The sequence below is a fragment of the Phyllobacterium sp. TAF24 genome (assembly GCF_052113785.1).
Lineage (GTDB): Bacteria > Pseudomonadota > Alphaproteobacteria > Rhizobiales > Rhizobiaceae > Phyllobacterium.
Map to the genome: position 1 here is coordinate 152,250 of NZ_JBFRDN010000006.1, position 44,582 is coordinate 196,831.

A 44,582-nucleotide genomic window follows, 5' to 3' on the forward strand; every position below is an offset into this window, starting at 1 on the left:
TCGCTTACAATTATCGCAAAGCGCCGCCCTCCTGCCCTTCGGAATTAGGCTAATGCTATTTGGCAATATGGGTTGAGGTGATTTACGATGGACCATATAGACCACATCCTGATCGTGGATGATGACCGCGAAATCCGGGAACTGGTTTCAGGTTATCTGAAGAAGAATGGCTTGCGCGTTACTGTAGCGGCAGACGGGCGGCACATGCGGTCGTTTCTTGAAACAGATTCTGTTGATCTCATTGTGCTCGATGTCATGATGCCTGGTGATGACGGTCTCGTTCTCTGCCGCGAATTGCGGGCTGGCAAGCATAAGGTGATTCCGGTCCTCATGCTGACCGCACGAACCGATGAAACAGATCGAATTGTCGGCCTTGAGATGGGAGCCGATGACTATCTGGCGAAACCATTTTCCGCCCGCGAGTTATTGGCACGGATCAAGGCTGTTCTGCGCCGCACACGCATGCTTCCTCCCAATCTTCAGGTGACGGAGGTCGGGCAGCTATTGAGTTTCGGCGAATGGCAACTGGACACTACGGGTCGCCATCTGCTTGACCGCAATGGTACGGCGGTAGCACTCAGCGGGGCTGAATATCGTCTGCTTCGCGTGTTCATGGATCACCCGCAGCGCGTCCTCAACCGCGATCAATTGCTCAATCTCACACAAGGGCGAGAGGCCGAACTTTTCGACCGGTCTATTGACTTGCTGGTGAGCCGACTTCGCCAGCGCCTCTGCGATGATCCTCGCGACTCTTCCTATATCAAGACGGTTCGTAGCGAGGGCTATGTCTTTTCCATGCCGGTTGAAATTTCCGAGATCCGCCAATGAAAAGCTTGACCGCTGTTCAATCTTTCCGGCCCTGGCCCCGCACATTGGGATCGCGGCTCTTCCTGCTTTTCCTGGCCGGTTTGACGATTGCCTATGGTCTGGCGTTCGCTGTCCTGTTTATGGAACGGTACATGACGGCCAAGATGGTCATGTTCAACAACTTCGAACAGGACATTGCAACATCCGTCGCCATACTGGATCGTTTGCCAGCAGATGAGAGAGCCGGATGGCTGGATCAACTCGACCGCGGGACATCGCGATACATGCTGGGCACTGGCTTGGCAGGTGTGCCCATTTCCACGGATGCTGGACGGGAGATTGCAGGGAAAATCAACGAGGCCGTTGGGAAACGTTTTCCTCTCACCATCGAATCCATTCCCGGAGATCGCAAGCGCCTTCAAGGTCATGTAACCCTTAGTGATGGTATGCCTCTCACGATCGATGTAAACCCGGCGGTCATGCCGCTGGCCGAATGGCTGCCTTACGTCCTTGTCACCCAGCTTGTTCTGCTTATTCTTTGCAGTTGGCTTGCGGTCCGACAGGCGATCCGACCTCTCGTAAATCTTGCCAATGCCGCCGATGCCCTCGATCCGAACAAGAATGCTCCGCGCTTGAGTGAAACAGGACCAAGCGAAGTCGCCTATGCAGCGGCAGCCTTTAACGCGATGCGTGATCGCATCGCACATTATCTGCAAGAGCGGGTCCAAATCCTTGCAGCAATCTCACACGACCTGCAAACACCGATCACGCGCATGAAACTGCGCGCCGAATTTGCTGAAGAGTCCGTTGAAAAGGAAAAACTCGTGCAGGATTTGGCCGAGATCGAACGTCTCGTACACGAGGGGATAGCCTATGCGCGCAGCGCGCATGGCAATACCGAAAAGCCATCGCGCATTGACGTCGGATCGTTCATGGAAAGTCTGGTCTATGATTATCAGGACACGGGCAAAGCTGCGACACTCAGTGGAAGCATTGAAGCGGCAATCGTGACACGGCCTCACGCCCTGCGCCGCATCCTTACAAACCTTGTCGACAACGCTCTGAAATTCGGCGGAAGCGCTGAAGTTAATCTGGAAAGAGACATCCATGGAGCCGTTATCATAAAGGTGCTGGATCGCGGCCCCGGCATTCCTGAAGATGAGCTTGAAGCAGTCTTCCAGCCATTCTATCGCCTCGAACAATCCCGCAATCGCGGCACAGGCGGCACCGGACTCGGATTGTCAATCGCCCAGCAATTGACGCTCGCAATTGATGGAATCCTTAACCTGAAAAACCGACCCGGTGGCGGCTTGGCGGCAGAGATATACCTGCCCCAACCCATCCACACAAAGGAATAACAGGATCATCGGCGCGTCCGCTTCAAGGGTGGTCGCAGGTGGTTGGGCCGTTCTTTGTATCTCAATGTAAGAGCCAACCGCTCCCATACGATCCGTTACAAATTCCGCCCATTCAGAACACATCCCGGATACGCGCCTGCCGCCCTATGCGATCGATGGCAGATGTCCTGCCATTGCGTTCAAACGCTTGTTTTCCTCTACGGCAGAGCCGTCTTCATTGCCATAACGACCCGGCATCAGACGCTTTCGCCCTCCAATCACGGAGAATAAATATGCCTCCCTTATTACCACCCACAACAAGGCGCAGCTTTCTTTCCACATCAGCAACAGCGCTGATTGTCAGTGCGACAGCCTCCGGTGCCTTCGGCCTGCTGCCCGGACAACTCGCTTCTGCCGCTGAAAACACGGCAATCCGCCCTTTCCAGGTAAACGTTCCGGAAGCGGATCTGGTTGACCTTCGCAAACGTGTTCTCGCCACGCGTTGGCCCGCCAAGGAAACTGTCAATGATCAGTCGCAAGGCGTTCAACTGGCCAAGCTCAAGGAACTCATCCGCTACTGGGGAACAGATTACGACTGGCGCAAAGTGGAGAAGAAACTCAATGCTTTGCCGATGTTCGTGACAGAAATCGACGGGCTTAACATCCAGTTCATCCATGTCCGCTCGAAACATCCCAATGCGCTGCCTGTCATCATTACCCACGGCTGGCCCGGTTCAATTCTGGAACTGTTGAAGGTGATTGATCCTCTTACCAATCCGACGGCTCATGGCGGAAGTGCTGATGACGCCTTTGACGTTGTGATACCTTCAATGCCCGGCTACGGCTTCTCGGACCAACCCACCGAAACAGGCTGGAATGCTGACCGCATCGGGCTTGCATGGGACGTACTGATGAAGCGTCTCGGATACAAACGCTATGTCTCTCAGGGCGGAGACTGGGGCTCTGTTGTCTCAGACAAGATGGCGCGTCAGGCGCCGGAAGGACTGCTCGGTATTCACGTCAATATGCCAGCAACGGTTCCGGCAGATGTCGCCAAAGCCATGAGTGATGGCGACCCGGCACCAACTGGACTTACAGACGTCGAGAAGGCAGCTTATGAATCGCTGAGCACATTCTTCTCCAAGAACGGTGCTTATGGTGTCATGATGACCACGCGCCCGCAGACGGTTGGCTATGGACTATCGGATTCACCGGTTGGCCTTGCTGCCTGGATGTACGATAAATTTGCCCAGTGGACCTATAGCGGCGGTGATCCGGAGAAATCATTGACCAAGGACGAGATGCTTGATGACATCACGCTCTATTGGCTCACGAACAGCGCGATCTCATCAGCCCAGCTTTATTGGGAGAACAACGCGAACAATTTCAACGCGGTGGATATCTCGATACCGGCTGCCGTGACTGTCTTCCCTGGCGAAATTTATCGTGCACCCCGCAGTTGGGCGGAGAAAAGTTATCACAAGCTCATTTACTTTAACGAAGTAGACAAGGGTGGTCACTTCGCGGCGTGGGAAGAGCCCGAACTCTTCAGCGCCGAACTTCGTGCAGCGTTCCGCTCACTGCGATAAAACTGATCCATTATACGGTCAGTCAATCGAGCAGAATGGCCCGGCACCAAGTACCGGGCCATTCTTGCCGCTTACAGTGAAATCATCAGCGCGGTGCCCCGTCGCTTCTGCCCTATGCTAAATTGTCATCGTCCGTATCGGTGTCAAATGAGTCATCGGCAGCATCGTCCAAACGGTCTTGTTCGGCATCGCTGAGTTGCGTGCCATTGTTATTGTCATCGTTGTAATAGTTATTGATGACAGTCTCGCCAGAACCGGCTGGCGGTGTGGTTCCGGCACCATTATTCGAGCCACCGAACATTGATTGACCACCTATCATGTTCTTGACGCCTTCGAAGAGGAGTGCGCCACCAGCTACGCCTGCCGCAGTGCTCAGCGCACCTTGTAGAAAACCACCCCCTTGGGATTGTGGTTGCTGGGGCACAGACCACCGGCCGGCCTGCTGAGTTTGGCCTTGTGACACATATCCGTCCTGAGTGGGCGCCCCACCCCACGGTCCGTTTGAACGGCTTGGGGCCGGTTGAGGAGGTTGTCCTGCCGATGTGCTGCCAAAGATCGATCCGAACAAACCACCGGATTGTTGTTGCGCAGGCTGTGCATTCTGCAAGTCACTGACCTGCGCTTCCAATAGCTGAATGCGCTCATGGCACGCATTCAGCGCCTGTTCCTGCACAATCACGGCCTGAGCCAAAAGATAGGGAGCCGAAGGCTGGCTTTTGACCTGCTCCAAAATAAAGCGTTCAGCGTCGGGGTCCCTTGGAGTGCCTGCTGCTTGCTTTGTACGATCGAAGAGGCCACTGAGAAGTTTCTGTTCATCGGCATTCATTTTTGTTCACCTTGTTTTAGGAAAACCTGATCTCGATCCAGATTCGTGGCATTTAGATGACTTTACGAAAATGTAATCTCAGCTCCAGCCCTCGCCAATTTCAGCTCACAACTTGAGGTAAACAGCTCCAAGGTCGTGAGCGGCCAGCTCAACTTTCGGTTTATTTTTTTCTACGATTGGGCATCGAATTGCCACTTCGCGGTCGGCTTTGCGCTGGCGTATTCTCGTGGTTTTCCGCCTGCAATTTTCGCCAGCGGGTCAGCCGATCAGGATCCAGCGAACCTGCAGCCACTGCCGCCAACACGGCGCAGCCCGGTTCGTGGGCGTGGGTGCAATCGCGAAACCTGCAAAGGGGCGCAAGCTCCGTGATTTCAGCAAATAGCGTCTCGATACCATGTCCGACATCACTGACATGCAAGGTACGGATTCCCGGCGTATCGATTATCCAGCCGCCGCCCAAAATGGCATGCAGTGAACGCGAGGTGGTGGTATGACGACCTTTGGCATCATGTTCGCGGATACCACCTGTCAGTTGAGGCAATTCCTGCTCGGAACCTGCAAGCGTATTGACCAGCGTCGATTTGCCGACACCGGATGAACCGACCAGCGCCACTGTTTGCCCCGCCCCACACCAAGGCGATAATGCCGTTGCGGCTTCGGCGGAACGGGCATTGAGTACAACCACAATTAATCCACGCTGCAACGCAGCGGCCTGACGTTCATACTCCTTGGCATCCGGGGCGGTATCAGCCTTGGTCAAGACAATGACCGGATTGGTTCCGGTTTCGTTTGCAAGAGCCAGATAGCGCTCCAACCGTGCAGAGTTAAAATCGGCATTGCAGGACGTGACAATGAACAGCGTATCGACATTGGCCGCAGCAAGCTGGGTCGCTCCATGCCCTGCTCTGCGACGCATCAGCAAGGTTTTTCGAGCGAGAAGGCGGTGCAACTCGTGTGTTTGTGGATCGACCAGCACCCAGTCGCCCACTGCAAAATCGCCGGTGTTGACCTGCGCCGAAAGTATCAATTTGACATGTCCGGTTGGGGAAATTGCGGCCAAGCGGGCGCGATGAACCGTAGAGATGCGCATTGGGACCAGATCGACATCTGCGGATTCAAGCTGATCGCTGAAAAATTCAGACCATCCCAGACGAGCAAGAGCGGCAGAGTGATCAGTCACGTTTCTGCCCGATGGTGCGGCATCGCATACATGGAGTATCCTTCAAACAAGATGACTTTGATGACAATCAGCCAAGGCAGGTAACCCCTCCTGATCAGTGTTGGCAAGACCGCACACGCATCATACTGCAGGGCATTCCACAAAAAGCTGGAAGAGAATTTCGACCGGAAGGCCAAGGCCGATGGCAACATTGCTGCGGCAGTCGTCAGGGATGACCACTGCCGATCCTGCTGAACGGCGCTGTAGGGCCGAGTGCGCTGCGGTTCTCTCCAACGCGCTCACCACCAGTTCTGGCGGTAATCTTATAGACAACGCTCGGACTGGTTCCCCCCAACCGAGCGTTGTCATTATGCGTTGCAACCAATGAGGTCTTTATGCAGCCTTGGCTAGTTCGCCATGCGGATCGAGCACAAATTTCTGCGCTGCCCCCTTATCGAAGCTCTCATAGCCTTGGGCCGCATCTTCAAGCGATATGATTCTGGCATTGACGATATCGGCAATTGGCAAGCGGTCATAAAGGATCGCCTGCATGAGCTGACGATTATATTTCAGCACTGGCGTTTGACCCGTATGGAAAGATTGTGCCTTTGCCCAACCGAGGCCAAAACGCAAAGACAAGTTGCCTTGCTTGGCTGCGTTGTCGACCGCACCCGGATCTTCAGTGACATAAAGACCGGGAATACCAATGGACCCGGCGGCGCGCGTGATCTCCATCATCTGGTTCAACACAACAGCTGGCTGTTCGCCGCCGCTGTGACCGCGTGCCTCGAAACCCACAGCGTCAATGGCACTGTCAACTTCGTTGCTACCCGTCACCTGTGCGATCATATCACCAAGACGGTCGCTGGCGGACAGATCGATCGGTTCAAACCCAACTTTCGCGGCATGTGCAAGGCGCTCTTTGTTGAAGTCACCAATCATCACCACAGCAGCACCAAGAATGCGGGCTGAAGCAGCGGCAGCCAGCCCAACTGGTCCGGCTCCGGCAACATAGACAACCGAGCCAACACCGACACCCGCTTTCACCGCTCCATGAAATCCCGTAGGCAAAATATCGGAAAGCATCGTGAGATCCCGCATCTTAGCCATCGCGCGATCACGATCAGGAATTTTCAGAAGGTTGAAGTCCGCATAGGGGACTGTCACATAACGTGCCTGACCGCCGATCCAGCCACCCATGTCCACATAACCATAAGCACCCCCTGCTCGCGCAGGATTGACCGTCAGGCAAACACCTGTGTCTTGAGACTTGCATGTGCGGCACCGCCCGCATGCAACGTTGAATGGGACAGAGACAATATCTCCCACGCAGAGCATTTCGACGTCGCGGCCCTTTTCAATGATCTCGCCAGTGATTTCATGACCAAGGACAAGTCCAGGCTCTGCAGTGGTACGACCGCGCACCATATGCTGATCTGACCCGCAAATGTTCGTAGAGATGACCTTGAGAACAACCGCATGTTCAATTCGGCGACCATCTGGCGCTTCAAGTTTTGGATCAATGATGTCCTGTACTTCGACCTTACCCGGCCCCACATAGACGACGCCTCTGTTTTTGCTCATTGCGAACTCCTCCCATGGATTCTGGTGCAACCCAACGGCCTTCCGGACGGAAGACCGAATTCCTCGTCAGTACTCACGCCTCTTGGCATGGCGCTGTTCGCCGTGATGGTGACGAAAGCAACTCAACCATAGGCTGAATTCAAGCATTGGCCGTTCTGTTCGCGACATATCATTTCATGCGCCATTGCTTCGTCCCACATTGGCGATGAGGGTTGACATCACATCATTTTCTGGGATTATGTATACCACAGATACAAACAGGGCGAAGTGGTATCAGGGAGAGTCCCCCTCAGTGAGGTGCTGTGTGGGCGACGTACCGCGAAGAGGCATCGTTGTTATACGCATTTCCCTGACAATGCCGATTGTGTGATGCCCGCTTAGCCATGCAAATCAAGCATTTGGAATGTCCACAAAAATAGACAGGAGGGGAAACAAATGAAAATCTGTATTTATGGTGCCGGCGCGATCGGCGGTTATATGGCAGTCATGCTCAAGCGCGGGGGCGCGGATGTCTCCCTTGTCGCCAGAGGTGCTCATCTCGACGCAATCCAGAAAAATGGCATCAAGCTGCTGGTAGACGGGGACGAAATCGTCGAACGCATGCCGGCTACCAGCACTGCACATGAACTAGGGCCCCAGGATTATGTGATCGTCACGCTGAAAGCGCATCAGGCATGGCAATCGGTTGAGGACATGGTACCGCTTCTAGGCGAAAAGACTGCTGTAGTAACAGCCCAAAACGGGCTTCCCTGGTGGTATTTCCATGGCCTTGGGCCGAGCGTTGCCAACCTCCGGCTGCAGAGTGTCGACCCTGATAACCGCCAGTGGAATACTATTGGACCCCAGCGGGTTATCGGAGCCACGGTCTATCCCGCTACCGAGATCATTGAACCCGGCGTGATCAAGCACATCTATGGCAATCAGTTTGGTCTCGGTGAGCCTGATCGCAGCAACAGTGAACGCGTCCACCAACTGGCGGCGGCGATGGATGCGGGTGGCTTAAAGACCCGCTTTTATGAGGACATCCGCGACGATATCTGGATCAAGCTTTGGGGCAATCTTTGTTTCAATCCGATTTCAGCATTGACGGGCGCAACGCTCGACATTGTGGCGACAGATCCGGGCACACGCAATCTTGCGCGCAATATGATGGTTGAAGCACAAGCCATCGGCAAGAAGTTCGGTGCGACCTTCCGCGTCGACGTTGAGCGGCGCATCGATGGCGCGGCTGGTGTCGGCGCGCACCGCACGTCCATGTTGCAGGACGTCGATAAGGGCCGGGCCATCGAGCTCGATGCGCTTCTGACATCCGTGCAGGAAATGGGCCGACTTTCCAAAGTGGAAACACCTTTCATAGACAGCGTGTTGGCGCTTGCGCAGCAAATGGGACGTGTGAAGGGCCTTTACCCGACGTTCCCCGAAGCGGTGCCGGTCAAGCCAGCCATGGCATCTTGACCGGCTTTGCCAGCCAGTGACGGGCAAATGAAAAGATCCGCACTTTGAAACGGGAGGACATGGAAGATGGTTCAGTGGACGCGATTTGACGATGGCGGCGTGGAGCGGTTCGGCCTGCTACTAGGCAATGAGATCGCCGTATATCAAGGCAACATGTTCGAAAAACCGACGGCTACGGGGATGCGGCGTGCCGTTGCTTCGGTTCGCTTGCTGGCACCCTGCTCACCTTCCAAGATCATCGCGCTGTGGAACAATTTCCACCAGCTGGCGGCCAAACTTGATGTAGCAGTACCCGATGAGCCGCTTTATCTGTTCAAGGCAACCTCGTGCGTCGCTCATCCGGACGCTATTGTTACCCGCCCCTCTTCCTATACGGAAGCTGTGGCTTATGAGGGCGAACTCGGTATTGTGATCGGCAAACGCTGTACCGATGCTTCAGAGGAGGAAGCTGCTGCGGCAATCTTCGGCTATACATGTGTCAACGACCTGACAGCGAGCAACATCATTGCCCGCGACAAAACTTTTGCCCAATGGGCCCGCGCTAAAAGCTTCGATGGTTTCGGTCCCTTCGGACCCGTAATCACCACCGATCTCGATCCGGCTAAACTCCATGTCAAAACTGTTCTCAATGGCGTCGAGCGCCAGAATTATCCCCTGAGCGATATGATCTTTCCACCAGCCCGGCTCGTCAGTGCCCTTTCGAAAGATATGACACTTGAGCCGGGAGATCTGATCTGCTGCGGTACATCGCTTGGCGTCGGCTCAATCAAAGACCCGTCGAACATTGTCTCGGTTACAATTGACGGAATCGGCACGCTGTCGAACACGTTCGTTCAATAGAAAATCACAAAAGAATGCCCGGAACCATGCATTCCGGGCATTCTTCCAACGGACCGAGACTGGACATTTCAGCGCCCGTCCAAACTCGACCGAAACCTGAGCTTTTTGACGATTGTGGATATGGCGGAAACGATATTATCTATTTGAAATCATACTCTAAAAATTTTCTATATCAACATTAAATGGTAGTTATTCCCACAATATGGAAATTAATCCATCCAATAAAACTGGAAAAGCCCGGATGATCGGTCTATGGCTGGGCTAACGCAACAGCAGAGCAAGGAGCCATGGTGGCTGTTATCCAACCGGCAAAGGGCAAGCGAGGCCGCAAGGCCGCTGCGGATGCATCGCCATCATCGGTACAGGTCCTCGACAGGAGCCTGAATCTTTTAACGATCATTGCTGATCACGACGGCTCAGCCTTGACAGAGCTTGCCGACAAGACTGGCCTTGCGCCCTCCACTGTTCATCGCCTGCTGACCTCATTGCAAAAACACGACATGGTTTCGCATGACCCGGAAACCGGCGACTGGTCTATCGGCGTCGGCGCCTTTGCCATCGGCAATGGTTTCCTGCGATCGCGCAAACTTGGCCCAATCAGCCGCCGCTTCCTGAAACGGTTGATGGAGGAGTGCGGCGAGACCGCCAATATCGGCATCGAGGACGATGGCGATGTTGTGTTCATTTCCCAGGTCGAAAGCCACGCTCCGATGCGCGCTTTCTTTCGGCCAGGACGGCGCGGGCCGATCCATGCCTCAGGCATTGGCAAGGCAATTCTGTCCACCTGGTCGGATTCTGAAATCGGCCGGACAGTAAGCAGAAAGCAGCTCGCCCACTTTACCGACCATACGCTGGACACGCTTCCTGCACTTTTGAAAAACATCCAAGAAATCCGCTCGCGCGGCTGGTCAATCGATGACGAGGAACACACACTTGGCATGCGCTGTATTGCTGCGCCGATCTTCAACGAACATGGCGAGGCCGTCGGCGGCATATCGATTTCCGGCCCGACCGTGCGTTTGCCCCGGGACAAGGTTGATGTCTTGGGTCCAGTCGTGCGTGGCACAGCAAACGAGCTGACGCGTGCCATGGGCGGGCGGCGGCCGGAAGAACTGTAGATCAGGGTTCCCATTAAACAGAAACAGCCATAGCCTCGCGAATGGCCTGACCAACAAGGTGCGGGCTTTTGGCAATGATGACACCAGCCTCTTCAAGAGCATTGATCTTGCTCTGTGCATCATTCGCCGCACTTTGCGCAAAAGCACCGGCGTGACCCATGCGGCGCTCCGCTGGTGCATGGCGACCGACCACTAACCCGACAATCGGAATATCGGGCTTGATTTCCGTCAGCAATTCCGCGAGTTCCTGTTCCTCTGATCCACCAATCTCACCGATAACAATGACACCATGCGTATCGCGGTCAGCAAGAAACAATTGCATGCAGTCACGCATGCTCAGCCCATGGATAGCATCGCCGCCAATGCCAACGGTAGTGGACTGGCCCAATCCGACGGCGCTGACCTGCGCAATGACTTCGCTTGTCAGCGAGGCCGAACGCGACAGAATACCAATCTGGCCCTTTCGCTCGCTGCCGGTTGCCATGACGCCAATCTTGCAGACACCCGGTGAAAGAACCCCTTGAGAATTTGGTCCGACAAGAACCGTCGAACTTTGCTTGAGCGCCGCACGCACACGCAACATATCCTGCACCGGCACCCGCTCGGTCAAGGCAACGACAAGCGGCATACCGGCTTCAATCGCCTCGATCATCGCTGCAGCGGCGTTTTCCGGAGGGACGAAAACCATGCTGGCATTTGCACCTGTTTCTCGCATCGCATCGGCAACCTCGTTGAAAACAGGAAGATTCAGATGATAGGTCCCGCCTTTGCCGGGCGTGACACCACCAACAATCCGGGTTCCGTATTCGAGCATTGCCGCAGAGTAGTGCGTCCCTGCCCAGCCGGTCATACCCTGGCAGATTACACGCGTATTCTGGTCAACGAGAATGGTCATGATCTTTCTCCGTTCGACTGTGCAGCCGATGTCGCGCGGGTCACGGCCGTCCACATATCAGGACAGTCGATTACCTTGCAGCCGAAATTGGCGAAGCGAAACCGGGCATATTCGGCATTGTTACCAGCCAGGCGTACAATGACAGGACAAGTACGACCGGTTCGACGTATGGCAATGCCCAGACCATCGGCGATGGTATCGCACGGCTGCATGCCGCCACCGTGTACATTGACGAGGATCGAGCGCACTGCCGGATTGTTGAGAAGAAGGGTGAAGCCATGGGCGACATCAAGGCTTGTAGCGGTTGTGCGTATATCCATGAAATTTGCAGGCTTGCCGTTGGCGGCGTAAACCATGTCAAGCGTTGCCAGCCCGAGCCCGGCACCATTAACGGCCAGACCAATATTGCCGTCCATGCGCAGATAATTGAGCTGACGGTTCTGGGCGACAAGCTCCACCGCATCATCATCATGCTCGTCACGCAATGCCACCAGTTCAGGGTGCCGAAATAGAGCGTTGTCATCAATAATCATCTTGGCATCTACAGCAACAAACCCACCCTCCTCCGTTACAGCAAGCGGATTGATTTCGAGCAGCGTTGCATCCAGTTCCACGAAAATCCGGCGCAACTGGTCAAGAAGCTGGGCGAAGGCAGATTGCAGATCGGAAGAGACTAGACCTATACGTTTGGCCAGATTGATCGCAACATCTTCCGCCAAAGCATTGCCGGTTCCCATCGAAATTCGTTCGAGGCGAGTTTCGCCAGATTGAAGCCGCCTTTCAATATCCTCGCTGCCTTCAGCACCAGCGAGAACCATGATCTCGGCGCTCGCCACATCGATGGACAGCGACAGATAAAGGTTGCGGACGGGACGAACAGCGGTTTCAATCAACACCCGGTTGACGCGGCTGCCTGCCGGGCCCGTCTGTTCGGTGACAAGCGTTCGCCCCAGCATTGCTGCTGCCGCGACGCCTGCCTGCTCCGGCGTGGAGACAAGCTGGACGCCGCCTGCCAAGCCGCGCCCACCCGCAAGAATTTGAGATTTTACGGCAATTTTGGTCGCACCCAATGCCGCAGCAGCATCACGCGCCTCAGCGGCAGTCAGTGCCACCCGGCCTTCGGGCACACCGATGCCTCTGGCTGATAGCAGTGCTTTTGACTGGAACTCATGAAGCTTCATAGCCATGGCCTCCCCAAGACTGATTGAGCATTCGCGCAAGGCGGCACCTGATCGATGCCGCCGCTTTATTTCTTACAAACGGGCGATCATTCCGCCGCGATCTTTTGAGGATCGCCAAGCGCACCGCTCTTTTGCAGATCATCGATAAACCGGTTGTCGAATTTGAGCACATCACGCAGGATTTCTTCGGTGTGCTCGCCCAGAAGCGGTGAACGGGTCACATCCGTTGGACTGTCGGAGAGCTTGATCGGATTGCCGACCGAAAGGTAATTGCCACGCACCGGGTGTTCGACCTCGACAATTGTACCCGTCGCACGCAACGATTGATCTTCGGCAATTTCCTTCATGGAAAGGATCGGGCCGCAAGGGATGTCCCGATCGTTGAGGAGGGCCATTGCCTCGAATTTGTCCTTGGTCATGGTCCACTCCTCGATGCGGGCGAAAATTGCATTGAGGCGGGGCAGCCGGGCGCCGGGCTTGGCATAGTCAGGATGGGTTTTCCATTCCGGCTCGCCAATTACATCGCAGATCGCCTCCCAGACAGGCGCCTGAGTAATGAAATAGATGTAGGCATTGGGATCAACTTCCCAGCCCTTGCATTTCAGGATACGGCCCGGCTGGCCGCCACCGGAATCATTGCCGGCGCGCGGTACGCTTTCGCCAAATTCAATACCCTCGCCAAACTGGCTGTATTCATTCAGTGGACCGTGGGCAAGGCGCTGCTGGTCGCGCAATTTGACCCGGCATAGATTGAGTACGCCATCCTGCATGGCTGCAGAGACTTTCTGGCCGCGTCCGGTTTTCGTACGCTGGAAAAGCGCAGTCACGATACCGAGGCAAAGATGCAAGCCCGTACCGGAATCGCCGATCTGGGCGCCGGTCACGAGGGGCAATCCATCGCGAAAGCCTGTTGTTGAGGCAGCACCGCCGGTGCATTGCGCAACATTCTCATACACCTTGCAATCCTGATAAGGCCCCGGACCAAAGCCCTTGATCGAAGCGACGATCATTGCGGGATTGAGTTCCTGAACGCGCTCCCACGTGAAACCCATGCGATCAAGCGCACCGGGAGCAAAATTCTCCACCAGAACGTCGCAATTCCTGATCAGCTCTTCCAGAACCGTCTTTCCGCTCTCGTTCTTTGTATCGAGCGTGATCGAACGCTTGTTATGATTGAGCATGGTGAAATACAGGCTGTCAGCATCGGGAACATCGCGAAGCTGGCCGCGCGTAATGTCGCCGACACCGGGGCGCTCGACCTTGATGACATCGGCACCAAACCAGGCAAGAAGCTGTGTGCATGTTGGTCCAGACTGGACGTGGGTGAAGTCTAGGATGCGAACACCCTCCAAAGCTTTTGTCATAGTTCCTTCCCTTCTTCAGTACAGATTGTTCTGCTTATGTCGATTTGAACCGGCGGCCTTAGGCAGCCGCCGGTTGTTATCGTTATTTGTACATTGTCTGGTTCTTGGTCCCCGGCGCGTATTCGTTCGGATCGACCCAGATATTGACGACAGCTGACCGACCGGTCTTGGCAATCGCTTCACGAGCCCGCTGGAGAGCAGGCTGAATCTGCGAAGCTTCACGAACCTCCTCGCCATGATTGCCGAGCATATGCGCGAATTTGGAGAACTCGACGTCGCCAAGCTTGTTGCCGACATTGCCGCGTTCTTCGCCATATTTTGCCACCTGACCATAACGGATCTGGTTCATCGAAGAGTTGTTGCCGATAACCGCAAGATATGGAGCGTGGAAGCGGTCGCAGGTTTCCATGTCGAACGCCGTCATCGAGAAAGCGCCATCGCCATAGTAGCAAAGCACTTCCTTGTTTGGATGTGCGAGCTTTGCGCCAAGTGCGAAGCCTGTCCCTACACCCAGCGAACCAAGCGCACCCGGATCCATCCACTGGCCCGGATTGCGCGGACGCACTGCCTGAGCCGAGATCGTCACCACATCGCCACCGTCGCCGATGTAGATCGTGTCTTCGCCAAGAAACTCATTGAGCTCGTAGGCCACTCGGTAAGGATGGATCGGGCTCTGATCCGATTTCAAAAGCGGCAGGACCTTCTCATAGGCAATCGCTTCCTGTTCCTCCAGCGTCTTCATCCATTGTTGACGCGCCTGACGCTTGCCCTTGTCGATACGGCCAGAGGCAGCCTGTAGAACAGCCGAAAGGATAGCACCGGGATGGCCGACGAGGCCGAGATTGATATCGCGGTTCTTGCCGACGGTGCGGTAATCCTGGTCGATCTGCACCAGCGTGAGATCTTTGGATATCCGCTTGCCGTAGCCCATGCGAAAATCGAATGGCGTACCGATGACAACAATCACGTCAGCGTTGCTGAAGGCGAAGCCACGCGTGCGGTCGAAGTGGTGAGGGTCACCAATCGGCAATGTGCCACGGCTGGCACCGTTGAAATATCCGGGAATATCCAGACCGCGCAACAGTTCCACGGCAGCGTCGGTGCTACCCGATGTGAAAACCTGCTGACCGAACAGGATCGCCGGACGTTCGGCATTCACCAGAACGTCGGCCAGTCTCTCGATATCAGCCGGATCGCCGATTGAATAGGTTGAGGCTCTGTATCTGCCCGGCTGCGGAATGACAGCTTTCTCCAGGGGTATTTCACGATCCAGAACATCGCGGGGAATTTCGAGATAGGAAGGCCCGGATGCGCCTGAAAAGCATTCGCGCGCCGCCATGGAAATCATATCGGCAATGCGTTCTGTCGATGAGACGCCGGCAGCAAACTTGGTGATAGGGGTCATCATGTCGACATGGGGCAAATCCTGCAGCGAACCCATCTTGTGCTGAGTAAGGGCTCCCTGTCCGCCAATATGCAACACGGGGCTTTCCGAGCGGAACGCCGTTGCGATACCTGTGACTGCATTGGTGCAGCCGGGACCGGCAGTGGTAACGACGCAGCCAAGTTTGCCTGTCTGCCGGGCATAGCCATCCGCGGCATGTGCGGCGACCTGCTCATGGCGCACGTCGATGATACGAATGCCTTCATCAATGCAGCCGTCATAGATATCGATGATGTGACCGCCGCACAGTGTGAAGATGGTATCGACGCCCTCGTTCTTCAGCGCCTTCGCCACCAGATGTCCGCCAGACACCACGCTCCCGTCGCGCACCTTCCGCTTTAATGTATCTTCAGCCGTTGATGTGGCTTTCTCAACTTTCGTGACGATAGTCATTGACGTCTTTCCTCCTATTGAACCTTGTCGTCTTTTATCGTTGGCGGCTGCTCGCCTGACTGATGCCGAACACAAAGGCCGGATGCAAAACCGCACTCCCTGCAAGGTGCGGGTCAGGGCGGGAGCCAGCCGGCTCAGCTACATCGAGATTTTGCATGCGATAACGCTCGTTGGTGTCGAGAGCCTCGCCTTCCACCCCCGAGGGCGAAGCCGTCGGGCGCGGCCGGGAGGCCGAAGCCGAACCGGAATTCACAAGTTTTAAGACGCTTGTTCGCCTGCGTATGGCGCTCAAAGTGCCCGTAAAAAAGTTCTGGCATAATAAATACCAAAAGTCAAACAACCAAAATCTGTGAAAACCCGCAATTTATGGCGCACATTAAAAACACGATAATATCGAAACAATTCGGCGTTTACCGCGTTCTATATGGGTGCAATGCACAATTCTTCTTGTGTGCACTGCACAACCTATGCAAAAATGGGATGCTGATATGCGTCAGCGGAGATTGTGAACTGGGATATGGTATGCCAGATAAGCGCCAACATTAATCGAAAACAGGAGTGTCAACCATGCCGGCACGCGCAGAAATTGCTTCAGTAACCACCCGTACCGCCCCCCGCGGCCTCATCGAGACGATTCTGGCCTTCCTTGACCGGGTTGCAGAGACCAACGCACGCAATAAAAATTACGAACCTTTCGGCCTTTAACACCCGAGACTTTCGATTCGTTCCGTTCAAGCGGCCGCCGGATTCCCCTCCGGCGGCCGCTTAACGTTTTGAAGTCACGAGGTTTTTTCTAAACTTGCATATCAGATAAGCTTGGGTCTTGTCTTTTGGTATAACTGATACCAGTATGTCCCCTATCAGCGCATGGCATTTTAGCTAACAAAAAGCGTCAGAAAGGGAAGGAAATGACTCAAGCGGTGAAAGAGGGTTTCCAATCGCAACCTGTAAGCGATGGATTCAGATGGGGACAATTGGCTGTTGGTGTGGTCTGTATGGTCATGATTGCCAACCTCCAATATGGTTGGACATTCTTCGTTCCTGAAATCACGAAGCAGTTCGGTTGGGGACGGAGCGAAATTCAATGGGCATTTACGATCTTCGTTCTCTTCGAAACTTGGCTCGTTCCGATCGAGGGCTGGTTCGTTGACAAATACGGACCGAAAATCGTCATCCTTTTCGGCGGCGTATTGTGCGGTATCGGCTGGGTCATCAATTCCTATGCTGACACGATGCTTCTGTTCTGCATCGGGCAGGCCGTTGCCGGTATTGGTGCAGGTGCGGTTTACGGAACGTGCGTCGGCAATGCATTGAAATGGTTTCCGGACCGGCGCGGACTTGCCTCGGGCATCACGGCAGCCGGTTTTGGTGCGGGTTCAGCACTGACAGTTTGGCCAATCCAGGCCACAATCGCGAATTACGGCTTCCAAAATGCCTTCCTGACCTTCGGTTTAGGACAGGGCATTATTATTGTTTTGCTTTCCTTCTTCCTGTTGGCGCCAAAGCCCGGTCAGGTGGCTGAGGTAACCAACAAAGGGCCGATCATCCAGAGTCGGCGTCAGTATTCACCTTCTGAAGTGCTGAAGCACCCGATTTTCTGGCTCATGTATGTCATGTTCGTCGCTGTGGGCGCCGGTGGTCTCGTTGTAACGGCAAACCTTGCGCCGATGGCCAAGGATTACGGCGTTGCCGACATTCCCATGTGGTTGGGTATACCGGCTCTCACGCTGGCAGCGACACTGGACCGCCTGCTCAACGGCGTGACTCGGCCCTTCTGTGGTTGGGTTTCAGATAAAATCGGACGCGAGAACACCATGTTCATCGCCTTCGGTGTGGAAGCAATCGGCATATATCTGCTCTACCTCTACGCCGGTAATCCGGTGATGTTTGTTATTCTGAGCGGCCTGGTGTTCTTTGCCTGGGGCGAGATCTACTCTCTCTTTCCGTCAACGTGCACCGATACGTTCGGTTCGAAATTCGCTGCAACCAATGCCGGCCTACTTTACACGGCGAAAGGTACAGCGGCACTCCTTGTGCCCTTCGGTACGGCTCTGGCCGTCAACGGCAACTGGAACTCGGTGTTCATCATCGGCGTCGTCCTGAATGCCGGAGCGGCGCTCGCGGCGCTGTTCATACTCAAGCCGTGGCGTGCAGGTATTATTCGCAAGACGCAAGAGAGCGCTCTGCAGCCAGCACAGTAGTACACAACGAAGCTCCGGGCTGGAAATCACCCAGCCCGGACACTCATCTCAAACTACAAGACATTGTCGGCATCGGATTCAAAAGCCCGGCAAAACCTATCTGCCCCGGTATCGCGATTGAGAATCTCAACGCGCTGCGGGCAGGTCGATTACCGGCCAAAGGGTCGAACAACTGACACCAGAATAATCAGTCCTATCGAATGCGAACAGCCATGTGCAGCACGAGCAGGACTTGACAGCATTTTTACTGGAATACATTATACCAGTATGGCGGGCACGATAATCAACCGGCCGCGCCGCTGGTCATCCAAGCCACATCAACGCCGCCAGCACGGGGAGTGCAGGCAGCACCAGGGAGGAAATCATGCTCGACAAAACCGTTGTCCGAAACGTACTCGAAACGGCGCGGGCCGAGGGCCGTCAGGCGCTTACCGCACCAGAAGGCAAACTTATTTGCGATGCCTACGGCATTGCTGTTCCGCAGGAAGGCGTTGCCGGAAGCGCCGAGGAAGCTGTCTCGCTTGCAACGGGCATGGGCTATCCAGTGGTGATGAAAATCGTTTCCCCTGATATCCTGCACAAAACGGAAGCTGGCGGCGTTGTCGTCGGCGTCAAATCCGCCGAAGAAGCAAAGGCTGCCTTCGACAAGATCATTGCCAATGCCAAAGCCTATAAGGCCGATGCTGAAATCATCGGTGTACAGGTTCAGCAAATGCTGACTGGCGGTCTTGAGGTCATTATCGGCGCAGTCTCGGACGACAGTTTCGGCAAGCTTGTTGCCTTTGGTCTCGGCGGCGTTCTGGTGGAAGTTCTAAAGGACATTACCTTCCGTCTGGCACCAGTGACAAATGACGAAGCTCTGTCGATGCTCGACAGCATTCAGGCAGCAGAAATGCTGAAGGGCGTGCGCGGCGGTGAACCCGTCAACCGCGAAGCGCTCGCTGACTTGATCGTGCGCGTTTCCAAGCTTGTCGACGACTATCCCGAGATTTCCGAGCTTGACCTCAATCCGGTTTTTGCCACGAAGGAAGGGGCTATCGCCGCAGACGTGCGTATCGTCATCGACTACAACCAGACAAAGCCACGCCACCGGCCGAGCCAGGAAGAAATCCTGAAATCCATGAACCGCATCATGCGCCCGAAAGCCGTCGCTGTGATCGGTGCATCGGCGGAGGACGGCAAGATCGGCAATTCCGTGATGAAGAACCTCATCAACGGTGGCTATAAGGGGCACATCTATCCCATCCATCCGAAAGCCCAAGAAATACTTGGCTACAAGACGTATAAAAGCGTCAAGGATGTACCCGGCGATATCGATACGGCGGTCTTTGCCATTCCAGCCAAGTTTGTCGCAGGAGCATTAACGGAATGCGGCGAAAAGAAAATCCCCGGTGCTGTCCTCATCCCCTCGGGCTTTGCCGAAGCGGGCGAACCTGAGCTGCAGGACGAAATCGTCAAGATCGGCCGCAAATACAATATCCGCCTCATGGGCCCGAACATTTATGGCTTCTACTACACGCCCGAAAATCTATGCGCGACATTCTGCACGGCCTATGACGTCAAGGGCTCGGCGGCATTGTCGTCGCAGTCTGGTGGCATCGGCATGGCGATCATCGGTTTCTCACGCTCGGCCAAAATGGGCGTATCGGCAATTGTCGGCCTCGGCAACAAGTCTGATATCGACGAAGACGATCTGCTCACATTCTTCGAACAGGACGACAATACACGGATCATCGCCCAGCACCTCGAGGATCTGAAAGACGGCCGGGCCTTTGCCGAAGCGGCAAAACGCGTCTCGAAGAAAAAGCCGATCGTCGTGCTCAAGGCAGGACGCACATCCGCTGGTGCCAAGGCAGCATCATCCCATACGGGCGCTCTTGCCGGTAACGACAAGATTTATGAAGACGTTTTCAAACAGGTCGGCGTCATCCGCGCACGCTCACTACGCCAACTTCTCGAATTCGCCCGCGGCATTCCTGTCATGCCCACACCAAAGGGAGAAAATGTTGTCATCATCACCGGCGCCGGTGGTTCCGGCGTGCTGCTTTCTGATGCCTGCGTTGATAACGGCTTGAATCTGATGGCAATGCCAGATGATCTCGATGCGGCCTTCCGCAAATTTATTCCGCCCTTCGGTGCGGCGGGAAATCCTGTCGACATCACGGGCGGCGAACCGCCCCTCACCTACAAGAACACGGTCAAGCTCGGCCTTGAGGACGACCGCATCCATTCACTGATCCTCGGTTATTGGCACACCATCGTCACCCCGCCGATGGTCTTTGCCAAACTGATGGTTGAGGTGAAGGAAGAAATGGCGGCCAAGGGCATTGAAAAGCCAATGGTTGCATCACTTGCCGGCGACGTCGAAGTCGAAGAAGCCGCCGAGTATCTCTATCTGCATGGCATTCCTGCCTATGCCTATTCAACTGAACTTCCAGTCGAAGTGCTGGGAGCTAAGTACAAATGGGCGAGAGGCGCAGGTCTTCTCTAAGTCCTCCCCGCGCCAGGCTCCGGCATAAGCCGGGGTCTGGAATCCACTCAAAATTCAGGCATTTTTCAAGGGGAGGTTTCCTCAATGCATATTCATGAGTATCAGGCCAAGGACGTGCTCAAATCCTTCGGCGTACCCGTACCTGAGGGCTATCTGGTCACCGATATCGACGAGGCCGGTGAGATGGCCGCAAAACTTCCCGGACCTGTTTTCGTCGTCAAATCGCAAATTCACGCTGGCGGCCGTGGCAAAGGTTCATTCAAGGAACTCGGTGATGGTGCCAAGGGCGGCGTTCGTCTAGCGCGTTCCATCGCGGAGGTGCGCGAATACGCTGCCGAAATGCTTGGCAATACATTGGTGACAGTCCAGACAGGTCCGGCAGGCAAGCAGGTCAACCGTCTCTACGTCGAAGACGGGTCGCAGATCGAGAAGGAGTTTTACCTCTCGCTTCTTGTTGACCGCGCAACCAGCCGCGTTTCCTTTGTCGTCTCCACCGAAGGCGGAATGGACATTGAAACCATCGCTCACGATACACCCGAAAAGATCCTGACCTTTTCAGTAGACCCGGCGACAGGCATCATGCCCCATCATGGCCGTGCGGTCGCCAAGGCGCTGGAACTGGACGGCGATCTTGCCAAACAGGCGCAGTCACTCATTGCCAAACTATACGGAGCCTTCATCGCCAAGGATATGGAGATGCTCGAGATCAATCCGCTGATCGTCTCGAAAGACGGACAGCTGAAATGCCTCGACGCAAAGGTCAGTTTCGATTCCAATGCCCTCGCTCGTCATCTTGACATCGCCGCAATGCGCGATGAAAGCGAAGAAGATGCCAAGGAGATCGAAGCATCGAAATATGACCTCTCTTATATCACGCTGGATGGCAGCATCGGTTGCATGGTCAATGGCGCCGGACTTGCCATGGCGACCATGGACATCATCAAGTTCTACGGTGCGGAACCAGCCAATTTTCTTGATGTCGGGGGTGGCGCGACGGCTGAAAAGGTGGCGGCTGCGTTCAAGATCATAACCGCCGATCCCAATGTGAAAGGCATCCTCATCAACATCTTCGGCGGCATCATGCGCTGCGATGTCATCGCGGAAGGGGTGATCAGCGCTGTCAAGGAAGTGGGTCTGAAGGTTCCGCTCGTTGTCCGCCTCGAAGGCACCAACGTCAATGAAGGCAAGAAAATCATCGCGACGTCAGGGCTGAATGTGATCTCTGCCGACGATCTCGACGACGCTGCGCAGAAGATCGTCAATGCTGTTGGAGGTTTAAACTAATGTCGATTTTGATCAACAAGGACACCCGCCTCCTCTGCCAGGGCTTTACCGGAAAAACCGGTACCTTCCACAGCGAGCAGGCAATCAAGTACGGCACCAAAATGGTTGGGGGCACTTCCCCCGGCAAGGGTGGTACATCGCATCTCGGCCTGCCTGTATTCGACACGGTGGCAGAAGCACGCGAGGCAACAGGCGCCGATGCATCGGTGATCTACGTGCCGCCTTTTGGTGCGGCGGATGCAATCTGCGAGGCCATTCAGGCGGAAATCCCGCTGATCGTTTGCATCACCGAGGGGATTCCGGTTCTCGACATGCAACGCGTCAAACGCGCCTTATCTGGTTCAAAATCACGTTTGATCGGCCCGAACTGCCCCGGCATCATGACCGTTGACGAATGCAAGATCGGCATCATGCCGGGGTCCATCTTCCGCAAAGGATCTGTTGGTATCGTGTCACGTTCGGGCACGCTGACTTACGAAGCCGTATTCCAGACCTCGCAACAGGGCCTTGGCCAGACAACCGCTGTCGGCATTGGCGGTGATCCCATCAAGGGTACCGAATTTATCGACGTGCTGGAGATGTTCCTCGCCGATCCTGCAACGGAATCCATTGTGATGATCGGTGAAATTGGCGGCACCGCCGAGGAGGACGCTGCGCAGTTTCTTGCCGATGAGGCAAAACGAGGGCGATCGAAACCAACAGTGGGATTTATCGCGGGCCGGACGGCTCCTCCCGGCCGGCGCATGGGCCATGCGGGTGCCATTATCTCGGGCGGCAAGGGCGGTGCTGAAGACAAACTCGCCGCTATGGAAGCGGCTGGCCTCTGGATCGCTTCCACTCCGGCGCGTCTCGGAACCACATTGGTTGAACTTCTGAATGGCGATCAGCGTTATCAACGCGCCTCGAACGCCAGATAAACGGTTCGATCTAAAGTGAACATGCGCGGCACGACCAATCCGCGCATGTGTGGCGGCAGATTATTATTCCAGTACCAAACCCGGCTCCAAACAGTGTTTCCGACGAGTAATGGTTGCAAAAATTCGTAAAATGACTTCAAAGAACTAGATATGGTATTATACATTCCAAATGAACATGGAGATCACCCGACGTGAGCCCTAGAACCCAGATGCGTTGGCCAATGGCCGATGAAGCCACCCCCAATCTCGTCCTTGAACCGTTCGCTGCAGAGCCGAACTTCAAAACGCGGATATATGGTGCGCTGAAGCAGGCCATCGCGAATATGGATATCTACGGCACGACGGAAGACAAATGGCTTGACGAGCGCCAGCTTGCTGACCGGCTTGGTGTCAGCCGCACGCCGATCCGTGAAGCAATCGCCATGCTTGAGCAACAGGGTTTTGTTAAATCCATCCCCCGTCGCGGCATTATGGTCCTGCGTAAGACCAAGCGCGAAGTGATCGAAATGATCCAGATGTGGGCTGCCCTTGAGGGCATGGCTGCCCGGCTCGTTTCACTCAATGCTAGCGGCAAGGAAATTGCCCGGTTGCGCAAGCTCTTTGAGGATTTTCACGAAGACCACAAACCTGCAGACTATCCTGGTGAATACTCCGAAGCCAACCTGCAGTTTCACCAGACTTTGATCCAGATGACCGATTCAAAGATTCTACGGGAAACAACCGAGAACATTCTCCTGCATGTGCGCGGAATTCGGAAAATCACTATCGGTCGCGATGACCGGGCATCCCAGTCGATCAAGGACCATCTGGCGATTATCACCGCGCTGGAAAAGCGTGATACGGAGTTGGCTGAAAAGCTCTGCCGTGATCATACGCTTGGCCTTGCGGCCTATGTGGAGAAGCACAGCGAAGGCATCTTCGACTAACAAAGTGCCTCGGGCCTATTTCCTGTTCTAATCCGGAGATGCGATGACGAACCTACCTCAAAACATGACGGTCATCGCTATCAGCCAACCGGGCGGCCCTGAAGTCCTCAAGCCCGAACAGCGTCCCGTTCCCGCCCCTGCGGGAAATGAAATCCTCATTCGCGTCGCTGCGGCCGGGGTCAACCGGCCCGATATATTTCAACGCCTCGGTGCCTATCCGCCTCCGAAGGGTGCCACTGATCTGCCCGGTCTTGAGGTTTCCGGCACGGTCGCAGCGCTGGGAAGCGGCGTCAACAGGTGGAAAATCGGAGACAGGGTCTGTGCGCTGGCCCCGGGTGGTGGCTATGCTGAATATGTGACTGTTGACGGAAACAGCACACTCCCTGCCCCCGAAGGGTTTTCACCCGTTGACGCGGCTGCTTTGCCGGAAACATTCTTCACCGTCTGGCACAATGTTTTCGAACTTGGAGGGCTAAAGCAGGGTGAAACCTTGCTGGTCCATGGCGGCGCTTCAGGTATCGGAACCACTGCAATCATGCTTGCCAAGGCATTTGGGGCCAATGTGATCGTGACGGCTGGAACGGATGAAAAATGCGCGGCCTGCCGCGACCTTGGAGCAGATACGGCCATTAATTATCGCAGCACCGATTGGGTGACAGAGATCAAGAAGGTGACCGATAGCAAAGGCGCTAACGTCATTCTTGATATGGTCGGCGGCGCTTACATCGAACAGAACTATCAAGCCGCGGCCATCGGCGGACGCATTGTCAACATTGCATTCCTGCAAGGCTCCAAGGTCGAGGTTGACTTCATGCGCCTGATGATGAAGCGCCTGACCCATACGGGGTCAACCCTGCGCGCTCAGTCACTCGAAGCAAAGGCTCGAATTGCTGCGGCACTTGAAGCCAATGTTTGGCCGCTTCTCGCCAGTGGCCAATGTCGCCCGCTTATCCACGCCCGGTTTCCACTGGTTGAGGCCAGCCGCGCCCATGCATTGATGGAATCGAACGCCAATATCGGCAAGGTCATCCTCACAATCGGCGACGACTGGCTCTCTTGAATACCTATCGTCAGGCGGGCTGTAAGTCGGCAACGGACCTCGTTGCAGCATTGGGCGCTACAGCCGTGTTAAGGCCGCTCTTCATAGGTTTGCCCGCCACATAAACTTCACTCACCGAGCGATCGTCCCCCATCGTTTGAAGAATGAATAATTCCTCTGCAAGGGTTGTTGCCGTTTGCATGCGCAATTCCATGGCGGGTTTCGCCCGGCTATCAAGAATGGTGATATCGGCATCGGCTCCCACATGCAGCGAACCAATCCGGTCTTCAAGGCCAAGCGCCCGCGCATTGCCGAGGGTCATCATGTAATAGGATGCAAATGGTGAAAGGCGCTGTCCCTGTACATGCAGAACCTTGTAGGCTTCGGCCATTGTTTCCAGCATGGAAAAACTCGTCCCACCACCCACATCCGTCGCTACGGAAAAACGGGCTCCGAGCTTCTTGAAGCGGTCACGGTCAAACAGACCGCTGCCGAGGAAGAGATTGGAAGTCGGGCAGAAAACCGCCACAGATCTGGTCTCTGCGAGTGCCGAAATTTCCCGATCTGAAAGAAAAACGCAATGCCCGAGCAGCATCTTGGAACCCAGCAGATCATAGTTCGCATAGATGTCCGTATAGTCCTTGGCTGACGGATAGAGTGAGGTCGCGTAGGTGACTTCATCGCGATTTTCCGACAGATGCGTCTGCACATAACAATCAGGATGTTCACGTACCAAAGTCCGGCTGATCTCCATCTGCTCCGGTGTTGACGTGATGGCGAAGCGCGGGCTGATTGCATAGTGCGCGCGGCCACGGCCATGCCATTTGGCGATCAAATCTTTGGTGTCGTCATAACCCGATTGCGGTGTGTCGCGCAGCCCCTCAGGCGCATTGCGGTCCATCATGACCTTGCCGCCGATCATCAGCATATTGCGTTTTTCGGCCGCCGAGAAATAGGCATCCACGCTTTCGCGATGCACTGAGCAATAGGCCATGGCCGATGTCGTGCCATTGCGCAAAAGCTCATCCATGAACCGTCCGGCAATGAAATCCGCATGGGCTGTGGATGAGAATTTCTGCTCTTCAACAAAGACATAGGTGTTGAGCCATTCCAGCAGCTGCGCGCCATAGGAGGCAATTGCCTGCGTCTGCGGAAAGTGCAGATGCGTATCGATAAAACCTGGGAGGATCAAATGCGGACGATGATCAACGATTTCCACCTGCGGTCCGGCACCACGCGCAAGCTCCGCATAGTCACCCACACCGGCAATTTTACCATCTTTGACGAGAACGGCACCATCCTCGAAATAGGAATAGGCCGCATGATCATCGATGCTCTTTGGCTCATCGGTAAAGGTCAGCACGCGGCCGCGTAACAGCAATTGGCTCATTGGATTGTTCCTCCCTTGACTGTGGTTTCGTACCATTTGGCAAGCAATTGCCGTTCTTCGTCAGAAATCGCAGTAACATTGGCGGGCGGCATGGCATGGGAGCGTCCTGCCTGAAGATAGATTTCGCGGGCATGGGCCGCGATCTGGCTATCTGTCTCCAGCATCACGCCCTTGGGCGGTGCGATGAGACCTTCCCAGCCCGGCTCCTTCGCGTGGCACATGGAGCAACGCCCCAGCACTGTATCGCGGACTTTCGGAAACTCCGCCGAAGCGATGAAGGGCTGCTGTACTACCGATACTTTTTCCACCGGATTGCCCGACAGGATTTTCGGCACCGTCGACAGCCACATGATGACAATGAACAGGATTGCCGTGACCAGCCATGTCCATGTCGGATCACCTTTGCGGGCATGGCGGGTGTTGAACCAATGACGGATCGTAACGCCCATCAGGAATACCAGCGATGCGATGATCCAGTTGTACTGCGTGCCGAACGCCAAGGGATAATGGTTCGAGAGCATCAGGAACAGAACGGGCAACGTCAGATAATTATTGTGGGTGGAGCGTTGTTTGGCCTGTTTGCCCAGTTTCGGATCAGGCGTCTTGCCCGCGATCAAATCTGCAACCACTTTCTTCTGGTTGGGGATGATGAGCATAAACACATTGGCCGACATGATCGTCGCGGTGAATGCGCCGAGATGCAGGAAGGCAGCACGTCCTGTAAAAAGCTGGGTGTAACCCCAAGCCATGCCGACAAGGATGAAATAGAGAAGCACCATCAGTCGCGTATCATTGCGCCCCAATGGCGACTTGCAGATTGTGTCATAGACCACCCAGCCGCCGAAAATCGAGGCAAGGGAAATGGCAATCGCCACGGGGCGCGACACATCAAGCACATGCGGGTCGATCAGATAGAGATCTGCACCCGCATAATAGACAATCCAAAGCATGGCAAAACCGGACAGCCACGTCGCATAGGATTCCCATTTGAACCATGTGAGATGCTCAGGCATCTGTGCCGGCGCAACCAGATATTTCTGGATATGATAGAAACCACCGCCATGGACCTGCCATTCCTCGCCATGGGCGCCGACGGGAAGATCAGGACGTTGCCGCAGCCCCAGATCAAGGGCCACAAAATAGAATGACGAGCCGATCCACGCGATGCCAGTGATAACGTGCAACCAGCGGACGGCGAAATTCAGCCACTCCCAGGCTATGGCATATTCATACATGCGGCTCTCCCTTTTATGTAAAAGAGTATGTGCCAAAGCTTCAGCCGCAGGAAAACGCCATAAATCGCCCATCTCTTTCAAAAAAAACTATAAAATGCTAGACCAATGAACAGTGTAAGACAGTGGTGGGAACCATGTCATATTTCGATAATCTTCGTGTTTTCGTTCGCGTGGTCGAACTGGGAAACCTTTCTGCCGCCGGCCGGGACCAGCGGGCGTCCCCGGCTGTCGCCAGCAATCGCATCAAGGAACTCGAGCGTTATCTCGGCGTCCGCCTTTTCAATCGCACAACCCGCAAACTGACCCCCACGGAACATGGCCGCGTCTTCTACGAGGGGGCGGTCAAGATCATCGAGGCAATCAACGAAGCTGAAGCGGCTATTGCCGACCTTTCGCAAAAGCCGAAAGGTGCAATCCGCATCACAGCACCACTCGGGATAGGACGACGGCTGATTGCATCGGGTGTCCCGGAATTTCATGACAAATATCCTGATATCGAAGTGCGATTGCGGCTGTCGGATCACAATATCGATATTATGAGCGAGGGCGTCGATGTGGCTTTCAAGCTCGGTATCCTCGAAGACTCCAATCTGCGCATGCGCGGTATCATGAATTGCGAGCGGGTGATCTGTGCATCGCCTGATTATCTGGCAAAGCGCGGTGTCCCGGAAACACCGGATGAGCTGATATCGGCCCATCATGATTGTCTGCTTCTACGCTATCCCGGCTCCAAAGAATATTACTGGACGCTGCAAACGCCTGACGGTCCGCGCAAGCTTGAGGTCAGCGGCCCGTATGATTCCGATGACGGCGATGTGCTGACCCGCTGGGCGCTTGATGGCAGGGGTATCATCAACAAGCCGCTGTTCGAGGTTAAAAGCCATGTGAATGACGGGACATTGGTGCCGATTTTACAAAATACACCGCCCGTCAGTATCCAGCTTGCGGCGATCTATCCACACAAGCGGTTTCAGGACCCCAAGGTTCGCCTGATGATCGATTTCATGACCGAGCGCTGCCAGCGCCTGATCAGCGCCATGCTCGAGTAAATGGTAGATCAGGCGTGAAGTCGTAGTTTTTGCTTTGAAAGGTTGTCCTGGCCAAACTGATGGTTGAGCGCTGAGGTCATGATCTCAGCAGCAGCAAGCGTAGCGATAACCGCCGGGCGTTTGTCCTTGACCGCAGTTCCTCCCACGGGACAAACCAGCCTGTCAAAGATTTCCGGGCGGCCAACCTCGCGCTCAAGCCAATTGCGGAATGTAGCCTTTTTGGTCTTCGAGCCGATCATGCCGACATAGGCGGCATCACCCCGCGCCAATGCTTCGGCGGTGATCAGAAAATCAAGTGCATGGTCGTGAGTGAGGACAACAAAGGAACTGCCTGCCGGGGCATCGCGCACAACCATCTCAGGCATGGCCGTCAGACAGGTCTCGATACCCGGAACTCGCGTGGCGGAAAGCTCGATCTCGCGCGTGTCCACAAGAACAATGCGCAGCGGTGCCAGCGATAAGGCCATGGCCAAGGCGTCACCGACATGACCGGCGCCGAAGACATAGACATGCGGACGTTGTGCGATCTCAAGATCGACCTTCTCAACAAGCGTCGCCCGCAATTGCCGGTCCAGCCGCTTGAAGCCAAGGGCAACTCGCCCACCACAGCACTGCCCGATCTCAGGCCCAAGCGGGATGGAAATATCGTCACCATCTGCCTCGCCCTGATTGAGCAGTTTGCGGGCATGGTCAATGGCCATAAATTCGAGTTGACCACCGCCGATCGTGCCGAAAATGCAGTCGACCGCAACCAGCATCCACGCACCCGCCTCGCGCGGCGTGGAACCGCTTGCTGCTTTTACCTCGACCAACACCACATGTTTGCGCCGGTTGAGAAAGTCCCTGATATCATCGCGGTTCGACGGCATGGGACAATCACTTCCCGTTTCGGGCGACACGCAGCCGCTCGACAGCCATCAGCACACGCTCTGGCGTTGCCGGTGCATCCAGCCTCGGCGCAATCTTGTAATCCGCAACACTGGCAACGGCCATGGAGATCGCCTCAAGCACCGAAATGGCCAGCATGAATGGCGGCTCGCCAACCGCCTTGGAGCGGCGGATTGTCTCCTCCCGATTAACCGACCAGCTTGCCAGATTCACATTGAATTGACGCGGGCGATCGGAAGCCAACGGGATTTTGTAGGTGGATGGTGCATGGGTGCGCAGGCGCCCCTTGGCATCCCACCAGAGTTCCTCTGTGGTGAGCCAACCCATGCCCTGCACGAAGGCGCCCTCGACCTGACCGAGATCAAGCGATGGGTTAAGCGACTTGCCGACATCATGCAGGATATCGGTTCGATCAACCTGATATTCGCCGGTCAGCGTATCGATGCTGACCTCAGACACCGAGGCACCATAGGCAAAATAGTAAAATGGTCGCCCCCGGCCCTCGGAACGGTTCCAGTGGATTTTGGGTGTCTTGTAGAAGCCCGCTGCCGAAAGCTGCACGCGTGCACCATAGGCGGCCTTGATGAAGTCGGGGAATGGCACCAGCAGGTTGCCAACCCGAACCGTGTTTGGTTCGAAGAGCACTTCATCCTTGGCAACGCCATAGTGTTCAACGGCGAAATCCACCAGCCGCGCTTTGATCTGCTGTGCCGCATTGGCTGCCGCCATTCCGTTGAGATCGGAACCCGACGACGCCGCAGTCGCCGAAGTGTTGGGTACTTTCGCGGTCGTTGTGGCAGTGACCTTGATGCGGTTGAGATCGACTTGAAATTCATCGGCAACCACCTGCGCCACCTTGGTGTAGAGCCCCTGCCCCATTTCAGTGCCACCGTGGTTCAAGTGGATCGATCCATCGGTATAGACATGGACCAGCGCACCGGCCTGATTATATTCGGTCTTGGTGAAGGAGATGCCGAATTTCACCGGCGTCAGTGCGATGCCCCTCTTGATAATCCGGCTTTTCCGATTGAACGCCAGAACAGCTTCCCGCCGCGCCGCATAATCAGACGAGGCCTCAAGCTCTGCCACGATTTGAGGAATGATATTGTCTTCAACGGTCTGATGGTAGGGCGTGAGGTTCCGGCCTTCATCGCCATAGAAATTGGCTTTGCGGATATCCAGCGGATCCTTGCCCAGCGCATAGGCAATGTCCTCAATCATCCGTTCACCACCAACCATTCCCTGCGGCCCACCAAAACCACGGAATGCCGTGTTGGATACGGTATTGGTTTTCAGCGGGCGCGAGCGCAGCCGGACATTGGGATAGAAATAGCAATTGTCGGCATGGAACAGCGCCCGGTCTGTTACAGGACCGGAGAGGTCGGCGGAAAACCCGCAGCGCGCTGAAAAAGTTGCGTCTACCGCTTCAATCCTGCCTTCATCATCAAAGCCGAGATCATAAGCCACATGGAAATCATGCCGTTTGCCCGTAGCAATCATATCATCGTCGCGGTCCGGTCTGATTTTTACTGCCCGCCGGTATTTTTTGGCAGCAACCGCCGCAACGGCTGCAAAGAGATTGGCTTGCGTTTCCTTGCCACCAAAGCCGCCGCCCATGCGCCGCACATTCACCGTGACTGCATTGGAGGGAACGCCCAGCACATGGCCAACCATATGTTGGGTTTCGCTTGGATGTTGGGTGGAGGAGAAGACCGTTATCTCATCATCTTCTCCCGGTATGGCAAAGGCAATGTGACCTTCGAGATAGAAGTGATCCTGACCGCCAATGCGCATTTCACCACTCAGGCGGTTCTTTGCCTGCGCGAGTCCGATGGTAATATCACCGCGTTCAAGTTTGAGCGGGTCAACAACCAGCGGATATCCCGCCTTTTCCGCCTCAAGCACGTCAATGGCGTGCTCGAGATCGCGATATTCCACCTTGACCTTTGAAGCGGCGTAACGCGCCGCCTGCCGCGTCTCGGCAATCACAGCGAACATTGGCTGGCCGTGAAATTCCACTTTGCCCACTGCAAAGACCGGATCGTCATGCTTGCCCGCCGGGCTCACATCATTATGGCCGGGAATATCATCGACCGTCAGAACATCGATAATCCCCTCACATGCCCTGACCGCTTCGAAATCAATCGATACGATTTCCGCGTGGGCGCGTTGCGACAGGCCGAGATAGGCATGCAACGTATCGGCAGGTTCTGGCATATCGTCGATATACTCGGCAGAACCTGAGACGTGTTTGTGCCCGGATTCATGCGGCTGATGCTCATGGACACCGCCTTTAATCCGTGCAATCGGCTGGATTGAGTTCATGATACCCTCCTAGCCGACAGCCGCTGTATAGCGGTTCAGCCTGACATTCTCTTCGCCAGTGGTTTCCAGATAGAAGCGGCGCAATAGGTTTCTTGCTGACAGCAGCCGGTAATCCGCCGAAGCGCGCCAATCAGTCAACGGGGTGAAATCCGTGGCAAACGCCGCCATGGCCTGTTCAATTGTCTCGTCGTTCCATGGGGAACCAATCAGCGTCTGCTCGACCGTAGCGGCACGTTTTGGCGTGCCCGCCATGCCGCCAAAGGCAATCACTGCTGCCTCGACTATGCCGTGTGAATCCAAGGTAACTTTGAAAGCACCGCAAACCGATGAAATATCCTCATCCAACCGCTTCGATATTTTGTAAACGGCAAATAGTTCACCCTGCTTGAGATACGGAATATGGATCGCCTCGACGAACTCTCCCGGCGTGCGGTCCTGTTTGCCGTATTCGATAAAGAACTTTTCGATCGGCACGGAACGGCGGTTCTGCCCCTTGCGCAAAAGGACGTTTGCGCCAAGCCCGATCAGCGCGGGCGGCGTATCGCCGATGGGTGACCCGTTGGCAACATTGCCGCCAATAGTTCCCATATTGCGCACCTGTTCGCCGCCGATGCGATTCCACAATTCGGTCAGATCGGGAAAGATTCTTGTAATCACGGGATAGGCATCGGTATAGCTGACGCCTGCCCCTAACTTCAGACCTTCATCATCCATCGTGATGAGGCGCAATTCGTCCAGATGAGAGGTGAAGACAACGGGTCCAATCTCCCGCATGAACTTGGTTACCCAGAGCCCGACATCGGTGGAACCGGCAATAATGGTTGCGCCGGGATTAGCCTCCATAAAGGTGGCAAAGTCATCGACATTAGCGGGAAGAACGAGCCGCTCTTTGCCGACACCCACCTCAACGCGTTTGCCGTCCTTCAACGTTTGAAGCTGTTCAATGATCCGTGCGCGCTCGGCAACCAGAGGATCATTGTTCRCATTCCCCCGCGCCGATACACTTTCAGCCGCCCGGATGATTGCGGCATAGCCGGTGCAGCGGCAGAGATTGCCCTGCAGTGCCTTTTCAATGTCTCGCACAGCCGGATTGGGATTATGCATCCACAGTCCATAAAGAGACATGACAAAACCCGGCGTGCAAAAACCACATTGCGAGGCATGGGTATCGACCATCGCCTTCTGCACCGGGTGCAAGGTGCCATCGGCGCCGGCAAGCGCCTCGACGGTTACGACGTGGCAGGCATCGAGCGATCCGACAAAACGGATACAGGCATTGACCGATTCATAGGTGAGCTGGCCATTGGTCAAGCGCCCGACGAGAACCGTGCAGGCGCCGCAATCGCCCTCGGCACATCCTTCCTTTGTCCCACGCAGTCGGCGCTCAATCCGCAGGAAATCAAGCAGCGTTTGGGTCGCAGGCAAGTCGCTGAGTTCAACGAACTTGTCATTGAGCAGAAAACGGACGCTATTACGGGTCTGTACTTCCATAACTGATCAGCTCCCGCGATAGGTTGAGTAGCCATAAGGCGCAACGAGCAAGGGCACGTGGTAGTGAGCCTCCTCGTCGCCGATGCCAAAGCGTATCGGCACCACATCGAGAAACGGCACCCGATCCCCAGATTGCTGTTCCCCGAGATAGGCGCCGACATGGAAACGCAACTCATAAGTGCCGGAACGCATCTCTGCTCCGGCCAGAAGCGGCGCATCACAGCGTCCATCCTGATTGGTACGTATGCTAAGCAGCGTCGAAAACCGGTCACTTTCAAGGCGAAGAAGATCGATTTGCAGATTAGCGGCAGGCTTTCCGCTTGCCGTATCAAGCACATGCGTCGTCAGACGGCCTGATGTTTCGTTCTGAAGACTCATGAGCGTTCCTCCCTCCCAAGGCGGACTTTCCACTTTTGCATCGCTTAGTTTGCCCGCCCCGGGCGCTGCGGAGTAGGCACCGCTTGATTACAGGACTTTCAAAATTTTCTGGGGGAATGAATTGCCGCTTATTTGATTATTCAGGGGATCGAACCAGCATAGTGGAGGACAGGTGGCTGCCATGAGATATCCCCGGGACTTGCATGGATACGGAGAAATCCCGCCACAGGCCGATTGGCCTGACAATGCGAAAATCGCCATCCAGTTCGTTCTCAACTATGAGGAAGGCGGCGAGAATTGCGTGCTGCACGGCGATGCCGCTTCCGAAGCCTTCCTCTCGGAGATCGTCGGGGCGCAGGCCTGGGAAGGTCAGCGGCACTGGAACATGGAGTCGATTTACGAATATGGCGCCCGTGCCGGTTTCTGGCGCCTGCATCGCCTGTTTACCGGGAAGGATGTCCCCCTGACAGTCTATGGTGTGGCCACCGCTTTGCAGCGCTCGCCAGCGCAGGTTCGAGCCATGCTGGATGCCAACTGGGAGATCGCATCGCACGGGCTCAAATGGATCGAATACAAGGACTACACAAAAGACGCCGAGCGTGAGCATATGCGCGAGGCCATCCGTATACATACGGCCATCACAGGCGAACGCCCAAGAGGCTGGTATACTGGCCGCTGCTCCGTCAACACTGTGAACCTTGCCACCGAGGAAGGCGGATTTGATTATGTTTCCGATTCCTATGCCGACGATCTGCCCTATTGGCACGAAATGGGTGACCGGCACCAGCTGATCATCCCCTATACGCTTGACGCCAATGATATGCGCTTTGCCACGCCGCAGGGCTTCAATTCCGGCGAGCAATTCTTCGCTTACCTCAAAGACAGTTTCGATACGCTTTATGCCGAAGGCGAAGCGGGATTTCCAAAATTGATGAGCATCGGCCTGCATTGCCGTCTTGCCGGCAGACCGGGACGAACAGCCGCCATTACCCGCTTTATCGATTATGTGCAGAGCCACAGCCATGTCTGGCTGGCCCGCCGTATCGATATTGCCCGGCACTGGGCAAAAACCCATCCCTATCGGGCATCCGAGCTCCGCCCGTCGGCTCTGATGGAAGCTGCATTTGTCGATCGCTTCGGCGGCGTATTCGAACATTCGCAATGGATTGCACAGCGTGCCTTTGCCTGCGAACTTTCCCATAGCCACGACAATGCTGCGGGGCTTCACGGCGTGTTGACCAGTATATTCCGCAGCGCATCGCCGAATGAACGACTTGCGGTGCTCAAGGCCCACCCTGATCTGGCCGGAAAACTGGCGCAAGCAAAAAGACTTACCGAAAGCTCGACGCAGGAACAGGCATCCGCTGGTCTCGATGCGCTGACCGATACGGAACGCGCGCAGTTCGAAGCATTGAATGGGCTCTATGTCGAGACCTTTGGCTTCCCCTTCATCATCGCCGTCAAGGATCACAGCAAGGATGCAATCCTTGATGCCTTCCGGACGCGGATCAAGAACGACCAGCAGACCGAATTCAACACAGCCTGCCAACAGGTGGAGAGGATTGCCCTGCTTCGTCTGCGAGCTTTGCTGCCAAATTGAGGAGTGAACATGTCACAGCCCATGCGCGAGATTTTGGTTCAACCCCTGTCCCGCGAGGTTTTCGCGCCGTTCGGGGACGTGATTGAGGTACCGGGATCATCGAGTTTCCCCATCAACCACGGCATGTGCGACCGCTATCATGATCTGGCGAAGGTCGAAACATCGGGTGAAAATGCCCGCGTCATGATCAGCCTCCTGCGCGGCAAGCCTTATGAATTGCCGTTGAAGCTCGCCATGGTAGAACGGCATCCCCTTGGCAGTCAGGCCTTCATGCCCCTGTCGACCCATCCATTTCTGGTTGTAGTAGCTCCCAATGAGGCGGCAGGCGCCGGAAACCCCATCGCCTTTGTGACCCAGCCGGGACAGGGCGTGAATATCCATCGCAATATCTGGCACGGAATCCTGACACCGCTTGGCAGCATCTCTGATTTTGTCGTCGTGGATCGCGGTGGTGACGGCATCAATCTGCAGGAATATTTCTACAGCGAGCCATTCATTATCCGTTGAAAATTGATGGCTGACGCTTCAAGCAAGCGTCAGCCAAATCATCAGTTCAAAGGGATTGAGTTCTGGTCCTTGCTGGACTGGTACTGGTCGGAGAGATCAGCATATTTTTTGCTGATCTTGGCAGCGCGAGCCTGCAATCTGCCTCGCTCCGGCTCGGCCTGCGCCGCAATCAACGCGTGGATGGCATAACTCTTCCAGAATGCGTTCTCCTTGTTATAGCCGCCCGGTTCCAACGTGAAGACTTCCTTTAATATCTTCAGATCATGCGGGATGGCGAAAGCGTCGCGCGAATCCTCATGGCTGAAAAAGTAATAGAAATTGTCGAACCCAGCCCAAGTAATGGCTGAAAGGCACATGGAACAGGGTTCGTGGGTCGACAGAAAGATCAACTCCTTGGGATCAGGCCGCTTGTCTTCATTCACCTCATAGAAGCGTTTCAACGTATGAACCTCACCATGCCAAAGTGGGTTCTCAGTTTCATTGTTGGTTTCGGCCAGCACAACCGACAGGTCTGATTTTCGCAGCACTGCGGCGCCGAAGATCTTGTTGCCTGCCGCCACACCCTCTTCGGTCATTGGAATAATCTGATGTTCCATGGCATCGAGCAATGCGTCGATAATTCCGCCTGTCGAGCTTTCCTCAGTCATTGATGGGTCCTTTACTCCGGTTTGGAAACAGAAGGGCCCGGATGCGCGATGCATCCAGGCCCGATTTTCACACAGGAAACAGCGTGTAGCGAACGACAAAGAGGATCGCGACAAGCCAGGTTGCCAGATGCACGTCCTTGACCCGTCCGGTGAAGGTTTTCAGCACCACATAACTGATGAAACCAAAAGCCAGACCATTGGCGATCGAATAGGTGAACGGGATCATCAGCGCAGTCAGCGCTGCCGGAGTCGACTCCGTAATGTCAGCCCATTCGATGTCGATAAGTTCGCGCATCATGAGACCGGCAACATACAGCAAGGCTGGTGCCGTCGCATAACCCGGAACAGAACCAGCCAGCGGTGCGATGAAGAGCGCAGCCAGAAACAGGATGGCGATGGTGAGTGCTGTCAATCCTGTTCGTCCTCCAGCCTGAACGCCGGATGCGCTTTCCACATAGGCCGTCGTGCTGCTGGTACCGAGTAGCGAACCTGCAACGATAGCCGTACTGTCGGCAAATAGAGCGCGGCCCAGACGATTGGGTTTACCCTCTTCAATGAGGCCAGCCCGTTTGCTCACACCGATCAGCGTACCCGTCGCATCGAACACCTCGACAAGGACAAACACCAGAATGACCTGCAACAGACCCGTGTGTAGCGCGCCCATAATATCGAGCTGCAGGAATGTCGGAGCGAGACTTGGCGGTGCAGAGAATACGCCCTTGAACTCGCTTGCGCCAACCAGCATGGACAGGACGGTGACAACTAGAATTCCGATCAGGATTGCACCGCGTATTTTAAGCGCATCAAGAACAGCGATGATGAAGAAACCCAGAATTGCGAACAAGGCAGGCGTGCTGCCCAGATGACCCAATCCGATAAATGTTGCAGGGTTTGCGACAATGATCCCTGAGTTTTTCAGTGCAATGAATGCAAGGAAAAGCCCGATGCCCGCCGCAATGGAACTGCGCAGCGATTTGGGAATTCCGGCGACAAGCCAGCTGCGCACGCCCGTGACGGTGAGCACGAGGAAAATACATCCTGAAATGAAAACAGCACCCAGCGCCTGCTGCCAGGTGAAGCCCATCGCAGCCACCACGGTGAAGGCGAAGAAGGCGTTGAGCCCCATCCCCGGCGCCATGCCGATGGGCCAGTTGGCCACGAGCGCCATGACCAGCGACCCGAGAGCCGCTGCGATACAGGTCGCAACGAAGATCGCATTGCGGTCCATACCCGTCGATGACAGGATTTCTGGATTGACAAAGATGATGTACGACATCGTCAGGAATGTCGTCAGTCCGGCGAGCATCTCGATGCGCGCCGTTGTGTTGTGTTCTCTCAGCTTGAAAAGCTTTTCGAGCATAATTCCTCCCCTGGCTCACGCCGAGTCTCCGGTTGCTGCATGACCGCCTGTTTTGGCGAGTCGCATGGCTGCCTGTTTTGAGTTTACAAATGTCTGTAATCAAGAGAAAACTGGCGCATACTCCTCCACGGCCAGTCCCTCCTCAGTGTTGCCACTGCCACATTGATTGTGCGTCTTCCGCCGCGGGGATGCTAGGCTCTGATTTCCGCAAGCATGGGCGAAACAGCTTCAATATTTTATTGATGCAGAACCGCTTCAAGCGTTCCGATGAAACGTAAGTTTCATGTGACGGTTGACATCCTTATAGAGCAGATAGCGGAATGGATTAGGACCTCCTGCATAGCACGCCTGTGGGCAGAAGGCACGCAGCCACATGAAATCACCGGCTTCGACCTCAACCCAATCCTGATTGAGGCGATAAACCGCCTTACCTTCAAGCACGTAGAGACCATGTTCCATCACATGTGTCTCAGCAAACGGAATGACGGCTCCTGGTTGAAGCGTGACAATGGTGACGTGCATATCGTGGCGCATGTCCGCCGGGTCCACAAAGCGGGTGGTTGCCCACCGGCCCTCCGTATCAGGCATTACAGAAGGCTCGATATCGTGTTCATTAAGAACCAGTGGTGTTGGAATATCGATGCCATCGACAGCCTCGTAGGATTTGCGAATCCAATGAAAGCGCGCGAAGGCACTGGTCACGTTCAGAACTGACCAATCCGTCGCCGGAGGAATAAATGCATAGCCTCCCGGCCGCATGACGTGAATCTCACCGGCGAGCGTCAGCTGCAACTCGCCTTCCACAATGAAGAGTACACCCTCGGCACCTTTATCCAGCTCAGGACGGGTGCTGCCTCCCCCGGGCGCAACTTCCATAATGTATTGTGAGAAAGTCTCGGCAAAGCCGGACAGAGGCCGGGCGATGATCCAGCAACGGGTTTTGTCCCAAAATGGCAAAGCGCTGGTGACGATATCCTGCATCACGCCACCAGGAATGACCGCATATGCCTCGGTGAAAACAGCCCGCCCTGTAAGCAGCTGGTTTTGCTGGGGATGTCCGCCATGGGGTGCATAATATGTATTTCGGGACATGCGTGACTCCTCAGCTTGTTCAATAAATGTCTAACCGTTGCCTATTTCTGTCCCGGTTCTACCTGCTTAAGTCAACTGAACGACATATATTTTCACGTCAAACATTTTCAAATTTGTATTGAAAATACATGAGCCTTCAGCCTTCAGCCTTCAAACTTCGAGGCAATCAGGGAGTCAGCCGCTGTCATGCCTAATCTGTTCACCTCTCGATCGTTAGTTGGGAATGTACAGAGCCTTTCGTTTACAGGACATCGCTCACTCGCTCAGTTTATACCACCAATTATCTGCGTGCCCGAGAAACCGGTAAAACCGAGGCGGGGGCCATTTGCTGGCGCTTTGCTCGTCGACGAAACTTTCCCATTGTCGATGTCTGTCTTGAAAGCGTACCCGGTGTTCGCCTTGTAACTTGCTAAGCGTGATGGTCCGCCTGATGTAGAGCAGGCAGCAAGAGTAACCGCAACGGCTGTAACGAGAAGTAGACGTGTCATGATAAAACCCTCCTTTTGGGGTCAAAACGCAGCAATGGGTAAAGCTGCTTGAACTGCGATTGCATTACGACTATAATATCACATTACGATCATAATGCAATAAGCTAAAACAACCGGATTGGGAGATCGGCATGCGCTATGAAAAAGGACATAAGGAAAGCACCCGGCAGCAGATCACCGAGGTGGCTTCGAAGCAGTTCAGAGATCAGGGAGTATCCGCAGTTGGGCTCGCAGCGATCATGGCCGATGCCGGTCTGACAAACGGGGCGTTCTACACGCATTTCTCGTCGAAGAATGATTTGGTGAGGGAATGTGTTGAACAAACTCTTGATGCACAGCTCCAAGCCATATCGCGAAATATCAGCGAACACGGGCTTGAAGCAGTGTTGCGGCAGTATCTAAGCCCAAGCCATCGCGATGATCGGGGGCATGGCTGCCCATCCGCCGCACTTCTACCAGAGATTAGCAGGCAATCTCCCGAAATCAGGCATGCTTACACCACGCGATTCAATGCGGTGATCGAAGTGATTGCACGGCAGTTGCCCGGGCATGACCCCGACGATGCCCATCAAACGGCTCGCGCTATGTTTGCACTGGTCGTGGGATCGCTTCAGCTAGCGCGCGCTGTCGATGATCCCGCACTGTCTGATGACATTCTTGAAGGTGCCATTGCCGCCGTCCTGCGTCTGGCGGCGCGCCCCTCCAAGGCCTAGCAACCGGTGTTAGATTCCAGGAAGCGGGGCGTCCATATCTGCCCCGAAAGGATCAAATCCTCCAGCAACCAGTATAAACTGGCCATGTGAATCCGTCGTTCTTGCTGATAGCTGTTCACCAAAATTAGATTGCCTGTATTTCTCCTGCACGAAATGCTATTCTAAAAACACTGCGCGTTGCGAATTCATGTCCACAGCCAATTCTGGCAGGGAGGGGACAAGAAATGGCGGTCGTACTTGTTCTGGTTGTCATTGCGGTTGCTTCAGTTCTCTTTCATCTGTTGAGTCCTTGGTGGTGGACGCCAATTGCGTCCAACTGGAACTACATCGACAATACAATCATCATTACATTCTGGATTACCGGTTTTGTATTTGTCGCGGTGGTGCTGTTTGTTGCCTATTGCGTTTTCCGCTTTCGGCACAAGCCGGGAAATCGTGCTCACTACGAGCCCGAAAATAGAAAACTGGAATTCTGGCTCGCCACGGTTACCACCATCGGGGTCGTGGCCATGCTGGCTCCGGGCCTGTTTGTCTGGAATCAATTCGTCACCGTTCCGCAGGACGCCACCAATGTTGAGGTCGTTGGCCAGCAGTGGCAATGGAGCTTTCGCCTCCCGGGCGCTAATGGTCAGCTTGGCACATCAGACACCCGCGACGTCAGCAGTGACAACCCTTTGGGTGTAAAGAAGAACGATGCGGCGGGTCTGGACGACATCATTGTTGAAGGCGGCGAGTTGCATGTGCCAATAGGCAAACCGGTGAAGATGCTTCTACGCTCCGTCGACGTCCTGCACGACTTTTACGTCCCTGAATTCCGGGCAAAGATGGACATGGTTCCCGGTATGGTCACCTATTTCTGGTTTAACCCCACACGGACCGGTACCTTCGAAGTCCTTTGCGCGGAATTGTGCGGCGTCGGACATCCCCAGATGCGCGGGACCGTCGTGGTCGACACCGAGGCCGACTATCAGACGTGGCTGGAGCAACAACACACATTCACGCAGATGATGGCGTCGGGAGAAGTTAAGACGACACAGTGAGGCGGCGTAACTCTTCGGGAGGAGAGTAACCAAAGGGAGGGCATTCGATGGTCAATATCCCATCCAGCATTGACGACACCATTCCGGCAGCGGAAGTCGAAGATGTCGAGCTTTACCACTCGCATAGCTGGTGGACGACCTATGTCTTCAGCCAGGACGCCAAGGTCATAGCCATCCAATATTCATTGACCGCCATATCGATCGGTCTGGTAGCACTGGTGCTCTCATGGCTGATGCGATTGCAACTCGCCTTCCCCGGCTATTTCGCCTTCATCGATGCGGAACACTATTATCAGTTCATCACCATGCACGGCATGATCATGGTGATCTATCTGCTGACTGCACTGTTTCTGGGAGGCTTCGGTAATTACCTGATCCCGTTAATGCTCGGTGCAAGGGATATGGTGTTCCCCTATGCAAACATGTTGAGTTACTGGCTCTATCTGCTCGCCGTACTTGTTCTCGTTGCGGGGTTCTTCGCGCCGGGCGGTCCAACCGGCGCTGGCTGGACGCTCTATCCGCCTCAGGCCGTGCTCTCAGGCACCCCGGGCGGCAATGATTGGGGCATCATATTGATGCTGACCTCACTCATTCTATTCATCATCGGCTTCACCATGGGTGGATTGAACTATGTGGTCACCGTACTGCAGGGCCGCGCGCGCGGGATGACGTTAATGCGCATGCCCCTGACGATCTGGGGCATTTTTACTGCAACGGTTATGGCGTTGCTGGCCTTTCCTGCTCTCTTCGTTGCCTCAGTCATGATGTTGTTTGATCGCATTCTCGGAACCAGCTTCTTCATGCCTGCAATCGTGGAAATGGGAGAGCAGCTCAAACATGGCGGAGGCAGTCCCATTCTCTTCCAGCACCTGTTCTGGTTCTTTGGCCACCCCGAAGTCTATATCGTGGCGCTACCGGCCTTCGGTATCGTATCAGATCTGATCAGTACCCACGCCCGGAAGAACATCTTCGGCTATCGCATGATGGTCTGGGCAATCGTGGTAATCGGTGCCTTGAGCTTTGTCGTATGGGCGCACCATATGTATGTGAGCGGCATGAACCCGAAGTTCGGCTTCTTCTTTGCCACGACAACCCTCATCATTGCGGTGCCTACCGCCATCAAAGTCTATAATTGGGTGCTCACACTTTGGCGCGGCGATATCCATCTGACGATCCCGATGCTGTTTGCACTCGGCTTTATCGTCACGTTCGTGAATGGCGGCCTGACCGGCTTGTTCCTCGGCAACGTTGTCGTGGACGTTCCGCTCTCTGATACGATGTTCGTGGTTGCGCATTTTCACATGGTGATGGGCGTTGCACCGATCATGGTGATCTTCGGCGCCATTTATCACTGGTATCCCAAGATCACCGGGCGAATGCTGGATGAGACCATGGGCAGGATACACTTCTGGGTGACCTTCCTTGGTGCCTATCTGATTTTCTTCCCCATGCACTATCTCGGCTTGCTGGGAGCGCCGCGGCGCTATTACGAATTGGGCGAAACCGTTGTTAATCCAACATCGGCGCATGATCTGAATATTTTCATCACGCTGATGGCGTGGACCGTCGGGGCAGCTCAAATCCTGTTCCTGTTCAACGCAGCCTGGAGCCTTCGTAGGGGCAAAGACTCGGGCGGTAATCCCTGGCGGGCGACAACGCTCGAATGGCAGACACCAACAACCCCGCCACCACACGGAAACTGGGGCAAGGATCTGCCGGTCGTCTATCGTTGGGCCTACGACTACAGTGTTCCCGGTGCGCCGGAGGATTTCATCCCGCAGAACCAGCCGGATCCTGAAAGACGATCCAAAGAGCATTCGACATGAGTGCGGTCCTGATCTTTCTTGCTTTGCTTGCGTCCATCATCATCTGGTGGATGGCACAGCAGCGCCTGACATCAAAACCTTGGCTTGAAGCGGAAAAGGTCAGTAGCTTTTCCCACTTCACCCGGTCATCGATAGCGACCGAAAAGATTGGTCTCGGTGTATTTCTCGCTGTCGTGGGTGCATTATTCACCCTCTTCATCAGCGCATATTTCATACGCATGGGATCAGACGATTGGTGGGCAATCCCCATACCAAGGGTGCTCTGGGTCAATACGGCTGCACTCGTGGTCAGCAGCATTACGCTGGAGCTGGCAAAATCACTGGCGCAACAAGGCGATGACGAAACGATGAAATTCGCGCTTCTGGCGAGTTTAATCACTGGTATCGGCTTTCTTGTCGGACAGGTTTTCGCCTGGCGGGAACTTGTATCTGCGGGTTACCTGCTCGCCGACAATCCTGCCAACAGCTTCTTCTACATGATCACCGGCATGCATGGCCTGCACATTCTCGGCGGACTTCTGGTGCTCGGCCGGACAACTGGCAAAGTATTGCAAGGCAAGACGGCGCAACAGGTCCACCTCAGTATCGAGCTGTGCGCAATGTACTGGCATTTCATGCTTTTGGTCTGGCTTGTTCTTTTTGCCCTGTTCGCGGGTTGGGCGAATGATTTTGTCGATATCTGCCGACAACTGCTGACCTAGGAGATCAATGATGTCTCAAGTCACACAGACTGAAACCAAAGCGCCGCTTCCATTACCAGAGGGTATGCGCGGTTTTGCTTCGGACTGGGCTTCAGACCAGCGAACGTTCAAGAATGTTTCCTGGGGCAAAGCCATGATGTGGATATTTCTGCTCAGTGATACTTTTGTCTTCGGATGCTTTCTGCTTGCCTATATGACGGCGCGCATGTCCACGCCCGTTGCCTGGCCCAATCCCAGCGAAGTCTTTGCCCTGAACATCGGCGGGCAGGAAGTCCCCCTTATCCTGATCGCCATCATGACTTTTGTGCTTATCAGCAGCAGCGGAACCATGGCGATGGCCGTCAACTACGGATATCGGCGCGACCGGCGCAAAACGGCAATCCTGATGCTGCTGACGGCTCTGTTCGGGGTCATGTTCGTCGGCATGCAGGCGTTCGAATGGACAAAGCTCATTACGGAAGGCGTGCGCCCATGGGAGAATCCATGGGGAGCGGCGCAATTCGGCTCAACCTTTTTCATGATTACGGGATTCCATGGAACCCACGTCACGATTGGCGTCATCTTTCTTGTCATCATTGCCCGCAAGGTCTGGCGGGGAGATTTCGACACCGAAAAACGTGGTTTTTTCACCAGCAGAAAAGGCCATTACGAGATCGTCGAAATCACCGGTCTCTACTGGCATTTCGTCGATCTGGTCTGGGTATTCATCTTTGCTTTTTTCTATCTGTGGTGAGGTCAGCACGATGACACAATCTACAACCAACACAACAGGACCAGCAATTCATAGCGAGGCGCATCAGGAGCACCCGATCAAGCTCTATCTCGTGGTATGGGGATTACTTTTTGTCCTGAGCATCTGTTCTTACATGGTCGACTATATTGGTATTCATGGCTATCTCAGATGGTCGTTGATACTGCTTTTTATGGTCCTGAAAGCCGGACTCATCGTGGCAATTTTCATGCACATGGCTTGGGAACGCCTGGCTCTTCTTTATGCCGTCC

39 protein-coding genes are annotated in these 44,582 nt (G+C 55.0%); 22 read left to right on the top strand and 17 right to left on the bottom strand.

Annotated elements, in window-relative coordinates; genetic code table 11:
• Nucleotides 1–87: 87 nt before the first annotated feature.
• The 3 genes from AB4Y96_RS07870 to AB4Y96_RS07880 all read left to right on the top strand — a co-directional run bounded on the left by AB4Y96_RS07870 (nt 88) and on the right by AB4Y96_RS07880 (nt 3,733).
• A complete protein-coding gene (locus AB4Y96_RS07870; protein ID WP_091881467.1) occupies nt 88–828 on the top strand; it encodes a response regulator in 741 nt (246 codons plus the stop codon).
• A complete protein-coding gene (locus AB4Y96_RS07875; protein WP_441916516.1) occupies nt 825–2,165 on the top strand; it encodes a sensor histidine kinase in 1,341 nt (446 codons plus the stop codon). Before AB4Y96_RS07870 ends, AB4Y96_RS07875 begins: the two co-directional genes overlap by 4 nt.
• A 272-nt stretch (nt 2,166–2,437) precedes the next feature.
• The gene (locus tag AB4Y96_RS07880) at nt 2,438–3,733 is read left to right on the top strand and encodes an epoxide hydrolase family protein (protein WP_441916517.1); all 1,296 of its coding nucleotides are present in this window, start codon (nt 2,438–2,440) and stop codon (nt 3,731–3,733) included.
• A gap of 112 nt (nt 3,734–3,845) precedes the next feature.
• On the opposite strand, the gene AB4Y96_RS07885 is transcribed toward AB4Y96_RS07880, so the two are convergent.
• The 3 genes from AB4Y96_RS07885 to fdhA all read right to left on the bottom strand — a co-directional run bounded on the left by AB4Y96_RS07885 (nt 3,846) and on the right by fdhA (nt 7,302).
• Nucleotides 3,846–4,559, bottom strand: coding sequence for a DUF2076 domain-containing protein (locus AB4Y96_RS07885; protein ID WP_441916518.1), 714 nt, complete (start codon nt 4,557–4,559; stop codon nt 3,846–3,848).
• A 160-nt stretch (nt 4,560–4,719) separates the two neighbouring features.
• Nucleotides 4,720–5,739, bottom strand: a complete 1,020-nt coding sequence (gene rsgA / locus AB4Y96_RS07890; protein ID WP_441916519.1) for a ribosome small subunit-dependent GTPase A — start codon at nt 5,737–5,739, stop codon at nt 4,720–4,722.
• Nucleotides 5,740–6,111: 372 nt separating this feature from the next.
• Complete coding sequence (gene fdhA / locus AB4Y96_RS07895) at nt 6,112–7,302, bottom strand: formaldehyde dehydrogenase, glutathione-independent (protein ID WP_441916520.1); 1,191 nt, start codon at nt 7,300–7,302, stop codon at nt 6,112–6,114.
• A 435-nt stretch (nt 7,303–7,737) separates the two neighbouring features.
• On the opposite strand from fdhA, the gene AB4Y96_RS07900 reads away from it, so the two are divergent.
• From AB4Y96_RS07900 to AB4Y96_RS07910, 3 genes are all read left to right on the top strand, one after another.
• Nucleotides 7,738–8,757, top strand: a complete 1,020-nt coding sequence (locus AB4Y96_RS07900) for a 2-dehydropantoate 2-reductase (protein WP_441916521.1) — start codon at nt 7,738–7,740, stop codon at nt 8,755–8,757.
• 66 nt (nt 8,758–8,823) lie between these two features.
• Nucleotides 8,824–9,597, top strand: coding sequence for a fumarylacetoacetate hydrolase family protein (locus AB4Y96_RS07905; RefSeq protein WP_441916522.1), 774 nt, complete (start codon nt 8,824–8,826; stop codon nt 9,595–9,597).
• Nucleotides 9,598–9,884: 287 nt separating this feature from the next.
• A complete protein-coding gene (locus AB4Y96_RS07910) occupies nt 9,885–10,715 on the top strand; it encodes an IclR family transcriptional regulator (protein WP_441916523.1) in 831 nt (276 codons plus the stop codon).
• Between the two features lie 13 nt (nt 10,716–10,728).
• Here AB4Y96_RS07910 and sucD (AB4Y96_RS07915) read toward each other — a convergent pair whose 3' ends face one another.
• The 4 genes from sucD (AB4Y96_RS07915) to AB4Y96_RS07930 form a co-directional block, all read right to left on the bottom strand.
• On the bottom strand, nt 10,729–11,610 hold the full coding sequence (gene sucD / locus AB4Y96_RS07915; protein WP_441916524.1) for a succinate--CoA ligase subunit alpha: 882 nt from the start codon (nt 11,608–11,610) through the stop codon (nt 10,729–10,731).
• Entirely contained in the window at nt 11,607–12,797 is a 1,191-nt protein-coding gene (gene sucC, locus AB4Y96_RS07920; protein WP_441916525.1) for an ADP-forming succinate--CoA ligase subunit beta, read from the bottom strand. The genes sucD (AB4Y96_RS07915) and sucC (AB4Y96_RS07920) overlap by 4 nt, the downstream gene beginning before the upstream one ends.
• Before the next feature lie 80 nt (nt 12,798–12,877).
• Complete coding sequence (gene frc / locus AB4Y96_RS07925) at nt 12,878–14,155, bottom strand: formyl-CoA transferase (protein ID WP_441916526.1); 1,278 nt, start codon at nt 14,153–14,155, stop codon at nt 12,878–12,880.
• Nucleotides 14,156–14,237: 82 nt separating this feature from the next.
• Nucleotides 14,238–15,992 carry a thiamine pyrophosphate-binding protein gene (locus AB4Y96_RS07930; protein ID WP_441916527.1) on the bottom strand — a complete coding sequence of 585 codons (1,755 nt, stop codon included), beginning with the start codon at nt 15,990–15,992 and terminating at the stop codon, nt 14,238–14,240.
• Between the two features lie 567 nt (nt 15,993–16,559).
• Here AB4Y96_RS07930 and AB4Y96_RS07935 point away from each other — a divergent pair.
• The 7 genes from AB4Y96_RS07935 to AB4Y96_RS07965 all read left to right on the top strand — a co-directional run bounded on the left by AB4Y96_RS07935 (nt 16,560) and on the right by AB4Y96_RS07965 (nt 24,871).
• On the top strand, nt 16,560–16,697 hold the full coding sequence (locus AB4Y96_RS07935; protein ID WP_175540623.1) for a hypothetical protein: 138 nt from the start codon (nt 16,560–16,562) through the stop codon (nt 16,695–16,697).
• Nucleotides 16,698–16,900: 203 nt separating this feature from the next.
• Nucleotides 16,901–18,193, top strand: a complete 1,293-nt coding sequence (oxlT, locus tag AB4Y96_RS07940) for an oxalate/formate MFS antiporter (RefSeq protein ID WP_091881507.1) — start codon at nt 16,901–16,903, stop codon at nt 18,191–18,193.
• Between the two features lie 364 nt (nt 18,194–18,557).
• Nucleotides 18,558–20,684 (top strand): acetate--CoA ligase family protein, encoded by a 2,127-nt coding sequence (locus tag AB4Y96_RS07945; RefSeq protein WP_441916528.1) that lies wholly within the window; start codon nt 18,558–18,560, stop codon nt 20,682–20,684.
• Nucleotides 20,685–20,768: 84 nt separating this feature from the next.
• The gene (sucC, locus tag AB4Y96_RS07950) at nt 20,769–21,968 is read left to right on the top strand and encodes an ADP-forming succinate--CoA ligase subunit beta (RefSeq protein ID WP_441916529.1); all 1,200 of its coding nucleotides are present in this window, start codon (nt 20,769–20,771) and stop codon (nt 21,966–21,968) included.
• A complete protein-coding gene (gene sucD, locus AB4Y96_RS07955) occupies nt 21,968–22,885 on the top strand; it encodes a succinate--CoA ligase subunit alpha (RefSeq protein ID WP_091881513.1) in 918 nt (305 codons plus the stop codon). Before sucC (AB4Y96_RS07950) ends, sucD (AB4Y96_RS07955) begins: the two co-directional genes overlap by 1 nt.
• 209 nt (nt 22,886–23,094) lie before the next feature.
• On the top strand, nt 23,095–23,811 hold the full coding sequence (locus AB4Y96_RS07960; protein WP_091881516.1) for a GntR family transcriptional regulator: 717 nt from the start codon (nt 23,095–23,097) through the stop codon (nt 23,809–23,811).
• Nucleotides 23,812–23,854: 43 nt separating this feature from the next.
• Nucleotides 23,855–24,871, top strand: a complete 1,017-nt coding sequence (locus AB4Y96_RS07965; RefSeq protein WP_441916530.1) for an NAD(P)H-quinone oxidoreductase — start codon at nt 23,855–23,857, stop codon at nt 24,869–24,871.
• A 10-nt stretch (nt 24,872–24,881) separates the two neighbouring features.
• On the opposite strand, the gene guaD is transcribed toward AB4Y96_RS07965, so the two are convergent.
• Together guaD and AB4Y96_RS07975 are read right to left on the bottom strand one after the other, a co-directional pair.
• On the bottom strand, nt 24,882–26,240 hold the full coding sequence (gene guaD, locus AB4Y96_RS07970) for a guanine deaminase (RefSeq protein ID WP_441916531.1): 1,359 nt from the start codon (nt 26,238–26,240) through the stop codon (nt 24,882–24,884).
• Nucleotides 26,237–27,475, bottom strand: a complete 1,239-nt coding sequence (locus AB4Y96_RS07975; RefSeq protein ID WP_441916532.1) for a urate hydroxylase PuuD — start codon at nt 27,473–27,475, stop codon at nt 26,237–26,239. Before AB4Y96_RS07975 ends, guaD begins: the two co-directional genes overlap by 4 nt.
• 134 nt (nt 27,476–27,609) lie before the next feature.
• On the opposite strand from AB4Y96_RS07975, the gene AB4Y96_RS07980 reads away from it, so the two are divergent.
• Nucleotides 27,610–28,524 carry a LysR family transcriptional regulator gene (locus AB4Y96_RS07980; protein ID WP_091881526.1) on the top strand — a complete coding sequence of 305 codons (915 nt, stop codon included), beginning with the start codon at nt 27,610–27,612 and terminating at the stop codon, nt 28,522–28,524.
• Nucleotides 28,525–28,532: 8 nt separating this feature from the next.
• Here the strand turns inward: AB4Y96_RS07980 and xdhC are convergent, their stop codons facing one another.
• From xdhC to uraH, 4 genes are read right to left on the bottom strand one after another with little or no spacing between them, the layout of a single operon-like run.
• Nucleotides 28,533–29,393 carry a xanthine dehydrogenase accessory protein XdhC gene (xdhC, locus tag AB4Y96_RS07985; protein WP_441916533.1) on the bottom strand — a complete coding sequence of 287 codons (861 nt, stop codon included), beginning with the start codon at nt 29,391–29,393 and terminating at the stop codon, nt 28,533–28,535.
• A 7-nt stretch (nt 29,394–29,400) separates the two neighbouring features.
• Nucleotides 29,401–31,737, bottom strand: coding sequence for a xanthine dehydrogenase molybdopterin binding subunit (xdhB, locus tag AB4Y96_RS07990; protein ID WP_441916534.1), 2,337 nt, complete (start codon nt 31,735–31,737; stop codon nt 29,401–29,403).
• 9 nt (nt 31,738–31,746) lie between these two features.
• Complete coding sequence (gene xdhA, locus AB4Y96_RS07995; RefSeq protein WP_441916535.1) at nt 31,747–33,228, bottom strand: xanthine dehydrogenase small subunit; 1,482 nt, start codon at nt 33,226–33,228, stop codon at nt 31,747–31,749.
• A 6-nt stretch (nt 33,229–33,234) separates the two neighbouring features.
• Nucleotides 33,235–33,606, bottom strand: coding sequence for a hydroxyisourate hydrolase (uraH, locus tag AB4Y96_RS08000; protein ID WP_441916536.1), 372 nt, complete (start codon nt 33,604–33,606; stop codon nt 33,235–33,237).
• 181 nt (nt 33,607–33,787) lie between these two features.
• Between uraH and puuE the strand changes: the two genes are divergently transcribed.
• Nucleotides 33,788–35,206: an allantoinase PuuE gene (gene puuE, locus AB4Y96_RS08005; protein ID WP_441916537.1), complete on the top strand. Its 1,419-nt coding sequence runs from the start codon at nt 33,788–33,790 to the stop codon at nt 35,204–35,206.
• A gap of 21 nt (nt 35,207–35,227) precedes the next feature.
• Nucleotides 35,228–35,713, top strand: a complete 486-nt coding sequence (locus tag AB4Y96_RS08010) for an ureidoglycolate lyase (RefSeq protein WP_441916554.1) — start codon at nt 35,228–35,230, stop codon at nt 35,711–35,713.
• A 41-nt stretch (nt 35,714–35,754) separates the two neighbouring features.
• Here the strand turns inward: AB4Y96_RS08010 and AB4Y96_RS08015 are convergent, their stop codons facing one another.
• The 4 genes from AB4Y96_RS08015 to AB4Y96_RS08030 all read right to left on the bottom strand — a co-directional run bounded on the left by AB4Y96_RS08015 (nt 35,755) and on the right by AB4Y96_RS08030 (nt 39,300).
• Entirely contained in the window at nt 35,755–36,360 is a 606-nt protein-coding gene (locus tag AB4Y96_RS08015) for a deaminase (protein ID WP_441916538.1), read from the bottom strand.
• A gap of 67 nt (nt 36,361–36,427) precedes the next feature.
• On the bottom strand, nt 36,428–37,720 hold the full coding sequence (locus AB4Y96_RS08020) for an NCS2 family permease (protein WP_091881541.1): 1,293 nt from the start codon (nt 37,718–37,720) through the stop codon (nt 36,428–36,430).
• A 255-nt stretch (nt 37,721–37,975) separates the two neighbouring features.
• Nucleotides 37,976–38,812 carry a bifunctional allantoicase/(S)-ureidoglycine aminohydrolase gene (locus AB4Y96_RS08025; protein ID WP_441916539.1) on the bottom strand — a complete coding sequence of 279 codons (837 nt, stop codon included), beginning with the start codon at nt 38,810–38,812 and terminating at the stop codon, nt 37,976–37,978.
• Nucleotides 38,813–39,075: 263 nt separating this feature from the next.
• Nucleotides 39,076–39,300 (bottom strand): hypothetical protein, encoded by a 225-nt coding sequence (locus tag AB4Y96_RS08030; RefSeq protein WP_441916540.1) that lies wholly within the window; start codon nt 39,298–39,300, stop codon nt 39,076–39,078.
• A gap of 131 nt (nt 39,301–39,431) precedes the next feature.
• Between AB4Y96_RS08030 and AB4Y96_RS08035 the strand changes: the two genes are divergently transcribed.
• From AB4Y96_RS08035 to AB4Y96_RS08060, 6 genes are all read left to right on the top strand, one after another.
• Entirely contained in the window at nt 39,432–40,013 is a 582-nt protein-coding gene (locus tag AB4Y96_RS08035; RefSeq protein ID WP_441916541.1) for a TetR/AcrR family transcriptional regulator, read from the top strand.
• Between the two features lie 224 nt (nt 40,014–40,237).
• Nucleotides 40,238–41,053 carry a cytochrome c oxidase subunit II gene (locus tag AB4Y96_RS08040; protein ID WP_441916542.1) on the top strand — a complete coding sequence of 272 codons (816 nt, stop codon included), beginning with the start codon at nt 40,238–40,240 and terminating at the stop codon, nt 41,051–41,053.
• A gap of 47 nt (nt 41,054–41,100) precedes the next feature.
• A complete protein-coding gene (ctaD, locus tag AB4Y96_RS08045; RefSeq protein WP_441916543.1) occupies nt 41,101–42,879 on the top strand; it encodes a cytochrome c oxidase subunit I in 1,779 nt (592 codons plus the stop codon).
• Nucleotides 42,876–43,580 carry a cytochrome c oxidase subunit 3 gene (locus AB4Y96_RS08050; RefSeq protein WP_441916544.1) on the top strand — a complete coding sequence of 235 codons (705 nt, stop codon included), beginning with the start codon at nt 42,876–42,878 and terminating at the stop codon, nt 43,578–43,580. The genes ctaD and AB4Y96_RS08050 overlap by 4 nt, the downstream gene beginning before the upstream one ends.
• A gap of 10 nt (nt 43,581–43,590) precedes the next feature.
• Nucleotides 43,591–44,313, top strand: coding sequence for a heme-copper oxidase subunit III family protein (locus AB4Y96_RS08055; protein WP_441916545.1), 723 nt, complete (start codon nt 43,591–43,593; stop codon nt 44,311–44,313).
• Between the two features lie 10 nt (nt 44,314–44,323).
• A partial coding sequence (locus AB4Y96_RS08060; protein WP_441916546.1) for a cytochrome C oxidase subunit IV family protein occupies nt 44,324–44,582 on the top strand: 259 nt, incomplete at its 3' end.

Coding starts and splice junctions, on each gene's coding strand:
- AB4Y96_RS07870 (WP_091881467.1), top strand. CDS start 88: ATGGACCATATAGACCACATCCTGATCGTGGATGATGACCGCGAAATC.
- AB4Y96_RS07875 (WP_441916516.1), top strand. CDS start 825: ATGAAAAGCTTGACCGCTGTTCAATCTTTCCGGCCCTGGCCCCGCACA.
- AB4Y96_RS07880 (WP_441916517.1), top strand. CDS start 2,438: ATGCCTCCCTTATTACCACCCACAACAAGGCGCAGCTTTCTTTCCACA.
- AB4Y96_RS07885 (WP_441916518.1), bottom strand. CDS start 4,559: ATGAATGCCGATGAACAGAAACTTCTCAGTGGCCTCTTCGATCGTACA.
- fdhA (WP_441916520.1), bottom strand. CDS start 7,302: ATGAGCAAAAACAGAGGCGTCGTCTATGTGGGGCCGGGTAAGGTCGAA.
- AB4Y96_RS07900 (WP_441916521.1), top strand. CDS start 7,738: ATGAAAATCTGTATTTATGGTGCCGGCGCGATCGGCGGTTATATGGCA.
- AB4Y96_RS07905 (WP_441916522.1), top strand. CDS start 8,824: ATGGTTCAGTGGACGCGATTTGACGATGGCGGCGTGGAGCGGTTCGGC.
- AB4Y96_RS07910 (WP_441916523.1), top strand. CDS start 9,885: ATGGTGGCTGTTATCCAACCGGCAAAGGGCAAGCGAGGCCGCAAGGCC.
- sucD (WP_441916524.1), bottom strand. CDS start 11,610: ATGACCATTCTCGTTGACCAGAATACGCGTGTAATCTGCCAGGGTATG.
- sucC (WP_441916525.1), bottom strand. CDS start 12,797: ATGGCTATGAAGCTTCATGAGTTCCAGTCAAAAGCACTGCTATCAGCC.
- frc (WP_441916526.1), bottom strand. CDS start 14,155: ATGACAAAAGCTTTGGAGGGTGTTCGCATCCTAGACTTCACCCACGTC.
- AB4Y96_RS07930 (WP_441916527.1), bottom strand. CDS start 15,992: ATGACTATCGTCACGAAAGTTGAGAAAGCCACATCAACGGCTGAAGAT.
- AB4Y96_RS07935 (WP_175540623.1), top strand. CDS start 16,560: ATGCCGGCACGCGCAGAAATTGCTTCAGTAACCACCCGTACCGCCCCC.
- oxlT (WP_091881507.1), top strand. CDS start 16,901: ATGACTCAAGCGGTGAAAGAGGGTTTCCAATCGCAACCTGTAAGCGAT.
- AB4Y96_RS07945 (WP_441916528.1), top strand. CDS start 18,558: ATGCTCGACAAAACCGTTGTCCGAAACGTACTCGAAACGGCGCGGGCC.
- sucC (WP_441916529.1), top strand. CDS start 20,769: ATGCATATTCATGAGTATCAGGCCAAGGACGTGCTCAAATCCTTCGGC.
- sucD (WP_091881513.1), top strand. CDS start 21,968: ATGTCGATTTTGATCAACAAGGACACCCGCCTCCTCTGCCAGGGCTTT.
- AB4Y96_RS07960 (WP_091881516.1), top strand. CDS start 23,095: ATGCGTTGGCCAATGGCCGATGAAGCCACCCCCAATCTCGTCCTTGAA.
- AB4Y96_RS07965 (WP_441916530.1), top strand. CDS start 23,855: ATGACGAACCTACCTCAAAACATGACGGTCATCGCTATCAGCCAACCG.
- guaD (WP_441916531.1), bottom strand. CDS start 26,240: ATGAGCCAATTGCTGTTACGCGGCCGCGTGCTGACCTTTACCGATGAG.
- AB4Y96_RS07975 (WP_441916532.1), bottom strand. CDS start 27,475: ATGTATGAATATGCCATAGCCTGGGAGTGGCTGAATTTCGCCGTCCGC.
- AB4Y96_RS07980 (WP_091881526.1), top strand. CDS start 27,610: ATGTCATATTTCGATAATCTTCGTGTTTTCGTTCGCGTGGTCGAACTG.
- xdhC (WP_441916533.1), bottom strand. CDS start 29,393: ATGCCGTCGAACCGCGATGATATCAGGGACTTTCTCAACCGGCGCAAA.
- xdhB (WP_441916534.1), bottom strand. CDS start 31,737: ATGAACTCAATCCAGCCGATTGCACGGATTAAAGGCGGTGTCCATGAG.
- uraH (WP_441916536.1), bottom strand. CDS start 33,606: ATGAGTCTTCAGAACGAAACATCAGGCCGTCTGACGACGCATGTGCTT.
- puuE (WP_441916537.1), top strand. CDS start 33,788: ATGAGATATCCCCGGGACTTGCATGGATACGGAGAAATCCCGCCACAG.
- AB4Y96_RS08010 (WP_441916554.1), top strand. CDS start 35,228: ATGCGCGAGATTTTGGTTCAACCCCTGTCCCGCGAGGTTTTCGCGCCG.
- AB4Y96_RS08015 (WP_441916538.1), bottom strand. CDS start 36,360: ATGACTGAGGAAAGCTCGACAGGCGGAATTATCGACGCATTGCTCGAT.
- AB4Y96_RS08020 (WP_091881541.1), bottom strand. CDS start 37,720: ATGCTCGAAAAGCTTTTCAAGCTGAGAGAACACAACACAACGGCGCGC.
- AB4Y96_RS08025 (WP_441916539.1), bottom strand. CDS start 38,812: ATGTCCCGAAATACATATTATGCACCCCATGGCGGACATCCCCAGCAA.
- AB4Y96_RS08030 (WP_441916540.1), bottom strand. CDS start 39,300: ATGACACGTCTACTTCTCGTTACAGCCGTTGCGGTTACTCTTGCTGCC.
- AB4Y96_RS08035 (WP_441916541.1), top strand. CDS start 39,432: ATGCGCTATGAAAAAGGACATAAGGAAAGCACCCGGCAGCAGATCACC.
- AB4Y96_RS08040 (WP_441916542.1), top strand. CDS start 40,238: ATGGCGGTCGTACTTGTTCTGGTTGTCATTGCGGTTGCTTCAGTTCTC.
- ctaD (WP_441916543.1), top strand. CDS start 41,101: ATGGTCAATATCCCATCCAGCATTGACGACACCATTCCGGCAGCGGAA.
- AB4Y96_RS08050 (WP_441916544.1), top strand. CDS start 42,876: ATGAGTGCGGTCCTGATCTTTCTTGCTTTGCTTGCGTCCATCATCATC.
- AB4Y96_RS08055 (WP_441916545.1), top strand. CDS start 43,591: ATGTCTCAAGTCACACAGACTGAAACCAAAGCGCCGCTTCCATTACCA.